The following is a 42,781-nucleotide window of genomic DNA, read 5'->3' as shown; positions in this document are numbered from 1 at the left end:
GCCCGGGGGTTCGTTCTACGGCTTCTCCGCGGTGTGCAGCGCGGCCACCTCCTCGGTGGTCAGGGCCTTGTCGAAGGCGTGCACCTGGTCGATCGAGCCCTTCCAGAAGTCGACGTTCCCGCCGCCCCACCTGGCTCGGCCCACCGCGAGCGGGCCGGTGCTGACGTCCGCCGGGCCGGCGGCCGCCGTGGCGACCAGGGCGCCGTCCACGTACAGCCGGATCTCGTCCCTCGTGGCGTCACGGACGCCCACCAGGTGGTACCAGCGCCCGAGCTCGGGTGTCATGACGTGGCGGGCGCGGTTGCCGCCCGGGGTGCTGAAGGCGAAGGCGCCCTGGCCGTACTGGAGGTAGAAGGGGTTCTCCTGGCGCCGGCCGTCCTGGCTGACGACGGTGGCGTAGTTGCCCGGCAGGGAGTCCAGGGTCGCCCAGGCCGACACCGAGTAGCCGGTGGTGGTGTCGACGACGGGGCCGTCGGTCTGGGCGAACTGGCCCTGGCCGTCGAACTTCAGCGCGGCGCCCCCGACGCCGGTGGTCCAGCCGGTCCCGCCGGCGAGGGTGAGGGGCCGTGCCTGGGGACCGGAGTCCCGGGCCGTCGTGCCGGTCCCCTCGTCGAGCGACCAGGAGGCACCGCCCTTGAGCGGGCCGCGCTGCCCGGCCGCGGCGCCGGCCGCGACGACCTTGAGGTTGACGGCGCGGACCCGGGCCGCGTCGACCTTGATCTCACGGCGGTCGTACGTGTAGAGGCCGTTGAGCTCGTTCTCCAGGTCGGAGATCTGGGTGTAGATGGATCCTGACAGCTCCGCGCCCGCCGCCTCCAGGTAGAACTTCTCGGTGTTCTCCACGTACCTGCGGGTCAGCGCCTCCTTGTCGGCCACCCCGCTGTAGATCACCGTCGGGGCGCCCGGCCACATGTGGCCGGGGGTGCGCAGGGTGAATCCGCCGTGTTCGCCGTCCATCGCCGCCCGGTGGTCGGGGTAGGCGGGGTCCCTGTTGTCGTAGTCGTGGTGGTCGACGATGTCGCCCTTGCCGGAGTCGCCCTTGGAGTTGCAGCAGTTGACCCCGCTGTGGGCGTTGACGATGCGGGAGGGGTCGGCCGCCTTCACCGACTCGGCGATCCGGCCGGACTCCTCGCGGTCCCACTCGCCCCAGCCCTCGTTGAAGACCGTCCAGCCGATGACGGACGGGGAGTCGTGGTGCTGGCGCATCATCGCGCGGCCCTGGTCCACGAAGGCCTGGCGGCCGGCGGCGTCCCTGAGGTCGCCCGAGACGAAGTCCTGCCAGACGAGCAGCCCCAGCCGGTCCGCGTGGTAGAACCAGCGGTCCGGTTCCACCTTGATGTGCTTGCGCACGGCGTTGAAGCCGAGCTGCTTGTGGGCTTCCAGGTCGAAGGCGAGCGCCTCGTCGCTGGGCGGGGTGTACAGCCCGTCCGGCCAGAAGCCCTGGTCCAGCGTCGCCAGCGAGAAGACCGGCTTCCCGTTGAGCACCAGCTTCCGGAAGCCGCCGACGTCCTCGACCGCGATCTTCCGCATGCCGAAGTAGCCGTCGACGCGGTCGGTCGACCCGCCGTCCTTCAGCCGCACCTCCAGGTCGTAGAGGTACGGGTCGTCCGGGCTCCACAGGTGCTGCTTCGCGACCGGAAGGCGCAGCGTGTCGGCGGCGGGTCCGGAGACCCGGCCGACGACCTTGCCGCGGGCGTCCCGGGCGACGGCCTCCACGCGCGCCCCGGCCGAGGCGCGGGCGGCCTCGACCCGCACGGCCAGGGTGCCGGTGTCGATGTCGGGGGTCGTGACGACGTCGTCGACGGCCACCGGGGCGACGGGCTCCATCCAGACCGTCTGCCAGATGCCCGACGACTGGGTGTAGAAGATGCCGCCCGGGCTGGTGGACTGCTTGCCCGTCGGCTGGTTCGGGCCGCCCGTGTCGGTGACCGCGACGACGATCTCCTGCGGGCCCTTGGCCTTGAGGGCGTCGGTGACGTCGGCGCTGAAGGCGTCGTACCCGCCGGTGTGCCGGGCCACCCGGGTGCCGTTGACCCAGACGGTGGCCTCGTAGTCGACCGCGCCGAAGTTGAGCTTCAGCCGGTTGCCCTTGCCGGCCTTGCCCACCTTCCAGTCCTCGGGCACGTCCACCAGGCGGCGGTAGAACATGTGGTCCTCGTGCCGTTCGATCCCGGAGAGCTGGGACTCCACGGGGAAGGGTACGACGATCCTCTCGTCGAACTCCTTGCCGAAGACCGGCTGTTCGCCGGGGTCGGCGCCCGTGAACTGCCAGGGGCCGTTGAGGTTCTTCCACCGGGCGCGCACCTGCTGCGGGCGCGGGTACTCCGGCAGCGGGTTCTTCCTGTCCAGCGTGTCGCCCCACTCCGTGGTGAGCCGGTGCGTGGAGGAGTTGGCCGCCGAGCGCAGGATGCGGGGGACGGTCTCGTCCCCGTTCTTCAGCCCGCCGGCGCCGTCGTAGTCGATCCGTACCCGCTGGTCCTTCTGGACGGCCTCGGTCAGCTCGACGTCCACGGTACGGGGGTCGTCCTGGGCGACGGTGACGGAGCGGACGGGCAGGGGCGTGGTGTCCGCCTCGACCGTGAGGTGGTCGGCGACCGACGCGAGGCCGGAGACCGGGTGCTCGAACCGCAGGCGCACGTGGCGCCCGTCCGCCGGGACCGTCGGTTCGACCGGGTAGACCTGGAAGTCCGCGGGCGGGGTGAAGGCCGACTCGGGGATCAGCTGCTTGGGCAGGGACGGGGTGGACCAGCGCAGGAACATGTTGGCGCCGCCGACGTCCTGGAACATCTCCAGCCGGAAGTCGTGCTTCTCGCCCGCCGTGAGCCGGACCGGGGCGCTGGTCTGCTCGCGGTCCCAGTCGGGCACCCAGTGGTCGATGACCGGCCGGCCGTCGACGAACAGCCGGAAGCCGTTGTCCCCGATCCCGTGGAAGGTGTAGTCGCCGGTGACCGGTGCCTCGATCCGGCCGGTCCAGCGGGCGGTGGTGTGCTCGGTCCGCCCGGTCAGCGACTGGAAGGTGCCGGTGAGCCCGGAGAAGTCGATCCGGGGGTCGAGGGAGGTGCCGCCCAGCCGGTCGAAGTCCCGGGCGCCGGGGGCCGACATGCTGAAGTACTCGCCCTTCAGCCCGTGCACTTCGACCGCCGCGTCCCGGGCGGACGCGGCGACGGCGGAGGAGAAGGGGGTGCCGTCCGGCGGGGAGGCGGCGGCGGTCGGGGTCAGGGCGCCGACGGGCAGCACCAGGGCGGCGGCGGTCAGCAGTGCCCGCATTCCGGTTCGGGGGCGGGTGTTTCGTCGTGGCATCGAATCATTCCTCTTGGAGAGGGGATCGGAGCTGGACCCGGGGAACGCATGCCGGGGGAAGCGCCCGTGCGAGGAGCGGTCTCCGCCTCGGGCCGGCGGGCGCCCGGCGGTTGCCGGACAGTCGGGTCGGTCGGCAGGCCGGGGCCGACGCCGCACGGCCTGCGCCGGCACCGCCGACGGCGGTGCCACGAGGGGCGAACGACTGTCATTCCAACGTTGGAAAACGGTGTGCAGCGGAATGACAGCACGCGACGCGGAGGCTGTCCAGACCTCGCGCGCCCTCGACTCCGACAGGTCGTCAACTCCACTGCGGTGACGGCGCCTTCGCCATGGGGAGCCATTCCGGAAACGTCGTTCCGGCCCCTTGCAGAGCTCGCCGAGGCGCGGTTATAACGTTGTAAAGCCGGAGTCGCCGACCCGTCGGAAGGCGACTCCGAGCCTGTGTCCGCCCAGCTCATGGGCGTGATCCGGGCTGAACGAGGCTGCGCACCAAGGGTCTGCCGGCCCGTCCCCCGGCAGACCGGCTCCGCTTTCCTGCCCCGAGCGACCGCACGCCACCCGGCGGCGCCGTCCCCCGCCAAGGAGTGTCCCCCCATGCCCCTTCCGCAGAGATCCCGCACGCTCTCCGTCGCCTGTGTCGTCGCCGCCACCGCCGCGCTCGCCCTCTCCGGCTGCGCCAAGTCGGAGACCGCGGACAACGCGGGCGGCGACAGCAGCCAGGGCGCCCAGACCGTCCAGACGCCCACCGCGTCCGCCGGCCCGGGCTGCACCCTCACCACCTACGGCGCGCCGAAGCTCGACCTCAAGGACGCCGTCGTCGGCTTCTCCCAGTCGGAGAAGGAGGCCAACCCGTTCCGCATCGCCGAGACCCGGTCCATCAAGGACGAGGCCGCCAAGGTCGGCGTCAAGAAGCTCCTCACCACCAACGCCCAGTCACAGCTGTCCAAGCAGATCAGCGACATCCAGGACATGCTCGCCCAGGGCGCGCAGTTCCTCATCGTCGCCCCGCTCAACTCCGACGGCCTGGAGCCCGCCTTCCAGGCCGCCGCCGCCAAGAAGGTCCCGGTCCTCACCATCGACCGCAAGGTCAACGCCACGGCCTGCAAGGACTACCTCGCCTTCCTCGGCTCCGACTTCGTCGAGCAGGGCAAGCGCGCGGCCGACGCGATGATCAAGGCCACCGGAGGCAAGGGCAAGGTCGCCATCCTGCTCGGCTCCTCCGGCAACAGCGTCACCACGGACCGCACCCAGGGCTTCGTCGACCAGGTCAAGGCCGCGGCCCCCGGTCTGGAGATCGTCGCCCAGCAGACCGGCGAGTTCGCCCGCGACAAGGGCCAGCAGGTCATGGAGCAACTGATCCAGTCCAAGCCCGACATCACCGCCGTCTACGCCGAGAACGACGAGATGGCGCTCGGTGCCGTCACCGCCCTCAAGGCGGCCGGCAAGACCCCCGGGAAGGACGTCAGGATCGTGTCGATCGACGGCACGCGCAACGCCGTACAGGCCCTCGCCAACGGTGAGTTGAACGCCGTGATCGAGTCCAACCCGCGCTTCGGCCCGCTGGCCTTCGCCACCGCGCAGAAGTTCTACGCCGGCGAAAGCATCCCGGAGGACGTCATCATCGCGGACCGCGCCTACGACCCGGCCAACGCCAAGGAGTCCCTCGGCGGCGCGTACTGACCCCTCGTCCGGCCCGGCGGTGGTCACCCGACTCCGGAGGGAGCCGCGTGACCGCGCCCGGCGGGCGTACCGTGCGGGCGAGCCGGGCGGGTGTCCCAGCCGGGCGAACCGGGCGGGTGTCCCGCGCCGGGCGGGCGGTTCGGACGGCGGGAGGCGTTCGGACGGCCGGAGCACTCGAACAGCCGGAAGCAACCGGACGGCGGAAGACAGGCGGACGGCCGGAGTCACGCGGACGGCGGGAGCCGGCCACGGCTCCGTGCGCCGTACGACGCCCGCGACCGGAGGCTGACGAGCGCCGCCGCCCTCACCGCCCTCACCGTCCGCCCGGCCGCCCGGCCGCCCGGCCCCCCGACCGCGCCTCCCCCCGCCCTCGTACTCCCCCGGGGCCGGGCCCCGTCCTCTCCCCGTTCCCTCTCCGGAAGGCCATGCCCATGGCACCCCCCGAAGCGGCGCCCCCCGAAGCCGCCATGCCCGTGACGAGCGGCGCCGCGCCCTCGGCCGCACCGACGGTGCTCGAGGCCCACGGCGTCGGGAAACGCTTTCCCGGTGTGGTCGCCCTCGACGACGTCTCGTTCGCCCTCCGCGCCGGCGAGACCCACGCGCTCGTCGGCGAGAACGGCGCCGGCAAGTCCACGCTCATCAAGGTGCTCACCGGTGTGCACCGCCCCGACAGCGGCGAACTCCTGCTGTCGGGGCGGCCGGTGCGGTTCTCCCGTCCCTCCGAGGCGCAGACCGCCGGCATCTCCACGATCTACCAGGAGGTGAACCTGGTCCCGCTGATGAGCGTGGCACGGAACATCTTCCTCGGCCGCGAGCCCAGGAACCGGTTCGGGCTCATCGACTTCCGGCGGATGCACGCCGAGGCGGCGGCGCTGCTCGACGGCTTCGGCGTGAGCGTCGACCCCCGCCGTCCCCTGAACACGCTCGGCATCGGCACCCAGCAGATGGTCGCCCTCGCGCGGGCCGTCTCCGTCGAGGCCCGGGTCGTCGTGATGGACGAGCCCACGTCGTCGCTGGAACCGCGCGAGGTCGAGACGCTCTTCCGGATCATCGACGACCTGCGCGGCCGGGGCGTCGCCGTCGTGTACGTGAGCCACCGGATGGACGAGCTGTACCGGATCTGCGACCGGGTCACCGTGCTCCGCGACGGGCGGCACATCCACACCGGCCCGCTCGCCGGACTCGACCGGGTGCGGCTGGTGTCCATGATGCTGGGACGGGAGGTCTCCGAGCTCCGCCGGCACGGCATGACGAGCTTCGGTGCCGAGGGCCACGAGGTCGCCCGCAAGCCCGTTCTCACCGCGACCGGACTGGTCCGCCGTCACCAGCTCGACGACGTGTCGCTGGAGCTCCACCCCGGTGAGGTGCTCGGCCTCGGCGGCCTGCTCGGCTCCGGCCGCAGCGAGACCGCGAAGGCCCTGGCGGGCGCCCTGCCGCTGGACGCGGGCGAGGTCCGCGTCGACGGTGCGCGGCCGGCCCGTTCCTCCTCCGCCGGCGCCATCCGCGCCGGGATCAGCCTGCTGCCCGAGGACCGCAAGGCGGAGGGGATCGTCCCGGGGCTCTCGGTCCGCGAGAACATCGTCCTCGCCGCCCTTCCCCGGCTCTCGCGCGCGGGCGTCGTCTCCCGGGCACGGCAGGACCGCGTCGTCGACGTCTTCATGAAGCGACTGCGGATCAAGGCGTCGAGCCCCGAGCAGAAGGTCGGCGAACTGTCCGGCGGCAACCAGCAGAAGGTCCTCCTGGCCCGCTGGCTCTGCCTCGAACCGAAGGTGCTGCTCCTCGACGAACCGACCCGCGGCATCGACGTCGGGGCGAAGGCCGAGGTGCAGGCCCTCATCGACGAGCTCGCCCAGGAGGGCCTCGCGGTCCTGCTGATCTCCTCCGACATCGAGGAGCTCGTCGAGGGCGCCGACCGGATCGTCGTCCTCAGGAACGGCGCCACCGTGGGGGAACTCGTCGGCGAGCAGGTGTCCGAGGACGCCCTTCTCGCGGCCCTGGCCGACCACCACCCGGCGCCCGTCCAGGACGCGCGGGACACGCGGGACGCCACGGCCCCCACCGGCACGACGACCGGCCCCGCCACGGGCGACCCCGCCACCACCGACCCCGCCGACTCCGCCGACCCCACCGCCACCGACCCCGCCGCAGGCGCCGCGGGCGCCGCCACCAGGGCCGTACCCCCGAACGCCCCGGCCACCGAGGAGGCCCCCCGATGACCACCCAGGCCACCGCGGCGCCCGTCCGCGGCACCGGCGCAGGCACCGGGCGCGGCGCCGCCGCGTGGTTCCAGGAGTACGGCGTCTACGCCGCCGTGGCCGCGCTGCTGCTCTTCAACGCCCTCTTCACCGAGTACTTCCTCACCGCCGACAACCTCCGCACCCAGCTCGTCCAGGTCGCCCCCGTCGTCATCGTGGCGCTCGGCATGGCCCTGGTCATCGGGACCGAGGGCGTCGACCTGTCGGTGGGCTCCGCCATGGCGCTCGCCGCCGCGCTGCTGCCGCTCTACCTCGGCTACGGCCTCGTGCCCGCCCTGCTCGTCGCGCTGCTCGCCGGGGCCGTCGTCGGCCTCGTCAACGGCACCCTGGTGTCGGTGGTGGGGCTGCAGCCCATCGTGGCGACCCTGGCCCTGTTCGTCGGCGGCCGCGGCCTCGCCCTGGTCCTGGCCGACGGGCAGCTCAAGCAGATCGTCAACCCGGACCTGCTGGCCCTGGGCACCGGCAGCGTCCTGGGTGTCCCCCTGGTCGTCCTGATCGCCGGGGTCCTGGCGCTCGCCGTCGCCTTCCTCGTCCACCGCACCACCTTCGGGCGCCAGGTCGTCGCCATCGGCGGCAACCGCAAGGCCGCCGCCCTCGCCGGACTTCCGGTGAAACGGGTGCTCACCGGCGTGTACGTGCTCTGCGGCGTGCTCGCCGCACTCGCCGGCGTCCTCGCCACCGCCCGCCTCACCGCGAGCGACCCGTCCTCCCTCGGCACCCTGATGGAGCTCTCCGCCATCACCGCCGTCGTGGTGGGCGGCACCCCGCTGAGCGGCGGCTCGGTCCGCGTGCTCGGCACCGTGGCGGGCGCCCTCCTCATGCAGCTGCTGCGGGCCACCCTGGTCAAGCACGACCTGCCCGACTCCACCGCCCAGATCGCCCAGGCGGCCATCATCGTCGCCGCCGTCTACGTCGCACGGGAGCGCCGATCCCGATGAACCCCACCCCCTCCCTCACCGCCCCGGGGACCGGCACCGAGGACCCCGCCCCCGTCACCGTGCCGGACGCGGAGCGCCCCTCCGGCGGCCGCACCACGGCGGAAGGCCTCCTCTCCCTGGTCCAGCGGCAGGGCGTCCTCGCCGTGCTGCTCCTCGTCGTGGTCGTCGCGTCCTTCGCCTACCCGTCCTTCGCCACCCTCGACAACGCCCGGGGCGTCCTCGTCCAGGCGTCGTTCCTCGCCGTCGTGGCGCTCGGGATGACCCTGGTGATCATCACGGGCGGCATCGACCTGTCCGTCGGCTCCGTCTTCGCCCTCGGCGGTGTCCTCGCCGCGTGGGCCTCGCAGTGGGGCCTGATCCCGGCCCTGCTGGTACCGCTCCTGGTGTGCGGGGCGATCGGCACGCTGAACGGGCTGCTCATCGCCCGCGCCGGCATGGCGCCCTTCATCGTCACCCTCGCCTCGCTGCTGGGCGCGCGCGGACTGCTGCTCGCCGTGACCGACGAGGGCGCGACGACCTACCTGGTGCCGAAGGACTCGGCCTTCGCCGGGCTGGGCCAGGGCAGCGTCGGGGGCTTCGGCCATCCGGTCTTCATCGCCCTCGCCCTCCTCGGTCTCGGCGGCCTGGTCCTGCAGCGCACGTCCTTCGGCCAGACGCTGTTCGCCGTCGGCGGCAGCGGCGACGCCGCGACCCTCATGGGACTGCCCGTCGCCCGCGCCAAGGTGACGGTCTACCTGCTGAGCGGTCTGCTCGCGGGCTTCGCCGGGGCGCTCAACGCCGCCCGGCTCTCCTCCGGCGTCACCATCATCGGCACCGGCATGGAGCTCGACGCCATCGCCGCCGTCGTCATCGGCGGCACGCTGCTGGCCGGCGGCGCCGGTTCGGTCAGCGGCACGCTCTGGGGCGTCCTGCTCCTCGCCGTCATCCAGAACCTCATCAACCAGATCGGCTCGCTGAACTCCTCCTACCAGTCGGTGGTCAGCGGAGGATTCCTGATCCTCGTCGTGGTGGCACAGAGGTACGTTTCACGCAGCAGAAGGACGCTCTGACACCGGAACCAACCCGACCGGCCCCGGCAACCGGGGCCGGGGCGCGCCCGTCCCGACAGGGGGACAGGACCGCGCCGGCCCCCGGTCCACCGGCGGCCGACCGACCAGAGCCGAACCAGAGGAGTTCCGTGGGCGTCAGCCTCAAGGACGTCGCGCAGCGGGCCGGCGTGTCGATCAAGACCGTGTCCAACGTGGTCAACAACTATCCGCACGTCACACCCCAGATGCGCGCCAAGGTACAGCGGGCCATCGACGAGCTCGGCTACCGGCCGAACCTCACCGCCCGTCATCTGCGCAAGGGCCGCACCGGCATCATCGCCTTCGCCGTCCCCGAGCTCGGCAACCCCTACTTCGCCGAGCTCGCCGGAGCCGTCATCGACGCCGCCGCCCAGCACGACTACACGGTGCTCGTCGACCACACCGCGGGGCTGCGGGAGCGCGAGCTGCTGGTGTGCCAGGAGTTCCGCTCGCACGTGATCGACGGGCTGATCCTCAGCCCCATCCACCTGGAGAACGACGACCTGCTCGCCCGGCAGGAGACCTCGCCGCTCGTCCTGCTGGGCGAGCGCGAGTACGAGGCACCGTACGACCAGATCGCCATCGACAACGTGGCCGCCGCCCGCAGCGCGGTGCGCCACCTCCTCGGCCTCGGCCGCCGGCGCATCGCCTTCCTCGGCTCCCGCACCGACCGGGAGCGCCGGCCCGCCCACCTCCGTCTGCGGGGCTGGCGCGAGGAGCTCGCCGCGGCCGGGCTGACGCCCGACGAGGCCCTGGTCGTCGCCACCGACGGCTACGGCCGCGGCGACGGCGCCGCCGCCATGACGGCCCTCCTCGACCGGGGAACCGTCCCCGACGCGGTCTTCGCCTACAACGACCTCATCGCCCTCGGTGCCCTGCGCACCCTCACCGAACGCGGTCTGCGGGTTCCCGAGGACATCGCCGTCGTCGGCTTCGACGACATCGAGGAGAGCCGCTACGGGGCGGTCAGCCTGACCACGGTGGCCCCGGACAAGCGGGCCATCGCCCGGCACGCCGTCGACCGGCTGGTGGAACGCCTCGCCGGCGGCCCCGTGTCCGAACCGCTGCGCATCAGACCCGGCTACCGGCTGGTCGTGCGCGAGTCCACGGGAGGCCCGGACGCGGCGGTGCCGCCGGAGCGGCGGACGTCGGCGGACGGAGCCTGACCCGCGCCGCGACGCGACGCCTCCCCCACACCGCTCCTCCCCCGCTTCACCGTTTCCGCCCTCCGCCCTCCGCCTTCCGCCTTCCGCCCTCCGCCGCCCTCTCCGCGAACGCCCGAACCGCCCCCCTCCCCTTCCGTCGCCCCCACACGTGACGAGGACAGCCGATGCCCCGACCCACCGTCCGCAGCCGCCCGTTCGGCACCACCCCCCGCGGGGAGGAGGCCGAGCTGTGGCGCCTCGAATCACCCTCCGGCGCCTACGCGGAGATCCTCACGTACGGCGGCATCCTGCACGCCCTCGGCGTCCCCGACCCCGCCGGCCGCACCGGGAACGTGGTCCTGTCGCTGCCCTCGCTCGACCGGTACGCCGAGAAGAGCCCGTACCTCGGTGCGCTGGTCGGCCGCTACGCCAACCGCATCGCGCACGGCCGCTTCACCCTCGACGGAACCCGCCACGCGATACCCGTCAACGACCGGGGCCACGCCCTGCACGGCGGCCCCGGGGGCTTCGACACCCGGGTGTGGGAGGCGACGGCGGACGCCGACGCCGACACGGCGACGCTCCGGCTGCGCCTGCGCAGCCCCGACGGCGACATGGGCTTCCCCGGCACGCTCGACGTCACCGCCACCTACTCCCTGGACGCCCACGGCACCCTGGCCCTCGACTGCACGGCCACCACGGACCGCCCGACCGTCGTGAGCCTCAGCAACCACGCGTACTTCAACCTGGCGGCGGACGGCGGGGACGTCCTGGACCACACGCTCCGGGTCGACGGCGGCGGATACCTGCCCGTCGGCCCGACCGGCATCCCGCTGGGCCCGGTCGTGCCCGTGGCGGGCACCCCCTTCGACCTCACCGCGCCGCGCCGCCTCCGGGACGGGGTGCTGGCGGACGACGCGCAGGTCCGCGAGGCCGGCGGCTACGACCACTGCTGGGTCCTGGCCGGACGCGAGTCCGACGCCCCCCGCCGCGCGGCCCGCCTGGCCTCTCCCGACGGGGGCCGGGTGATGGAGGTGTGGACGACCGCCCCGGGTCTGCAGGTCTACACCGCCAACCAGCTCGACGGGACCCTCACCGACCCGGCCGGCCGACCCCTCCGCCGCCACGGCGGGGTGTGCCTGGAGACCCAGCACCTCCCCGACGCGCCCAACCGTCCCGAGTACCCCAGCCCGGTGCTCCGACCCGGCACACCGGCCCGCCGCCGCACGGAGTTCCGCTTCCCCGAGGGGTGAGCCGAAGGGCGAGCCGAGGGGCCGTCCGGCGGGAGGCACGCCCGTCCCCGTCCCCGTCCCCGCCCTCGACTTCGCCTTCGCCTTCGAGATCCACGCCCGCGCCCACCGGCCCCTCGGGGTCACGCGGGCACGGCCCCACCGCCGCGTCACGTCCCGTGCCCCCCGTTCGCCTCATCCCTCGGACAGCGGCTATCTCCGAGGGAGAGAAGGTGATCTATCGCCACGAAAGGGTAGAAGGGGACAGGAGATGGTCATGCGCAACGAAAGGGCAGAGTGATGACGGAGAGTCGACCCTCCACGACGACCGACTCCGGCGCCCCGGTGGAGAGCGACGAACACTCGCTCACCGTGGGCCCCGGCGGGCCGATCCTGCTCCAGGACGCCTATCTGATCGAGCAGATGGCGCAGTTCAACCGGGAGCGGATCCCCGAACGCCAGCCGCACGCCAAGGGCAGCGGCGCGTTCGGCCGCTTCGAGGTCACCCATGACGTCAGCCGGTACACCAAGGCCGCGCTGTTCCAGCCGGGGACCCGCACCGATCTGGTCGCCCGCTTCTCCACCGTGGCCGGCGAGCGCGGCAGCCCGGACACCTGGCGCGACCCGCGCGGTTTCGCGGTGAAGTTCTACACCAGCGAAGGCAACTACGACATGGTCGGCAACAACACGCCGGTCTTCTTCGTCAAGGATCCGATGAAGTTCCAGCACTTCATCCGGTCCCAGAAGCGCCGGGCCGACAACAACCTGCGCGACCACGACATGCAGTGGGACTTCTGGACCCTCTCGCCCGAGTCCGCGCACCAGGTCACCTGGCTGATGGGCGACCGGGGCATCCCGCGCACCTGGCGCCACATGAACGGCTACACCTCCCACACCTACATGTGGATCAACGCCTCCGGCGAGCGCTTCTGGGTGAAGTACCACTTCAAGACCGACCAGGGCATCGAGTTCTTCCCCCAGGACGAGGCCGACCGCATGGCGGGCGCCGACTCGGACTTCCACATGCGGGACCTCTTCGAGCACATCAGCGACGGGGACTTCCCGTCCTGGACGCTGCACGTCCAGGTCATGCCGTACGAGGAGGCGGCGACGTACCGGTTCAACCCGTTCGACCTCACGAAGGTGTGGCCGCACGGCGACTACCCGCTCGTTCCCGTGGGACGGATGACCCTGGACCGCAACCCCACCGACAACCACGCCGAGATCGAGCAGGCCGCCTTCCAGCCGAACAACTTCGTCCCCGGCATCGGGCCCAGCCCGGACCGCATGCTGCTGGGGCGGCTCTTCTCGTACGCGGACGCCCACCGGGCCCGCATCGGCACCAACTACCAGCAACTGCCGGTGAACGCCCCCGTCGTCGACGTCCACACGTACTCCAAGGACGGCGCGATGGCCTACCGCAGGACGTCCGATCCCGTCTACGCGCCGAACTCCAAGGGCGGGCCCGCCGCCGACACCGAGCGGTACGGCAGTCTGCCGGGATGGAGCGCCGACGGCGAGATCACCAGGACGGCGTACGTGTCCCACCCGGAGGACGACGACTGGGGGCAGCCCGGCACGCTCGTGCGCGACGTCCTGGACGACGCGGCGCGCGACCGCCTCGTGGACAACGTGGTCGGCCACCTCCTCGACGGGGTGAGCGATCCCGTCCTGGAGCGCGCCTACGCGTACTGGAGCAACATCGACCCGGGCGTCGGCCGGCGCATCGCCGAGGGCGTCCGGGCGAAGAAGGGCTCGTAGGACCACCGCCGCCGCCCTTCGCCGGGCGGCGGCTTCGGCCCCGTACGGCCGCTACGCCGTCGGCCGGGTGATCTCCCGCTTGAGGATCTTGCCGCTCGGCCCCAGCGGGAGCTGGTCCACGAGCCACACGTGACGGGGGTACTTGTAGGCCGCCACCCGCTCCTTGACGTACTCCCGCAGCTCGTCGGGGGTGGCCTGCGCGGAGGGGCGGAGGACGACCGCCGCCGCCACCTCCTCGCCCAGCTCGGCGTGCGGGACGCCCACCACGGCGGCCAGGGCGACGGCCGGGTGCTCGTGGAGGACCTCCTCGATCTCGCGCGGGTAGACGTTGTAGCCGCCGCGGATGATCATGTCCTTCTTGCGGTCGACGACGAAGAGGTAGCCGTCCTCGTCCGCACGGGCCAGGTCCCCGGTGCGCAGCCAGCCGTCCGGGATGGCGGCCGCCGTCTCCTCGGGACGGTTCCAGTAGCCCTTCATCACGTTGGGTCCGCGGACGGCCAGCTCGCCGATCCCGCCGGGGGCCACGTCCTGTCCCTTGTCGTCCAGCAGTCGCACCTCCACGTCCTGGATGGGGGTGCCGATGGAGCCGGCCTTGCGGGGCCGGTCGGGGTGGTTGAAGGTGACGACCGGGCTGGTCTCGGACATGCCGAAGCCCTCCAGGACCGTACAGCCGAAGCGCCGCTCGAAGCCGTGGAGGACCTCGACGGGCAGGGAGGCGCCGCCGGAGATGCACATCCGCAGGGTCGAGACGTCCGCCTCCGAAGGGTGCTGGAGCAGTGCCGCGTACATCGTCGGCACGCCTTCGAAGACGGTGGCCCGCTCGCGGGCGATGGCGTCCAGGACGGTTCCCGGTGCGAACCGGGGGATCATGACGAGGGAGGCGCCGCTGCGGACGGTCACGCTCATGGTGCAGATCTGCCCGAAGATGTGGAACAGGGGAAGGCAGCCGACCACCACGTCGTCCGGCGTCATCCGCTGGATCCGGATGCCGTTGACCTCGGTGTTGTGCCGGAGGCCGGCGTGGGTGAGGACGGCGCCCTTGGGGCGGCCGGTGGTTCCGGAGGTGTACAGCAGGACGGCCATGTCCTCGCCGTCCACCTCGGCGACCTCGGGGAGGGGCTCGTGTCCGGCCAGCTCGGCGGCGAACCGCTCGGGTTCGACGGCCGTGTGCCGCACCCCCGCGGCCGCCGCTCCCTGCGCGCCCTCGCCCGGTGCCTGGTGCCACTCGAAGAGCCGCACGGCGCCGGAGTCGGCGAGGTGGAACTCGGTCTCCCTGGTCTTCAGGAGGGGGTTCATCGGGACGACGACCGCACCGGCCCGCAGGACTCCGTAGTACAGGACGACGAACTCGGGGACGTTGGGCAGCATCAGGGCGACCCGGTCGCCCGGCTCGACGCCCTCGGACCTGAGCAGGGTGGCGGCACGGGCGCTGTACTCGTCCAGCTCCGCGTAGCTGATGACCCGCTCCCCCAGACGCAGAGCGGGGTGCTCGGGCTGCCGCCCTGCCGTCTCCACGAGGAACCCTGCCAGATTGGCCATGACCCGCCTCCGTTACACGGAACCGCCGAATGTTTACATCGCAGACATCTTGCAGCCGCTCGGGGCCGCGCCCTATGGACGCCAGGACAGCGCTCGGGTCTCCCGATTGTCCTGGCGGACAAAACCAGGTGGTTATGCTGCGGCCATGAACCTATCGGGTGTGGCGGTGGCGCTTCATGCGAGGCTCTTCGAGCTGGCCGGGAAAATGGCACTGCGCATCCGCTCGGAGGTCGACGCGTACCGGGACGAGGCGCTGATCCCCCTGGACTCGCTGCGCGTCTCCTGCGCCGCCAACGCCGACCTCGTACTGACGCAGCTCCACCGCGACGGCACTCCCGAGGCGGGGGCCGCGCGCGAGACGGGGCGGGCCCGGGCAGAGCAGGGCGTTCCGCTGGCCGACACGCTGCGGGCCTACCGCATCGGTTCGGAGCTGCTGTGGACCGAGATCCTCGCGGAGGCACGCACCCGTCCGGAGGTATCGGACGATCTGCTGGTGTCGGAGTCCGCGAGGTTCTGGGCGCTGTTCGGGTTGTACGCGGAGGCGGTGGCGGTCACCTACCGGGAGACGTCCGCCGAGCTGACCGCGCGGGGGCAGGCCAGGCGTTCCGCCCTGGTGGAGGCGCTGTTCACCGGCATCATCGCCGACGGCACGCTGTGGGAGGCCGCGCGTGAACTGGGCCTGCCGGAGCAGGGGCCGTACGCGGTCGCCGTCGCGCAGGCCGGCGCTCCGGGCGAGGAACCGCTCGCGGGCGTGGAGTCGGCCCTGCGGAGGGCGGAGCTCCCCTCCGCCTGGCGGCTGCTGCCGGACCAGCAGCTCGCCCTGATCGCGCTGCCCACCGGCGCCTCGGAGGCCACCTGCCTCCGTCTCCTGCGGCGCGCTCGCGCCCGGGTGGGGTTCAGCCCCTGCTTCGACTCGCTGCGCGGCGCTCCGCAGGCCGTGCGGTTCGCCCGCCTGGCCCTGTCCGGGCTGCCGGGCGCCGGACCCGGCGTGGCGCGGTTCGACGACAACCCCCTGGCCATGGTCGTCGCCGCGGCGCCCGCCGAGGCCGCCCACCTGGTGGAGGTGACCCTGGGGCCGGTGCTCGACCTGCCGGCGGCGGAGCGGTCCCGGCTCCTGCAGACCCTGGAGCAGTGGTTCGCTTCCGGGGGTTCGGCCGGCGCCACGGCGCAGAGCCTGTTCGTCCATCCCAACACGGTGCGTTACCGGCTCCGGCGCGTCGAGGAACTGACCGGCCGTCCGCTCTCCGATCCCCGGGCGACGGCGGACATCGGCGCCGCGCTCCTGGCCGTGCGCGGCCCCAGGGGGTCCGGCGGCCGTCCGGCGGCCGAGACCGCCGGCCGCTGAGCCGGTTCCCCGGAACACTCCGAAGCCCGGGCACCCACCGTCGTGCGCGTCATGGCGCGGTACCGCTACGCCGGTCGGCCTGGGCCGTGTTCGCCCTGGGCGCGGTACCGCGGGGACACCGGTGCCCCGGGAGGCGGTGCGCGTCCCTCCGCGGGAGACGATCGCGACGAGCGGGGCCGCCCTGACTGAAGGACGCCTGGCCGAGGGGGCGTTCGCCCGGGTTCACTCCTCCTCGACGATGTGCATCGCGGCTTCCTCCGCGGAGGCCGCGCCGCCGTCGATGCCGAGGTCGCGGGCGTTCGGTTCCGAGGTGACGGGGCCGGTGCCCTCGTCCTCGGACACCAGACGGCCGGCCCGCCTGCCGCCGACCTGGTCGTCGAGGAGTTCGCCGTCGGTGTCCGTCGCGTCGCCGAGCCCGTCGCCGTCGGGGACGGCGAGGTCGGGCTCCTCCTCCGCGAGCCGCTCGCCGAGGGACTCGCCACGCGCCCTCTCGGCCGCGGTGACCCCCACGTGCTCGACGCCCAGAGGCCGCTCGGGCGGCGAGTACCCCTCGTCGAGCGGGTCTCCCGAGGACCCGTCGAGGGTGTCCTCGTAGTCCAGGACGCCCGCGTCGTCCTGGACCTCGCTTCCGTCCGGCTGGTAGACGTCATCGCCCCATGCTTCGCGCTCGGTCATGTGGGACTCCCCTCCTCCCGGGGCAGGGCCGTCGTCTCGGCCCACGTCCAGGTTCGGCTCTCCCCCGGCCCGGTGGTCACGGCGGAGGACCACCGGTCGGTGGACACGCGAGGTGTGGGCCCGGCGGACAGGACGGGGAACGGTTCCTTCGGGCACCGCGCCGGCGTCAGCCGCCCCTCGAAGGCGTGGGTCTTCCCATGGAACCCCGGTGCCAAGCTGCCCATGGGTTCGTTCCTCTCGCTCGAAGTCGCCCTCGGCCTCTCGCGTCGGCCTTCGCCTCGGCCCCTCTCGCGGACCGTTCGGTGGGGCGTACTCACGGCGGCTGCGGGATCGCGCCACGGGGTACGGCGCGCCACGTCCCTCTTCTCCCCCATGATCCCCTGCTGAGGCGCGGGCGCAACCTGGCACGAGCGGGTCCCAGTTGTGCTTCGCGGTGCTTCTCCGGGTGCCGGTCCCGAGGCGGCCGACGTGCCGTCGCCGACGTGGAAGTCGTGGTCGAGGCGCCGTGCGGAGGGGCTCCGACGCCCTCCTCGGGTGCGCCGGAGCCCGGACCGTCGCCTGCCGGCGGCTCCAGGGCGCCTGCCCGCCGGCGAGCGTTCCCGCTTCCCTCTTCCCTTTCCGCCCCTTAGGATGTATGCACCGTTCACATCAGGACGCACGGTGAGCGGGGAACACCTCGGGAGAGCGAGGGTGACTCATGGCGCGGAACAGCGCGTACCACCACGGTGATCTGCGTGCGGCCTGTCTGAGGGCGGCACGGGAACTGCTGGAGGAGGACGGCGGCGCCGACCTGTCGCTGCGCGCGGTCGCACGCCGCGCCGGCGTCTCGGCCACGGCTCCCTACCGCCACTACGCGGACCGTGAGGCACTCGTCTCGGCGGTCGCGGCGGAGGGGTACCGGGAGCTCGCCGAGCACCTGTCGGCGGCCCGTACGGCCCCGTCGGCCCCGTCGACCCCGGACGACCTCGCGGCCGTCACCGTCGCCTACGTCCGGTTCGCCCTTGAGCACCCCGCGCTGTTCCGCGCCATGTTCGCCGAGCCCTTCGACCCGACCTGCGAGGAACGCGTCGCCGCGGCGGAGGCCGTCTCCGCGTACGTCCGGACCGTCGTCCGTGACGCCTTCCCGGGCACCGCCGACACCGAGGCCCTGTCGACCACCGTGTGGGCCCTCGCGCACGGACTCGCGTTCCTGCACCTCGACGGCAAGCTCGACTCCTCCACACCCGAGGCCGTCGCCCGCCGGGTCAAGGAGTCCGTGTCCGCGCTGTTCACCGCCGTCCCCGCCGTCCGGACGGCGACCGCGGCGGGCTGACGGGCTGACGGGAACGCCCCGTTCGCCGGCACGGCCTCACGGCATGGCGGTCGGTCCCCGGGGCGGTGGAACGGCACGGAGCAACTCCCCCAGAGGACGCGACCCGGACGCCCACCGGGCGAGCGTGTGGCGGTCGACCACGTGCAGGCGCTGCCGCCGAGCGAAGGCGACGCCGGGTTGGGTGACCCGGCCGTTCGTCACGATCACCGCGACGTCGGCGCCGTGTACCTGGCGGGCGGTGCCGTCGAGGGCCTGGAGGTCCGGCGTGCCCACCGCGGAGCCGGCCAGGCCGTCGCGCCGGTGCTTGCACTGGATCACCCAGCGCCGCCCGAAGGGGTCGGTGGCCTTGACGTCGCCGTCCGCCTCCTCCTGCTGCTCCTGCGGGCGCGGGGGCTCACCGGACGGCCCGCGTGACGCCGGTCGCCGGTCGCCGGTCGCCGGTCGCACCAGGACGTCCCGGATTCCCCGGTCTCCCGGGACGGGCGCGAGCAGGACCCCCAGCGCCAGGGCGACGAAGACGGTCGTCTTCTCGTCGACACGGTTACGGACCTCCGCGCGCCGGCGCAACCGGGGGAAGACGACGGCCGGGAACACGGCCACGTCGATGGTCGGCAACCGTTCGGACTTCGCCACGCACGCCCCTCGCACCTAGGCCGGCGGCGGACGCCACCTCGGCCCTTCCTGGGGAGCGGGCCGTCGACGCGGCCGGTGGCCGCTCTCCGACGCACGGCACGCATCGATCGGCAGGCGGCCGGATGCGGCACGCGACACCGCGGGCGGCGGGGCCGCGCCGTGCGGACGGGCGGGCAGGCGGGCAGGCAGAGGGACGCGACGATGCGTCGCGGACCACCCGCCAGGCTGTCACCGGGCCCGGGTCGGGGGAACCACCGGCGCCCGGGCGATCATGACGTCGGCTATGCGGTGCCAGCCGAGGGAGGAGTAGAGGCGCTGGCCCTCCTCACTGGCGATGAGAAGACCGGTACGGGCTCCCTGGGACACGGCGGCCTCCGCCAGGGCGCTCATCACGGCGCGCCCCAGGCCGCGTCGGCGGTGCGCCGCGTCCGTCTCGATGCGGTCGGCGATCGCGTCGCCGCCGACCACGGCGACGGTGCCGCGCACCGCCACCTCTCCGGCGGGGCCGTGGAGGGAGACGACCGTGACCGGCCCCTCCGTGCGCACCTCGCGCTCGTACGGCGCGGCGGGCGCGTGCCGCGGATGGTCGGTCAGATCGGTCGTCATCAACCACTCGGACCGGTGGAGCAGTTCCAGTCCCGCGGCGCCGACGGCGGCCTCGACCGTGCCCGGACGCAGCGTGGGTACGGTGAGCCAGGTGATCTGCCGCGCGGCGGCGACGTCCGCGGCCAGCCGCGCCAGGGACTCGGGCTCCTCGTCCGCGCGCAGCGCGAACACCTCCACCTCGCGGCCGGGTTGGTCGCACCTGGACCGCAGGCCGTCCCCCGCGGGCTCGACCGGCTCGGCCTCGGGCAGGGAGCGGGCGGTGGTCCAGCCGGCCAGCCATCGTCGTACGAGCTCTGCATCGATCTTCGTCATCGGGCGATTAGAGCACGCCCCCTGTCGGCGGCCCGGAGAACGACCACCCCTCAAGGGCCTTCTCACGCCTTCTTCGCGCGAGCCACCCGGTGGACCGGCCGGCGGCACCGCGCGGTCGCTATCCTCGGCTGCCGTGACCGGCACAGCGCTGCTTCCACTGCTCTTCCTCGATGTCGACGGACCGCTGATCCCGTTCGGGGCGGATCCGCCGCGGTATCCGACCCACGCGACCGCTCCCGATCCGGGTGGGACCGATGCGAACCCGCTCCTGAGCAGGATCGACCCCCGGCACGGTGCCCGGCTGGCCGCGCTTCCGTGCGAGGTGGTCTGGGCCACGACGTGGGGGGACGAGGCGAACGACTCCCTCGCTCCGCTGCTCGGTCTTCCGCGGCTCGCGGTCGTCGTCTGGCCGGAGCCGTCGGACCTCGACGAGCAGGACGAACGCCTCGGGCTGCACTGGAAGACGCGTACCCTCGTCGACCGGGCGGCGGGACGGCCGTTCGCGTGGGTAGACGACGAGCTCACCGACACGGACCGGGCCTGGGTCGCCGCCCACCATCCCGGACACGCCCTGCTCCACCGGGTCGATGCCGCTGTCGGTCTCGCCGACGGCGACTACGCGGCCCTCGCCTCGTGGCTGCGGCGGAACGCGTCCGAGGCGGGCGCGGAGGCGAGCGGGGTCAGCGGGGTGTCTCGGCGTCGCGGAGGCGCCGGGTGGTGACCCGGCAGGCGAGGGGGATCGCGGCGAGGGCGAGTCCGAGCGCCGCGGCGACGAAGGTGGCGCGGACTCCCACCCAGCGTCCCAGCAGGCCACCGCCGAGGGCGCCGAGGGGGACGACGCCGAGGACGATCAGACGGTAGGCGGCGGTGACGCGGCCGAGGAGTTCGTCGGGGACCGCCGCCTGGCGCAGGGTGCTGACGACGATCTGGTTCAGCGAGGAGGCGAGAGCGGCGGCGAACAGCGCGGCCAGGGCCAGTGGCGTGCTGTGGCCCAGGCCGAGGACCGCGTAGCCGGCGGCCGGGGTGAGGGCGGCGAGCCAGGTGGTGGGGCCGCCGCCGATGCGGGGTACGACGTGTGCGGCGAGCAGTGAGCCGGCGATCGCGCCGGCGGCGGGAACGGCGACGAAGAGGCCGTAGTGCGACAGGGCCAGTCGGTACGGGCCGGTGACCAGCAGGACGAGGAGCCCGCCGGTGGCCGCGCCGAAGAAGTTGATCGCCGCCGAGACGAACGCGACTCGGCGCAGCAGGTCGTGGCGCCAGAAGTGGGCCCACCCGGAGCGGATGTCCTGGCCGATGGTGGTCGGGGTCGAGCGGCCGTCCCGGCGCTCCTTCCCCGTGGGACGCAGCGCGGGCAGCAGCATGGCCGCCAGGCCGGCGAGGGCGAACGCGGCCGCGCCGGCGTAGAAGGCCGCCGACGCCGCCAGCGCGAACAGCGCCGCGCCGGCCGGCGGACCGACGAACGTGTGGACGACGGACTGCGTGGCGAACAGCCGGCCGTTGGCGCGCTCCAGCTTCTCGCGGGGCAGGAGACGGGGCGGGATGGCGAGCGCGGCGTTGTCGACCATCGTCTCGGCGCAGCCGGCGATGAACACCGCGGCGTAGAGGAGCGCGACGTGGCGCCATCCGCCCGCCAGGGCGAGGGCGAGCAGCGCGAACCCAGCCGCGCGCAGGCAGTTGCCCGCGACGAGTATCCGGCGCCGGTCCACGCGGTCGGCCATCGCGCCCGCGGGGAGGGTCGCGAGCAGCCAGGGCAGGAACTGCGCCACGGTCATGCCCGCCACCACGAGCGGGTCCCGGGTCAGCGTGGCGACGAGCAGCGGCGCGGCGGCCTGCAGCACGCCGTCGGCGAGGTTCGAGGACGCCTGGGACGCCCACAGCGCGGTGAACGGCCTGAGGGCGACTCCGGGAACGGCGCCGGGAACGACTCCGCGGACGGCTCTACGGACGGCTCTACGGACGGCGACGGGCACGATCGTTCTCCTCGCGAGAATCTCATGGGTGAAGGGCTGATCGTGCATGATGCCGAACGGATCACCTCACATGCAATAATGCTTTTGCCCATGAGGAAGTACGCACGGGAGCGAGCGCCGTCGCCGGCGGGAGGAGCTGATCGTGAGGTTCGGCCACATCGCGGGGGACCGCATGCTCGACCTAGTGAACACCGTCGCCTGGCGGCTCGGCGGGCCCGAACGCGTCGAGTCCCTGAAGACCTTCTCCGACGTCATCGACTGGTGCGTCGAGTCCGACCTGCTCGGCACGGACGAGGCCGGGGCCCTGCGCGAGCTGGCCGGCCGGGACGGCGCCGCGGCCGAGCGGGAACGGCAACAGGTCGTCCAGGCGCGGGAGAAGGTCTACGGAGCCCTCTTCTCCGACGACGCCGAAGCCGCCGCGGACCTCGCGCGCATGTACCGGACGGCGATCGCCGCGGCCGAACTGGTCCACGCGGGCGGCCGCTGGCAGTGGCAGGACCGGGACACCGACCTCCGCCTGCCGCGCAACCGCATCGTCCGCGGGCTCGTGGCCCTCACCCAGCGCGACGACCTCGACCGCCTCCACCAGTGCGAGGACGCCACGTGCGGATGGGTCTACCTCGACACCTCGCCGCGGCGGAACCGCCGCTGGTGCGACACGAAGGACTGCGGCGACCGCAACCGCTCCCGCGCTTACTACGCGCGGCAGAAGGCGAAGAGCCGTCAGCCCTGAACGACCGGCCGCCCCGTGGACCCGCGTCGGGGCTACGAGCCCTTGGACGGCGAGGCGCTCCCCGGCCGGCGGGCCAGGGTCGTCGTCATCGTCGCCGTCAGGACGGCCGTCACCCCGCCCAGCACCATGACCGTCGAGGGCGAGGAGTGGTCGAGGACGACCCCTCCGGCCAAGGCCCCAATGGAGATGGTGGCCTGGAAGGAGGCGGTGAAGAGGACGGAGGACGCCTCGGGCGCGTCGGGCGAGGCCTTGGCGAACCAGGTCTGCGAGCAGACCGGCACGGCACCGTAGGCGATGCCCCAGACGATCAGCAGGGCGACCGCTCCCCCGTCCCACCGGCCGAGGAGCGGGAGGAGCAGGGTCGCGCCGGCGATCATCGCGGCGGCCGCGGCGAAGGTGGCCCGGGGCCGCCGCCGCACCGCCGCTCCGCCGAGGAAGTTGCCGGCGATCCCGGCGGCTCCGTAGACGAGCAGGCAGACCGTGACGAGCCCCGCGCTCACACCGGTCACCCGCTCCAGGAAGGGGGTGACGTAGGTGTACGTGCCGAAGTGGGCGAGCACGACGAGGAAGGTCATCGCCAGGGCGAGGCGGGTGTCGCCGCTCCGGAGCATGCCGCCGAGGACGTCGAGGCGCGTGGCCCGGCCGGGAGGGAGGGGCGGGACGGCCAGGAGCAGCAGGGCGAGGACGGCCAGCGTGAAACCGCCCATGACGAGGAAGGCGGTCCGCCATCCCGCGACGTCACCGACGAGGGTGCCCAGGGGCACCCCGAGTACGGAGCCGAGCGGTACCGCGGAGAAGATCACCGCGGTCGCCCGGCCCACGGAGCCGGCGGGCACCAGCCGGTCGGCGAGTCCGGCTCCGATGGACCAGAAGCCGCCGATGGCGATCCCCACCATGACGCGGGAGACCAGCACCAGCCAGTAGCCCGACGCGGCGGCGGCCAGGAAGTTGGCCAGCGCCAGCAGGAGGACGAACACACCCAGCATGACGCGGCGGTCGACACGCCCCGTGCCCACGGTGACCAGGGGTGCCGAGATCGCGGCCAGAAAGCCGGGCATGGTCATCATGAGACCGGCCATCCCGTCCGAGACGGCGAAACTCGATCCGATCGAGGTCAGCAGGCCGATCGGAAGGATCTCCGTGGTGACGATCGAGAAGATGCCCAGCATCACCGCGATCACGGACAGCCAGGACATCCGGGGCGAGCGGTCCGACGGTGCGGAAGGGTGGACAGTGGTGGTCGCCGTGGGCATGAATCCCGTCCCGGGGTGGTCGTCACATGCGGTGGGTGACGACCAGTCCAGCAGGATCCGGCACCATCCTCCGGCAGGATTCCGACACGAACGTCCGCCCCCCCTGAGGACCGTCCACGCGAGAACGGGGCTCGCGCCGCGGCGGGGCGTCGCGGGAGGGAACCGGACGGGCATCGGACGAGCATCGGACGGGAACCGGGCGGGAATACGGGGCGCCGGCCCGTTGTTCTCCCCACCACGCAGGTGCCGTGCCGTCCACGCCCAGGTGGTCGAGAGAGCCATGACCCGTACCCGCCGTGCCGCCACCGTCGCCACGACGGCCCTCCTCGTGCTGCTCTCCGGCTGCGCCGCCACCTCCGGCACAGGTGCCCCGGACTCCCCGGGCGCCACCCGGTCGAATCCCGTGCCCACCGCCACCGCGCCGCCGACGACGCGCGCCTCCGAGGCGCCCGAACCCGTGGCCGCGACACCCACACCGCGCCCTCGCCCCGCCGAGCTCGACATCCCGTCGATCGGGGTGACGGACCTGCGGGTCGTGCCGTACGAGGGGAGGACCGACGACCCGGCGGGCACCCGCATACAGGACCGGGGCGTCGCGGCCAGCCCGTACGGGGACCACGGCGGCGTCGGTCCCGGTGACATCGGCAACTACCAGGTGACCGCGCACCGGCTCTCCGCCGGGGGCCCGCTCCGGGATCTGCCCGACGTCGACGTCGGCGACCTGGTGCACGTCACCGCCGAAGGCGCCACGTACACGTACCGCATCGTCGAGACCCGCACGACCTCCTTCCGCTCCGACCGCTCCCTCGCCGAGCAGCGGGCCGCCGTCCCCGGGGAGCCCGGCGAGCGGCCCACCCGCGCCATGATCACCCTCTCCACCTGCGCCACCCCGGAGGACGACGCGGCGGGGAACTTCTGGCGGGACGCCCAGGGCAACCCCGAGCACCGCATCGACAAGGTCGGTGTCCTCACCACGACCCGCCCGTCGGCGCAGGCCGACTGAGCCCGACCGCCGCCACGGCGGGCGTTCGGCGGTGCCCTTCCGTGCCGGAATCCGCGATGCGGCTGTCGTACCGGGCGCGTAGAGTCCGCCTGTTCACAGGGGAGGGATCAGAGCTCGATGAAGATCAGCAGAACGGCCCGGGCGGCCGTCACCGTCGGCCTCATAGGGGCTGTCGTGGGGTGCTCACCGCTCGGGTCGAGGGCGGGGGACGCCGCTCCGGACGGGCAGGAGTCGGGAGACTCCCGCCCGGCGGCACGGAACGAGACGGCGGGCTACGCGACCGCCGACCGGTTGCCCGAACGCGTGGCCTCGGACGGCACGACGATCGTGGTCGGCAACCCCGCGGCCCGTTCGACGGTGCACGTGTACGAGGATCCGCGCTGCCCCGTCGTCGAGGAGTACGAGCAGACGGGCGCCGAGGGAGTCCAGGAGCTGCTGCTCGCGGGGGAGGTCAGGGCCCAGTACACCTTCGCCTCGTTCAAGGACGAGCGGCTCGGCGGGGACGGTTCGAAACGGGCCGTCAACGCGCTGCGCGCCGCGCTGGACAAGGGGAGGTTCGTCGAGTTCCACGCGGTGCTCTTCGAGAACCGGACCGCCGTCGAGAACAGCGGCGGGTTCACCACCGAGCGCCTCCTGAAGCTTGCCGGGAAGGTGCCCGGCCTCCGTGGCGAGGACTTCGACCTCGCCGTCAGGACGATGAAGTACCGCCCGTTCGTCACCGCGTCCCAGCAGGCGTACGAGCGGACCGGCGACGATCCGATCGGTCCCGGCACACCCACGGTCGTCGTCAACGGCCACCCCATCGACGGCGGTCTGTACGGAGTCAACTTCGACGCCGAGCTGCTCCCCCTCCTCGTGACGGACCTCCACGAACGCCCCCACACGTGGGACTCGGTCTACACGCCCCTCAAGAGGAAGCTGGAGGCCCAAGCCGAAGCCGAGACCGAGACCGCAGGGTCCTGACGCGAGGGGCCGGCCGGGCGGGTTTCCCGGCCGGCCGGCCCCTCGCCCGCGGTCGGCGAGCGAGGGTTCCGGCGCGTCCGGTGCCGCCGACGCCGGTACGACGACGTCGCACGCCGGACCCCGCTCATCGAAGGGCGGGTCGCCTGACACGATGGCGCCATGGTCATCGGTACGCCCCCTCTCCTCCCCGGTCCCGGAGCCGCGGCCGCCCGCGCCCGCTCCCTGTACGACCGCCCCGAAGCACACCTGGACGCGCCTGCCGTGCTCGTCGCCCCGTACGCGCCCGGGGCCGGCCGCGCAGCCCGGCGGGAGGCGCTGCGACCGGTGTACGACGCGGTGGCGGCCGAGCTCGGCGAGCCCACTCTGTACGGCGGATCGGCCGCCGGCCCCAGCGTGCGCTGGCACACCGGGCGGCACGTGGTGGTGCTGGCGGGCGGCCCGCCGGGCGCGACGCTCTCGGTGCACACGGCATCGGACCTGCACGGGCGCGAGTACACCGCCGTGGAGTCGGGTTCGGTCGGCTGGCGGCCGGAGCAGCCGCACGGCTTCGACGCGCTCCCCTACCTCTGGCTGCTGCACCGGGGGCCGGAGCGCGACTGGCCGGCTTTCCGGTGGGACGGCCACCACACGGCCGCGTCCTGGGAGCACCTGGAGTCCTCCCTCGAACTGCTCCTGGACTCGTGGATGGAGCAGTTGCCGGTGCAGGTGCCGGGCGACTGGGCGTCCTTCGTCGTCGGGTGCTCGCGGGACTGGCCGCGGCATCTGCGGGTGGGGTACAGCCAGGACCGCGGGCAGCTGTCGCTGATGGTGGACCACCGGACCACGGCCGAGGAGCCGGGCTGGGAGGAGACCATGCGGGAGCGGGGCTGGCAGGTGCGCGACGGCGGCTGGTGGCGGGCGGTGTTCGCGGACGAGGACCCCGCGGCGGCGCGGTCGGCGGCCCGGCTGCTGGTCGCCGACGTGCGCGGTCGTGGTTCGGTCTGCCCGGACGAGCTGGTGGCCTGGGAACTGACGGTCAACGACCGCGGCCGGCTCTGGCTGCCGGGCATCGGGATGCCGGTGAACTGAACCGGGCGGCGACCGGAACGGCGGCCCGGCGGGAGGCGGCCTCGTCACGCTCTCGACGGCGACGGGTCCGCCGACCGGCAGAGGGCGGGGGAACTCCGGCCGGATACCGCCGGTTTCAGCCCGCGTCCACCCGGAGCAGCATCGTGTCCGAGTCGCCCTCACGCCCCACCGTGACGAAACCCCGGGAGGCGTAGAGTCCGGCGGCGTGGTTGCCGTCCTCGACGCTGAGGCTCAGGCGGTCCACGCCCGAGCGCGCCGCCATGGCCACCACCGCGTCCAGCAGGGCGCCGCCGATGCCTCGGCCCCGATGCTCGGGCAGCACGCCGGCGGTCAGTTCGGGTACCTGCGGGTCGACGTGTCCGTAGCCGGGGTCGTCGGCCGGGAACCTCCTCGCCCAGACGGCGCCGAGGGGCGTGCCGTCGGGGGCCTCGGCCACCGCCCCAAAGTCTCCCGCCCGGGGCCAGTCGGTGACGTAGTGGGCGATGTGCGGGGCCGCGAGGATCTCGTCCCGGGTGAGACGCGGCCCGTCCCAGTTGAACGCCTCCGTCAGCATCGCCGTCAGGAAGTCGGCGTCCCGGGCGGTGGCCGGCCGTAGCCGGAATCCGGCTTCCGGCAGGGTCGGCCCTGCCGCGGTGTCGGTGTGCATGCGGTGTCTCGCTTCCTGCGGTCGTCGGGGGCGCGCGGAGCGCCCTGTGGTGATCATGCCGTGCCCACGACGGAAGGAGGATCGGATCGAGACAGGGCGCGGGAGAACGCACGGACGCCTTGCCCCCGTCGGACCGGGCAAGGCGTCTTCCGTCGTGTCAGGGGGTCAGCACGTGACCCAGTAGCCCGGGGAGGTCTCCTTGATGGTGCTGGAGGCGAGGACGTTCCACAGGCCGAGGTTCTGGTTGGAGCCGTTGGCGTAGGCGTAGCCGCCGGTCTGGTGGGCGCGGCCGGCCTGGGTGTGGGCGTAGTTGCTGGCGGTCACGCAGAGCGGGGCGGCCTTGGTGGTGGCGGTGACGGGTGCGCTCTTGGCACCGACGGTTCCGGCGGAGTCGACGGCGGCGACCGTGTAGGCGTAGGCCGTGGCGGCGGTCAGACCGGAATCGGAGTAGGTCGTGGCCGCGACCGGGGCCGAGTTCACCTTCGCGCCGTCACGGTAGACGTTGTAGGACGCCGCCCCCGAGACCGCGCTCCAGGACAGCGAGGCACCGGTCGCCGTCGTACCGGTGACCGCGAGCCCGGCCGGGGCGGGAAGGGTGGTCGCGGTTCCCGTGGTGGTGGCGGTGACGGGTGCGCTCTTGGCACCGACCGTTCCCGCGGAGTCGACGGCGGCGACCGTGTAGGCGTAGGCCGTGGCGGCGGTCAGACCGGAATCGGAGTAGGTCGTGGCCGCGACCGGAGCCGAGTTCACCTTCGCGCCGTCACGATAGACGTTGTAGGACGCCGCGCCCGAGACCGCGCTCCAGGACAGCGAGGCACCGGTCGCCGTCGTACCGGTGACCGCGAGCCCGGCCGGGGCGGGAAGGGCCGGGGGTGCGGTCGTGGCGCCGGCGCCGAGTGCCGTGGCCATGTTCATCACGGCGGTCATCTGCGGGCCGCTCTTCTGGGCGTAGTCGGCCGACTTGTAGCCCCACCAGTCCCAGCAGCCGCGCGGGTTGCCGGTCATGGTGGTGGCCTGCGGGTAGAGGACGATCATGTTGTTCGTGTCGGCGTACTCGTTGAGGTAGGCCTTGTCCATGAGGGCGTTGCCGACCAGGCCGAAGTACTGGTAGCAGCCGTGGAGCGTGACCATCAGCTTGCAGGAGGCGCCGCTCTGGCAGGACTGCGGGACGTAGGCGAAGCCCTCGTTGCCCATGCTGATCGCGCTCGGGCTGCCGCCGGGGGTGTACGTGCTCTGGTCGAACTGGACCAGCTTGCCGGTCAGCGCCGAGGTGCTGGCCGGGTTCACGCTGCCGAGCAGGTGGGTGAGCATGTCCTTCACGGGGTCGCCGCCGCAGTTGTTGACGTACGGCGAGCTGGTGGAGGTACAGGAGTTGGGGCCGATCGGGCTGACCCAGGCGTGGCCCGAGGCGGACGTGTTGTCGTAGACCACGTTCGAACCGAGGTCGCGGTAGTAGGTGGCGAGGTCGTCGTTCACGGGCGCCTTGACGGTGGTGTCGTTGGTGCCGTGGAACAGCCAGACCTTGTCGCCCGACAGGTTGGCGACCGGGTCGACCTTCCCCGCCGCCGCCCTGTCCCGGGTCAGCTGCTCCAGCTGGGCCGGGGTCTTGCGGGCCATGAAGGTGTCCATGCACCCGTACAGGGCGGTGTTGAGGTTGTTCTGGGCGCAGTCGTAGGGGCCGGCCGAGAAGATGCCCGCGCCCTCGAAGACGTCCGAGTAGGCGACGTGCATCTGGTTGGCCATGAACCCGCCGGACGAGAGACCGCTCACGTACGTCGCGCTGATGTCGTACTGCTGCAGCGAGCCGACGGTCGGCGCCGGAACCGCGGCCGTCGCGCCGCCGACCGTCGTGGCGGCGATGCCGACGGCCGCCAGGGTGGCGACGAGGAGCTTCCTGATCTTCATTTCGCATCTCCAGATGGGGGTGAGATGCCGACATCCTGGTGAACGACCGGGTTTCCGGCCCACATGTCGTCCCGCCACATCCACGGGCGGGAATGTGGCGCGCGTTGCCATAGGAGCGAAAAGTTCCGGCCTGCATCCTGCTGACGGCCACCGGGCGGTCCTGTGCCGTCCGCGAGGCGCCTCGATGCCGCGTTTCCCTGGCCGCGGGGCCCGTACTCGCCGGGGCTGCCGTGCGGCCCCCTGGAGGAGGGGGCCGGTTTCCGGACAGCGCCTCTGCCTACCGGGCGTTACGTGCCGGTCCGGACGGGGCGCCCTCCCCCGTCGAGGCGCGCTCCACCGCCACCCTCAGCGGGGCTCGGAACGACAGCAGGCCGAGCATCGGGGGTTCGGCCGACGCGTCCGCCGCCCGGACGGCGGGAAGACGGCGCGCTGCCGCGCGCAGGGCCACCGCCGCCTCCGTACGGGCGAGCGTGGCGCCGGGGCAGAGGTGACGGCCGGCTCCGAACGCCAGGTGCCGGCGGGCGTTCGCCCGTCCCGGGCACATCAGCTCCGGGTCCGGGAAGACGGCCGGATCCGACCCGCTGCCCATGAGCATCAGCAGCACCTGCGCACCCGCCGGCAGGTCCACGCCGCCCAGCCGGGTGGCCTCCGCGGTCACCCTGCGCCAGGTGGTCACGGGCGGCTCACGGCGCAGGACCTCCTCCACCCATGCCTCGGCCATGCCCGCCTCCTCGGCGGCCCTCGGCCAGACGCCGGGTTCGGCGAGTGCCCTGTGGAGCACGGTGGCGATGAGCTGCCCGGTGGTGGACTGGCCCGCGACGAAGACGAAGAAGCACGCGGCCACGGCGGTGGCGGCGTCCAGGGGTGTGCCGTCGGGCAGGCGGTGGTCGGCGAGGGCACGGACGAACGAGCCGGGCGGCGCGGTGCCGGCGCGCACGACGGCGGCGAGCCACTGGTGGAACTCCGCGACGAGCACGGCCAGTTCCCGTTGGCGTGCGGGCGGCGGGCTGCCCCAGAACAGTTCCAGCGCGGCGTCGCTCCAGGCGATGAGGGTGGCGGGGTCGACGCCTTGGATGCCGAGGAGTTCCAGCAGCACCCTGCAGGGGAGGACCTGGGCGAAGGGAGCGAACAGGTCGAACTCGTCCGGGGCCGTGGCGCGCTCCGCCACCTCGTCCAGCAGTTCCTCGGCGATGCGCTCGATCACCGGTACGGCGGTGGCGACGCTCCGGGCGTCGAAGAACCGCGTCACCACGCGGCGCAGGCCCGCGTGGCTCGGGGTCCCGTTGTTGGCGAGCGCGGGCGGAAGCGTGAAACCGGCGCGGACGAGGATCCGCATCACGGCGACGGGCAGCGGGGTGACCGCGTTCTGGGCGTTGTCCGGGAGGAACCGGTCGGTGTCGAGCAGGACCCGCTTGACGTCCTGGTGGCGGCTGACCAGCCACAGCCCCGTACGAGGGTCGTGGTGGACGGGTGCCTCGGCGCGCAGGCGGTCGAGCCACGGGTGGGGGTCGCGGACGAAGGAGGCACCGAACAGGTCGAGCGGGTCCCAGGGGTCGGCGCCGTGGGCGGCTCCGGTACCGGCCCCTGGGACGGGGCAGGACCTGGTTGCGTCGAGTTCGCGGCCGTCCGCGACCGGGAAGATCACCGCCGGAAGCTAACACGTCCGGGGCGGCGACCCGGCGGTGTGTGCGCGGCATCACTCGGGCCGCCCCGCCCCGCCCGCCCTCGGCGAGGGGGCGCGGCGCGCGTCGGGCGCCGCGACGTCCCGGTGGACGACCGCCGGGCGGACGGTCCACCGGGACGCGGGCGTCCGTTCTCGGGAACGGGCGGTGAGGAGCACCGCGTCGCCCTGGCCTCCGCCGCGGCGGCGAAGGGCGTGGGCGAGGTGGAGCACGAGCCGGGCACCGGACATGCCGATGGGGTGGCCGACGGCGATGGCGCCGCCGTCGATGGTGACCACGTCGGCGTCCACTCCGAGGTCCCGCGTGGAAGGGCCAGCCGCTCGTCCCACCGCCGGAAGGCCGGGCGGTGACCCGCGATCGCGTGTGCTCGCCCCGGGCCGGCGGCGGTGTCGGGGCCGGTTCGGCCGGGCATGCTCCGCCTCGGCACCACCGAGCAGGCGGACGGGAGCGGCGCACGGGGGATGATGGGGCGGCAAGGACGGAACACGAGGTCAGGAGCCCGCATGGCGAAGAGGATGCACCAGCCCCGCGAGGACGCGGAGTTCGATTTCGTCCTCCGGATGAGCGAGGTCCCCGTCCTCGCGTACTTCATCGGGACATGGCCCAAGGCGATCGAGCCGTGCCGGGCGATGGACCTCGTCGTGGGCGCCGTCGCGGACGAGTACGCGGGGCGCCTGACCGCCGTCCGTACCGACATCACGCGCTGCCCGGCCGCCACCGCGAGGTACGGGGTCACCGGCGCCCCGTCCTACGTCCTCCTGAAGGAGGGGACGGCGGTGGCACAGGCCACCGGCCCCCTGTCGGGCTCCGCGCTGCGAGAGCTGCTCGACGGCCGCCTCTGAGCGCCCCGCCCCCCTTCCCCCGCTCGGTGGGCCCGGTCGGCTCAGTGGGCGTCCTTCTGGAAGGTCAGGAGGAGGTCCGCGGCGACGCTGACCGCGATCGTGGCGGGCTCCTTGCCGGTGATCTCGGGGAGTCCGATCGGAGTCCTGATCCGTTCGATGGTGGCGGCGTCGTGGCCGCCCTCGTCGGCCAGGCGCTGCCGGAAACGGCTCCATTTCGCGGCCGAGCCGATCAGGCCGATCGAGCCGAGGCCGGGGATGCGCAGGGCGGCGTCGCAGAGGGCGGCGTCCTCGGCGTGGTCGTGCGTCATGATCAGCACGTGGGTGCCGGGGGCGAGCTCTTCGAGCACCTCCTCCGGCAGGAGCGGGGTGTGGTGCACGTGGACCGCGGCGATCGCGTCGCCGAGGACGGCGAGCCGTTCCTCGGTGAGCATGTCGGGGCGGGTGTCGATCAGGTGCAGGTCCAGGTCGTGCCGGGCCAGGACGCGGGCCAGCTCCAGGCCGACGTGCCCGACGCCGAAGACCGCCACCGCGGGCAGCACCGGCAGCGGTTCCAGGAACACGGAGACGGCCCCGCCGCAGCACTGCACCCCGTGGCGGCCGGTGACCTTGTCGTTGAGGGCGAACTCCATGAGCTCCGGCTCCGCCTCCGGTGTGCCGATCAGTTCCAGGGCGCGGTCGATCGCGACGGCCTCGACGTTGCCCCCGCCGATCGAACCCCAGGTGCCGGTGCGTCCCACGACGAGTTTGGCGCCGGCCTTGCGCGGTGCGTGGCCGCGCACGGTCGCGACGGTCACCAGCACGCCGGCCTCCCGGCGTGCCCGCAACCGCGCGACCGCGGCGACCCAGGTCATGTCAGGCATGGCTCAGGGCGGGTGTTTCCGTGTCGGAGTCGCCGCCCGGCGCGCCGCCCCCACGGGCCGCCTCGACGGCCCAGTACACCGCTTCCGGTGTCGCCGGGCAGCCGAGGTCGACGCTGACTCCGGCCGGGCCGAACGCCGCTGCGGCCTGCCGCAGCGCCTCGCGCACCGAGAAGGCGAGCATGAGCGGAGGTTCGCCGACGGCCTTGGAGCCGTACACGGCGCCCTCTTCGGTGGCGTTCTCCATCAGCCTGACGTGGAACTCCTCGGGCATCTCCGAGAAGCTCGGCAGCTTGTAGGTGCTCGCGGCCTGGGTCAGCAGCCGGCCGCGGTTCGGGCCGTCGCCGGTGTCCCAGCGCAGGTCCTCCAGCGTCAGCCAGCCGGCGCCCTGTACGAAGCCGCCCTCGACCTGGCCGATGTCGATCAGCGGGGACAGGCTGTCGCCGACGTCGTGCACGATGTCCACGCGCCGGATGCGGTACGCGCCGGTGAAGCCGTCCACCTCCACCTCGGTCGCGGCGGCGCCGTGGGCGAAGTACTTGAACGGCGAACCCCGGAACGCCTGGGCGTCCCAGTGCAGTCCCTCGGTCCGGTAGTAGCCCGCCGCCGACAGCTGGACCCGCTGGAAGTACGCGGTCCGCACCAGGTCGTCCCAGGCCAGCTCCTCGTCGCGGCCCAGGGCCCGCGCGACGCCCTCGACGATGCGGACGTCGGAGGCGTTGCCCCCCAGCCGGGTGGCGGCCACCCGCAGCAGGCGCTCGCGCAGCTGCTCGCAGGCGTTCTTGATCGCCCCGCCGTTGAGGTCCGTGCCGGCGCTCGCCGCCGTCGCCGAGGTGTTGGGCACCTTGTCGGTGCGCGTCGGGGCCAGCCGGACCTTGTGCAGCGGGATGCCCAGCGTGGTCGCGGCCACCTGCATCATCTTGGTGTGCAGCCCCTGGCCCATCTCGGTGCCGCCGTGGTTGATCAGGACGGAGCCGTCCTTGTAGATCAGCACCAGCGCGCCGCCCTGGTTGAAGGCGGTGAGGTTGAACGAGATGCCGAACTTGATGCCGGTGATCGCGAGCGCCCGCTTGGTGTGCGGGTGCGCGGCGTTGAAGGCCTCGATCTCGCGTCGGCGGTCTGCCGTGCCGGCGTCGTCCTGGACCTGCCGCCAGACGTCGGCGATCCGCTCGGCCTGCGTGACGACTTGGCCGTACGGCGTCGTCTGTCCCTGACCCGGCCGGTAGAAGTTGCGCTCCCGCAGTTCCGTCGGGTCCAGGCCGAGCAGGGGTGCGCAGCGGCCCAGGATGTCCTCGATCACCAGCATGCCCTGCGGGCCGCCGAAGCCGCGGAAGGCGGTGTTCGAGACCGTGTGGGTCCTGGCGACGCGACCCGCGACGCGCGCGTGGGGGATCCAGTAGGTGTTGTCGATGTGGCACAGCGCGCGGGCGAGCACCGGCTCGGACAGGTCCAGGCTCCAGCCGCCGTCCGCCACCAGGGTGGCGTCGAGGGCCTGGATACGGCCTTCGGCGTCGAAGCCGATCCTCCACGTGGCGTGGAACCCGTGCCGCTTGCCGGACATGGTGAGGTCCTGGGTCCGGTTGAGCCGGAAGCGGACGGGCCGGCCGGTCAGTTTGGCGCCGAGCGCGGCGACGGCCGCGAAGCCGTGCGGCTGCATCTCCTTGCCGCCGAAGCCGCCGCCCATGCGCAGGCACTGCACCGTGATCTCGTGGGCGGGTACGCCGAGCACGTGCGAGACGATCTCCTGGGTCTCCGAGGGGTGCTGGGTGCTGCTCTGGATGAACACCTGCCCGTTCTCGTCGATCAGGGCCAGCGCCGCGTGGGTCTCGAGGTAGAAGTGCTCCTGGCCGGAGAACTGCAACTCGCCGCTGAACACGTGCGTGGAGTCGGCGAAGCCGGCGGCGATGTCGCCGGTCTCCATCAGGGGCCGGGCGCCGTGGTAGCTCTCGGCCTCGATCGCCTCCTTCAGCGTGACCAGGGCGGGCTGCTCGTCGAGCTCGACCTCGACGGCGGCGGCGCCGAGCCGGGCCGCCTCCAGGGTCTCGCCGAGCACCCAGGCCACCGCGTGGCCGTGGAACATGACCTCGTCGGGGAAGAGCGGCTCGTCGTGCTTCATGCCGGCGTCGTTGACGCCGGGCACGTCGGCACCGGTCAGCACCCGGACCACACCGGGCACGGCGAGCGCGGGTCCGGTGCGCAGCGCGGTGATCCGGCCGTGGGCCTTCATGACCTGGACGGGGTGGGCGTGCAGGACGTCCTTGGTGCGGTGCACCAGGTCGTCGGTGTACAGCGCGGCGCCGGTGACGTGCAGGCCGGCGCTCTCGTGCGGCATCGAGACACCGACCACGGGCTTCTCGGGACGCTCGGACAGATGACTCATCGCGATACCGCCTCGGTGGTCTGGGCGTACAGCTTCGACAGGCTCTGGCCGAGCATCGCGGACCGGTAGAGGGCGCTGGCGCGGTGGTCGTCCAGCGGTGTGCCCTGGCCGCGCAGGACGCGCGCGGCGGCCTCGACGGTCTCCGGAGTCCAGGGCGCGCCCTCCAGGGCCGCCTCGGTGGCGAGGGCGCGGATCGGGGTGGCGGCGACGCCGCCCAGGCCGATGCGGGCCTTGCGGACGACGCCGTCCTCGATGTCGAGCGCGAAGGCGACCGCGACGCTGGAGATGTCGTCGAAGCGGCGCTTGGCGATCTTGTGGAAGGCCGTGACGGGTGCCGGCGGCAGCGGGACGCGCACCGCGCGGATCAGCTCGCCGGGGCGACGCACGCTCTGGCGGTAGCCGGTGAAGTACTCGGCCAGCGGGACGACGCGCTCGCCGTCGGCGTCGGCGAGCACCAGCGACGCCTCCAGCGCGAGCAGGACCGGCGGGCTGTCGCCGATCGGGGAGCCGGTGCCGAGGTTGCCGCCGAGGGTGGCGCTGTTCCGGATGAGCCGGGAGGCGAACTGCGGGAACAGCTCGGCCAGCAGCGGGACTTCGCCGTCCAGGCGGCGCTCGATCTCGGTCAGCGTGACGGCCGCGCCGATCTCGACGTGGTCGGACTCGACGCGCAGCTCGCGTAGTTCGGGCAGGCGGTCGATCGCGACCACGCAACTCTCCCTGCGGGAGCGGAGGTTCACCTCGACGCCGTAGTCGGTGCTGCCGGACACCGGGACCGCGTCCGGTTGCTCCCGCAGCAGCCGAAGCGCCTCGGCGAGGGTGCCGGGCCGCAGGAACGTACGGCCGTCCCGGGTGTAGTCGGTGGCGACCGGCTCCGGCGGGGCCTGGTCGCGCCGCCGCGCGAACGGGTCGCCCTCCGCGGGCTCGCCGACGGCGAAGGCGGCGTCGCGGATCGGCCGGTAGCCGGTGCAGCGACAGAGGTTGCCGCTCAGCGCGTGCAGGTCGAAGCCGTTGGGTCCGTGCTCGGCGTCGTGGCCGCGGGCGGCGTCCGCGGCCGGCTTCCCGCGCGGCTCCCGGTGCGACTCCCCGTCCGTTCCTCCGTGCGTCTCCCCGTGCGACGCCTCGTGCGCGCGGCGGTCGGGCCGGTAGTACTCCGAAGCCATGCTGCAGACGAACCCCGGGGTGCAGTAGCCGCACTGGGAGCCGCCGCGGACCGCCATCTCCTCCTGCACCGGGTGCAGGGTGGGCGGCGTGCCGGGCTCGCCGGGGGTGGCGAGGCCTTCGGCGGTGACGATCTCCTGGCCGTCGAGCGCCGCCGCCGGGAGCAGGCAGGCGTTGACCGCGACCCAGTCGGTGGGCTTGTGCACGCCGGGCCGGGCCACCAGCACCGAACAGGCACCGCACTCGCCCTCGGCGCAGCCCTCCTTCGTACCGGTGAGGCCCCGCTCGCGGAGGAAGTCCAGGACCGTGGTGTGGGCGGCGGCCGGAGCGATCGGCGCATCCTGCCCGTTCACGGTGATCCGCGCCTCTACCATGACTTTTCCTCGATTCGGTGCACGGTCGTACTGATCGGACTGGTCGTCGCCATGTCGGGCCTTCTGTTGCGGTGCGCGGTCGGAGAACCGACCCGGGGCGCGCGTCGGTACGCACACGACGGCGCGCCGCGGGGGTCGGTGGGGACGAAGCGGGAGAAGCCGGGGCCGCCGCGAGGGGGAGGCACACCGGAAGGACGGCCGGCTCAGCAGCCGTGCGCTACACGACCCGGGACCCAGGCGGTCCGGTGGGCGAGGCGGTTCAGGTCGGAGTAGATCGACATCCGGCCTCGCCCCCTTTCCCCACTCACGCGTCGGTGCGCACGAAAGTATGTCCCCGCGCGCTCGTCGGTCAAGCGCCGTTCCGCGACCCGAACCGGCGCCCGCGCTCCGCCGGGAGGCGCGCGGGACGACCGGGAGGGTCTCGTCCGAGCAGGTCAGGCCGGGTGGACGGCGGGGCGCCCCATCCACCAGTTGCCGGTGGCGTCCGGGTCCGTGCCGGTCCAGAACTCGATCACCGCGTCGGTGAACTCGGCGGGTGACAGCATGCCGTCCCCGTCGGTGTCGAGGTGTCCGAACGCCTCGGCCGCGCTCTCCTCGGTGAGCTCGGGGAAGTGCCCGCGCTGGAAGGCGAGGAACTCCGCGGGGCTGACGCGGCCGTCCTGGTCGATGTCCGCGATCCGCAGGTAGGTGTCGGCGATCCTGCCGAGGGTGGCCCTGGCGGCCTCGGGATCGCGGGCCAGCGTCCGCGTCGAGGCGACGAAGCGATCCCTCGGGATCCCCTCGTCACCGTCCGGGACGAACGGCAGGTGCACCTCCCGCCAGATCGCCGTGTAGGCGGCGATGATGCGTTCCGCCTCGACGGACTCCTCGGCGTGGCCGAGGGAGGACGCCACGCGGCGGCCCATCTCCACGTGGTCGTCCTCGGTCAGCACACCGTTGCCGTTCACGTCGAGCTGGTCGAAACCCCGCTCGATCTTCGCCGTCAGAAAGTCCTGACCGTCCATCACCACTCCTCGCAGACAGGCGCGCAGGACGCGGGAGCGCCCTGCCATGCGGGACAACGAGGCACCCGCCCGAAGGAAACACCCTTCGCGCACGGCCTTCGACGGCCCCCTCCGAGCGTTCCGCCCGATCCGGACACGACGGGACGGGGCTTCTCAGGCGTGGCAGCGGAGCCGGACGAGGATGGTGTCGCCGGGAAGGCCCGCGAGGTACGCCCGGATCAGCGGCTGTGCCCGGTAGGCGGAGAGCATCTCGCCCCCCACCGGTCACCGGTCACCGGGGAACGCGTCCGGATCGTTCCGCCGGCGGTCCACGAAGGCCGCGAGGGGTACGGCGGGAGGGTGTACGGCGGACAGGTCCTGCCACAGGTCCCAGGACGCGGCGACCGCCCGCTCGGAGGCGAGGCGCGGCTGCGAGAAGTCGAGCAGGGCGCGCGATGCTCCGGCGCAGACGCCCGGGACGCTGGGGCGCGGCGAGCCGTCGTGGAGGGGGTCGTCGTGGATGAGCCTCGGATCGTTCTCGTATCCGGGAGCGACCGCGAAACCCGTGCCGTCGCCGCCGCCGTCGATGCGGCGCGCGTCCCCCATGCCGCGGTCGACGGGGTTCTCACCGGGGTTCTCGCCGGTGTCCGAGCGGAAAGGCGCGAGCGCCTCCGCGAACGCGCCTTCGATGTCGTCCGCGGCCTCGGGCGGCAGGCAGACCGTCACCCGTACTCCCGCCGTCCACCGTCCCTCGCGTCGTCGCCGCACAGCATGATGGCGCTCGTGCGGACACGGACGACGGCGGGGCCGCGTCCCCCACCCGCGGAACGCCGGCCGGCACGGCTCAGACCGAGAGCAGGTCCACCACGAAGACGAGCGTCGAACCCGCCGGGATCAACGGCGAGGGCGACTGCTTGCCGTATCCGAGGCGCGGCGGAACGACGATCTCGCGCCGACCGCCGACCCGCATGCCCCGCACCCCCCGGTCCCAGCCCTTGATGACCCTGCCACCGCCCAGGGCGAACTTGAACGGCTGGCCCCGGTCCCAGGAGGCGTCGAACTCCTTCCCGGACTCGAACGTCACCCCGACGTAGTGAACCCTGACGACCATGCCCGGCTTCGCTTCCGCCCCGTCGCCGACGACCAGGTCCCGAATGGTCAGCTCGGTGGGAGCGTCGCCCTCCGGGACCTCGACCTCGGGTTTCGTCAGTTCACTCATCACAGCCTCATCGCTCTCTGCCGACAGGCGATCAGCCTACCGACGGTGGGGAGGCCCACGGCGACGTGGCGTCCGGCACGCCGGGGCGGCGGGGGCCGGGGCCACCGCCCGGCGCGTGCGTCCTAGGGTCTGTACCGGACCGGCGACGGGCGTCCGCGCCCCGCGCGGTTCGCCGAACGAATCCGCTCCGGCGCCTTCGCCTTCCGGCGTACCGGATAAAGGGGTGCGGACCGTCGGGTGTCCGCGGTTCGATCGATCCACCGAGATCTGCGAAGGGCAGGTGCTGTTCGATGTACGAGACGGAGCCGGCGGAAGCCCGCATCCAGGAGGGGGGCAACGTCCTGGTCGCGCCTTCTTCCCTGCATGACGACGACGTGGTCCGGGACTTCTTCGGGGCCGTGGTCACCCCGGAGCAGCTTGCTTCCGGTTCGCCCGACCTCGCGCGGAAGACCGTCTACCTGTGGGGGGACGTCTCCCGTGTCAGTGCCCGGCAACTGCGTCCGGCCGCAAGGGTGTTCGTGGTCCGGGAGCCGGCACACGGCTCCGGCGGGGAAGCCGGGGGCGAGGTCGCCGACCGGTCGTGGACCGTCGTCGATCGCGGCCGGGTCCCCCTCCGCGTGCACGGCCTCGGCGTGTACTACCGGAGGTTCTTCGGACTCGACGCCGATCACTTCGGGCGGATCCGCGCGGAGCACGTGTTCCAGTCCCTCACGGAGTCCACCAAGCCCGGCACGGCGCATCGCAGCGGAATCTATCTGACGCCCGTCACGCGGAGCGGCGACGAACTGCATTTCCGGCTGCTCCGGTGCTCCACGAACCTGTCCGGTCCGACCGAGGGGTTCCGGCCGACCGACCGGCTCGTCGTCGAGGCCCTGAACCGCGAGGCCGCCACCGTCTTCCGGGACCAGGCACCGCTCAATCACGTCCTCGCCCAGATCTACCACAACACCCGTGCCACGGCGGAGCGCAAGCAGTCCAAGGCCAGGATCTCGTCCCACGCGGACAAGACCAAGGACATGCCCGTCAACGGCATCATGGCCTTCTGCACGTTCTACGAGGGGCTCGACGGGCTGCGACCCCTGGCAGAGGACCCCTTCGACCTGGGCGTGAAGGGTTCCAGCGGCCTGACCCGACTCCGCTTCCGTCTCAAGGAACCGGCCGATCGGCCCGACGGGGGCGGCCCGCTTCCCGCGCAGTTCACGCTCACCCTCTATCCGGGCTCGGTGTTCTTCATGCCGTTGTCCACCAACCGCCTCTACACCCACGAGATCCGGCCCTCGGCGTTGGACGCCGAGTCGCTCCCGACCCGGCTGGGCTACGTGGTGCGCTGTTCGGACGCCGAAGCCGTGCACAAGGACGGGCAGACGTTCCTCAAGGCGGACGAGGACCTGGTGCGGCTGGAGCCGCCCACCCCGGCCGGCCTGGACGAGTTGCGCCGCCTGTACGCCGAGGAGAACAGGACGTCGTCCTTCGTCGACTACGGCCGCGATCTTCTGTTCAGCATGAACGCGGGAGACTACGTTGCTCCCCAGGCCTAGGATCCCGGACGAGATCGTGCTGCGCGCCCTGCCGGCCGGGGAGGACCTCTTCGCGGAGCTGTCCGCCTCGGCTCGTCTCGAGGACCTCGGAAAGGGCCGGCGAGGTGCCACGCTCACCAGGGTCGACGCGTCGGGTGGCGTGCCGCTCGTCCGGACGACCACGCGGTACGGCAGACCGGCGCAGTGCTTCCGGGACGTGCACGAGCGGCTGGCGCGGCGGGTCCAGGAGTGCGCGGCGCTTCCGGTCGGCTTCGACAACGCGCTCATCGAGAGCTACACGGACGCCTACAGGAAGATGGGGAGCCATTCCGACCAGGCCCTCGATCTGGCCGACGAGTCGTTCATCGCGGTCTTCTCCTGCTACCGGCACCCCGAAGCCGTCCCGCCGAGGAAGCTGGTCTTCGAATCGAAGGGGTCCGACGGGGAGGAGTTCGAGCTCCCCCTCACCCACAACAGCGTCGTCGCGTTCTCCGTCGACGCGAACCGGCGGTTCCGGCACAGGATCGTGCTGGACGCGCCCAGCCGGCCCGAGGACAACGCATGGCTGGGGGTCACGTTCCGGACGTCCAAGACGCTCGTCCGGTATCGCGACGGCCGCGCCTACCTCCCCCAGGGCGCGCGCCTCGTCCCGGCCGACGACGAGCAGCGGCGCGAGTTCTACCGGCTGCGGCGCCGCGAGAACGACGAGACCGACTTCGGCTACCCCTCCCTGACGTACACCGTCAGCGAGAGCGACCTGATGCCGCCCGTGCGCCTTGGGGGGTCTGAATGACCGTCCGGCGTCCCCCCTTCCCGTCGCCCGGCACGCCCCCGACACCCGCGCTGACGCGGAGGATCCTGGCCGAACGCGGCTTCCGCGGCTTCGTGCCGTTCGGCGAACTGCCCGACAGCGACGTCCCGGCCGGGCACGGCGTCTACGTGGTGCTCCGCACGGCCGCCTCTCCCCCGTCGTTCCTCCCCACGAGCCCCGCCGGACACCTCAAGGGGCGCGACCCGTCCGTCACGGCCGACACGCTCAAGGACGCCTGGGTGGACGGGGCGACGGTCGTGTACGTCGGCAAGGCCGCGGGCCGGAACGGGCTGAGGCGGCGGCTCTCCGACTACCGGCGCCACGGCAGCGGCCTGCCGGCCGGGCACTGGGGTGGTCGCTACGTCTGGCAGCTGGCCGACTCGGACGCGCTGCTCGTCGCCTGGCGGTCGGTGACCGAGGAGGACGCGGGCGAGGCCGAACAGGACCTGATCGACGAGTTCAAGGAAGTCCACGGAGGGGCTCTGCCGTTCGCCAACCTCAGGAACAACGGCCGGGGCCCCGCCCCACCGGAAGGTCGTCCCGCGGCCCCGCGCGGCTCCGCCTGACCGGGGCGGCGGACCGGGGCGGGCGGGCCGCCCCGGCACCGCGGCCGTCGTCCGGGGGCCAGGGGCTCTCCGGTCCGGGGCTCACACCAGCCGTCCGGCGCCGTGGACCGGAACGGGGGGCCGGTGCGGGGAGGGTGACGGGGGGTGGAACGGGGTCGGGGGGCGACCCGGGAGGGTCTGGGACGCGGCGCGGGGCGTGGCGGCGGCCGGTGCCGACTGCGGTCGGGGCTGGGGCGGCGAGACGTAGGGCGCCAGCAGGGCCGTGAGGGCGGCGTCGACGGCCAGGCCGAAGCGCCCCTTGGCGCAGAACTGTTCGGCAAGGTCTTCCAGGACGTGGAGCCGCAGCTGGCGCAGGCGTTCCCGGTCGTCGGTGAGCCAGTCGTCCTCCCAGTCGGGCAGCAGGTCCCCGTCGGGGACGACGCTCGTCCAGGAGCCGGGTTCGACGGCCGTGCCGTGCAGGACGCTCATCGAGCGGTCGATCTGCGCCCGGACGTCGACCTCGACCCCCGGGGCGAGGTCGATCCGGCTGCCGGCGCAGACGATCAGTTCGGGGACGGTCTGCTTGACCCGCCAGAGGGCCGTCCGCAGCCGGGCGAGCGCGCGCTGCTCCTCGGTCTCCGGCCAGAGCGTGCCGGCGGGCGCGCTTCTGCCCATCCGGCCGCGCAGCGCGAGCAGGGCCACCAACCGCTGCGCTCCGAAGGGGAGTTCGACGGCACCGCCGTCGAGGACCAGCCGGAAGCCGCCGGACAGGGCGACGGAGAGCGGCCGGTGCCGTCCTCCGGGTGGGTTCACCGCTCGCGCGGCGCCCGCCTCGTCGCTGGCACTGGTCATCGCTCTCCTTCCCCTGGGGCCGCGGTGCACCGCTCGCCGGATTCCGGCCCGTTCCTCGGGCTCGGACCGACGATGCCGAGATCGGCGGGCGGATACGAAGGCGACACCCTGGCGCGGAGGGTGAACCTGGAGCGCGCCGGAGGACCGCGCGGCGGTCCCCGCGCGGTCGATCCGGGGACGACCGGGAACGACCGGGGCGGGGCGGCCTCTCGCCGTCCCGCCC

Annotated in this window: 35 protein-coding genes and 1 pseudogene; 18 read left to right on the top strand and 18 right to left on the bottom strand. The window is 73.1% G+C overall.

The genetic code is table 11. The features are described 5' to 3' along the window. Positions 1-15 precede the first annotated feature (15 nt). Positions 16-3,300 (bottom strand): LamG-like jellyroll fold domain-containing protein, encoded by a 3,285-nt coding sequence (locus ACFQ8C_RS20170; protein ID WP_383459203.1) that lies wholly within the window; start codon positions 3,298-3,300, stop codon positions 16-18. 594 nt (positions 3,301-3,894) lie between these two features. Between ACFQ8C_RS20170 and ACFQ8C_RS20165 the strand changes: the two genes are divergently transcribed. The 7 genes from ACFQ8C_RS20165 (at position 3,895) to ACFQ8C_RS20135 (ending at position 13,375) form a co-directional block, all read left to right on the top strand. Continuing rightward, a complete protein-coding gene (locus ACFQ8C_RS20165) occupies positions 3,895-4,980 on the top strand; it encodes an ABC transporter substrate-binding protein (protein ID WP_383459200.1) in 1,086 nt (361 codons plus the stop codon). A 431-nt stretch (positions 4,981-5,411) separates the two neighbouring features. Next, entirely contained in the window at positions 5,412-7,196 is a 1,785-nt protein-coding gene (locus tag ACFQ8C_RS20160) for a sugar ABC transporter ATP-binding protein (protein ID WP_383459198.1), read from the top strand. Next, positions 7,193-8,173: an ABC transporter permease gene (locus tag ACFQ8C_RS20155; RefSeq protein WP_383459195.1), complete on the top strand. Its 981-nt coding sequence runs from the start codon at positions 7,193-7,195 to the stop codon at positions 8,171-8,173. The genes ACFQ8C_RS20160 and ACFQ8C_RS20155 overlap by 4 nt, the downstream gene beginning before the upstream one ends. Further along, the gene (locus ACFQ8C_RS20150) at positions 8,170-9,222 is read left to right on the top strand and encodes an ABC transporter permease (protein ID WP_383459192.1); all 1,053 of its coding nucleotides are present in this window, start codon (positions 8,170-8,172) and stop codon (positions 9,220-9,222) included. The genes ACFQ8C_RS20155 and ACFQ8C_RS20150 overlap by 4 nt, the downstream gene beginning before the upstream one ends. A gap of 128 nt (positions 9,223-9,350) precedes the next feature. After that, positions 9,351-10,406, top strand: a complete 1,056-nt coding sequence (locus tag ACFQ8C_RS20145; protein ID WP_383459189.1) for a LacI family DNA-binding transcriptional regulator — start codon at positions 9,351-9,353, stop codon at positions 10,404-10,406. A gap of 164 nt (positions 10,407-10,570) precedes the next feature. Then, positions 10,571-11,638: an aldose epimerase family protein gene (locus tag ACFQ8C_RS20140; protein WP_383459187.1), complete on the top strand. Its 1,068-nt coding sequence runs from the start codon at positions 10,571-10,573 to the stop codon at positions 11,636-11,638. Positions 11,639-11,914: 276 nt separating this feature from the next. After that, positions 11,915-13,375, top strand: coding sequence for a catalase (locus ACFQ8C_RS20135; protein WP_383459184.1), 1,461 nt, complete (start codon positions 11,915-11,917; stop codon positions 13,373-13,375). 51 nt (positions 13,376-13,426) lie between these two features. On the opposite strand, the gene ACFQ8C_RS20130 is transcribed toward ACFQ8C_RS20135, so the two are convergent. Next, complete coding sequence (locus ACFQ8C_RS20130) at positions 13,427-14,914, bottom strand: long-chain fatty acid--CoA ligase (RefSeq protein WP_383459182.1); 1,488 nt, start codon at positions 14,912-14,914, stop codon at positions 13,427-13,429. A 145-nt stretch (positions 14,915-15,059) separates the two neighbouring features. Here ACFQ8C_RS20130 and ACFQ8C_RS20125 point away from each other — a divergent pair, with 145 nt between their 5' ends. Then, entirely contained in the window at positions 15,060-16,259 is a 1,200-nt protein-coding gene (locus ACFQ8C_RS20125) for a PucR family transcriptional regulator (RefSeq protein ID WP_383459179.1), read from the top strand. Between the two features lie 222 nt (positions 16,260-16,481). On the opposite strand, the gene ACFQ8C_RS20120 is transcribed toward ACFQ8C_RS20125, so the two are convergent. Further along, positions 16,482-16,934 (bottom strand): DUF5709 domain-containing protein, encoded by a 453-nt coding sequence (locus ACFQ8C_RS20120; RefSeq protein WP_383459177.1) that lies wholly within the window; start codon positions 16,932-16,934, stop codon positions 16,482-16,484. Positions 16,935-17,631: 697 nt separating this feature from the next. Between ACFQ8C_RS20120 and ACFQ8C_RS20115 the strand changes: the two genes are divergently transcribed. Further along, positions 17,632-18,246, top strand: coding sequence for a TetR/AcrR family transcriptional regulator (locus tag ACFQ8C_RS20115; protein ID WP_383459175.1), 615 nt, complete (start codon positions 17,632-17,634; stop codon positions 18,244-18,246). A 36-nt stretch (positions 18,247-18,282) separates the two neighbouring features. On the opposite strand, the gene ACFQ8C_RS20110 is transcribed toward ACFQ8C_RS20115, so the two are convergent. Together ACFQ8C_RS20110 and ACFQ8C_RS20105 are read right to left on the bottom strand one after the other, a co-directional pair. Further along, positions 18,283-18,879: a restriction endonuclease gene (locus ACFQ8C_RS20110; RefSeq protein ID WP_383459173.1), complete on the bottom strand. Its 597-nt coding sequence runs from the start codon at positions 18,877-18,879 to the stop codon at positions 18,283-18,285. A gap of 228 nt (positions 18,880-19,107) precedes the next feature. Beyond that, entirely contained in the window at positions 19,108-19,797 is a 690-nt protein-coding gene (locus ACFQ8C_RS20105; RefSeq protein WP_383459171.1) for a GNAT family N-acetyltransferase, read from the bottom strand. A 133-nt stretch (positions 19,798-19,930) separates the two neighbouring features. Here ACFQ8C_RS20105 and ACFQ8C_RS20100 point away from each other — a divergent pair, with 133 nt between their 5' ends. Next, positions 19,931-20,518, top strand: a complete 588-nt coding sequence (locus ACFQ8C_RS20100; protein ID WP_383459168.1) for an HAD domain-containing protein — start codon at positions 19,931-19,933, stop codon at positions 20,516-20,518. Here the strand turns inward: ACFQ8C_RS20100 and ACFQ8C_RS20095 are convergent. Then, the gene (locus ACFQ8C_RS20095) at positions 20,478-21,767 is read right to left on the bottom strand and encodes an MFS transporter (RefSeq protein ID WP_383459166.1); all 1,290 of its coding nucleotides are present in this window, start codon (positions 21,765-21,767) and stop codon (positions 20,478-20,480) included. The genes ACFQ8C_RS20100 and ACFQ8C_RS20095 overlap by 41 nt on opposite strands. Positions 21,768-21,909: 142 nt before the next feature. Here ACFQ8C_RS20095 and ACFQ8C_RS20090 point away from each other — a divergent pair, with 142 nt between their 5' ends. Then, positions 21,910-22,500, top strand: coding sequence for a CGNR zinc finger domain-containing protein (locus ACFQ8C_RS20090; protein ID WP_383459163.1), 591 nt, complete (start codon positions 21,910-21,912; stop codon positions 22,498-22,500). Between the two features lie 32 nt (positions 22,501-22,532). Here ACFQ8C_RS20090 and ACFQ8C_RS20085 read toward each other — a convergent pair whose 3' ends face one another. Next, complete coding sequence (locus ACFQ8C_RS20085) at positions 22,533-23,753, bottom strand: MFS transporter (RefSeq protein ID WP_383459160.1); 1,221 nt, start codon at positions 23,751-23,753, stop codon at positions 22,533-22,535. A 280-nt stretch (positions 23,754-24,033) separates the two neighbouring features. On the opposite strand from ACFQ8C_RS20085, the gene ACFQ8C_RS20080 reads away from it, so the two are divergent. The 3 genes from ACFQ8C_RS20080 (at position 24,034) to ACFQ8C_RS20070 (ending at position 26,787) form a co-directional block, all read left to right on the top strand. Then, a complete protein-coding gene (locus ACFQ8C_RS20080; RefSeq protein WP_383459156.1) occupies positions 24,034-24,756 on the top strand; it encodes a sortase domain-bontaining protein in 723 nt (240 codons plus the stop codon). Between the two features lie 117 nt (positions 24,757-24,873). Further along, positions 24,874-25,719 carry a DsbA family protein gene (locus ACFQ8C_RS20075; RefSeq protein WP_383459153.1) on the top strand — a complete coding sequence of 282 codons (846 nt, stop codon included), beginning with the start codon at positions 24,874-24,876 and terminating at the stop codon, positions 25,717-25,719. 159 nt (positions 25,720-25,878) lie between these two features. Continuing rightward, positions 25,879-26,787, top strand: coding sequence for a hypothetical protein (locus ACFQ8C_RS20070; RefSeq protein WP_383459150.1), 909 nt, complete (start codon positions 25,879-25,881; stop codon positions 26,785-26,787). 115 nt (positions 26,788-26,902) lie between these two features. Here the strand turns inward: ACFQ8C_RS20070 and ACFQ8C_RS20065 are convergent, their stop codons facing one another. The 4 genes and pseudogenes from ACFQ8C_RS20065 to ACFQ8C_RS20050 form a co-directional block, all read right to left on the bottom strand. Further along, the gene (locus ACFQ8C_RS20065) at positions 26,903-27,433 is read right to left on the bottom strand and encodes a GNAT family N-acetyltransferase (RefSeq protein ID WP_383459148.1); all 531 of its coding nucleotides are present in this window, start codon (positions 27,431-27,433) and stop codon (positions 26,903-26,905) included. Positions 27,434-27,598: 165 nt separating this feature from the next. Next, a complete protein-coding gene (locus ACFQ8C_RS20060; protein ID WP_383459145.1) occupies positions 27,599-29,338 on the bottom strand; it encodes a fibronectin type III domain-containing protein in 1,740 nt (579 codons plus the stop codon). A gap of 277 nt (positions 29,339-29,615) precedes the next feature. After that, complete coding sequence (locus tag ACFQ8C_RS20055) at positions 29,616-30,983, bottom strand: cytochrome P450 (protein WP_383459143.1); 1,368 nt, start codon at positions 30,981-30,983, stop codon at positions 29,616-29,618. 189 nt (positions 30,984-31,172) lie between these two features. Further along, positions 31,173-31,328, bottom strand: a pseudogene (locus ACFQ8C_RS20050) (acetyl-CoA C-acyltransferase); the annotation flags it as partial. Between the two features lie 195 nt (positions 31,329-31,523). Between ACFQ8C_RS20050 and ACFQ8C_RS20045 the strand changes: the two are divergent. Next, a complete protein-coding gene (locus tag ACFQ8C_RS20045; protein ID WP_383459140.1) occupies positions 31,524-31,862 on the top strand; it encodes a thioredoxin family protein in 339 nt (112 codons plus the stop codon). A gap of 41 nt (positions 31,863-31,903) precedes the next feature. Here ACFQ8C_RS20045 and xdhC read toward each other — a convergent pair whose 3' ends face one another. The 6 genes from xdhC to ACFQ8C_RS20015 all read right to left on the bottom strand — a co-directional run bounded on the left by xdhC (position 31,904) and on the right by ACFQ8C_RS20015 (position 38,833). Next, on the bottom strand, positions 31,904-32,713 hold the full coding sequence (gene xdhC / locus ACFQ8C_RS20040) for a xanthine dehydrogenase accessory protein XdhC (RefSeq protein WP_383459137.1): 810 nt from the start codon (positions 32,711-32,713) through the stop codon (positions 31,904-31,906). Position 32,714: 1 nt separating this feature from the next. After that, positions 32,715-35,099: a xanthine dehydrogenase molybdopterin binding subunit gene (xdhB, locus tag ACFQ8C_RS20035; RefSeq protein WP_383459134.1), complete on the bottom strand. Its 2,385-nt coding sequence runs from the start codon at positions 35,097-35,099 to the stop codon at positions 32,715-32,717. Further along, positions 35,096-36,631 (bottom strand): xanthine dehydrogenase small subunit, encoded by a 1,536-nt coding sequence (locus ACFQ8C_RS20030; RefSeq protein ID WP_383459132.1) that lies wholly within the window; start codon positions 36,629-36,631, stop codon positions 35,096-35,098. The genes xdhB and ACFQ8C_RS20030 overlap by 4 nt, the downstream gene beginning before the upstream one ends. A 434-nt stretch (positions 36,632-37,065) precedes the next feature. Then, a complete protein-coding gene (locus ACFQ8C_RS20025) occupies positions 37,066-37,635 on the bottom strand; it encodes an EF-hand domain-containing protein (protein ID WP_383459129.1) in 570 nt (189 codons plus the stop codon). Positions 37,636-37,899: 264 nt separating this feature from the next. After that, complete coding sequence (locus tag ACFQ8C_RS20020; protein WP_383459127.1) at positions 37,900-38,340, bottom strand: hypothetical protein; 441 nt, start codon at positions 38,338-38,340, stop codon at positions 37,900-37,902. 118 nt (positions 38,341-38,458) lie between these two features. Beyond that, on the bottom strand, positions 38,459-38,833 hold the full coding sequence (locus ACFQ8C_RS20015) for an FKBP-type peptidyl-prolyl cis-trans isomerase (RefSeq protein ID WP_383459125.1): 375 nt from the start codon (positions 38,831-38,833) through the stop codon (positions 38,459-38,461). A gap of 290 nt (positions 38,834-39,123) precedes the next feature. On the opposite strand from ACFQ8C_RS20015, the gene ACFQ8C_RS20010 reads away from it, so the two are divergent. The 3 genes from ACFQ8C_RS20010 to ACFQ8C_RS20000 are packed head-to-tail and all read left to right on the top strand — an operon-like array spanning position 39,124 to position 41,727. Next, on the top strand, positions 39,124-40,371 hold the full coding sequence (locus tag ACFQ8C_RS20010; RefSeq protein ID WP_383459123.1) for a hypothetical protein: 1,248 nt from the start codon (positions 39,124-39,126) through the stop codon (positions 40,369-40,371). Next, positions 40,355-41,143 (top strand): alpha-ketoglutarate-dependent dioxygenase AlkB, encoded by a 789-nt coding sequence (locus ACFQ8C_RS20005; protein ID WP_383459121.1) that lies wholly within the window; start codon positions 40,355-40,357, stop codon positions 41,141-41,143. Before ACFQ8C_RS20010 ends, ACFQ8C_RS20005 begins: the two co-directional genes overlap by 17 nt. After that, a complete protein-coding gene (locus ACFQ8C_RS20000; protein WP_383459119.1) occupies positions 41,140-41,727 on the top strand; it encodes a hypothetical protein in 588 nt (195 codons plus the stop codon). The genes ACFQ8C_RS20005 and ACFQ8C_RS20000 overlap by 4 nt, the downstream gene beginning before the upstream one ends. A gap of 81 nt (positions 41,728-41,808) precedes the next feature. On the opposite strand, the gene ACFQ8C_RS19995 is transcribed toward ACFQ8C_RS20000, so the two are convergent. Next, the gene (locus tag ACFQ8C_RS19995; RefSeq protein ID WP_383459117.1) at positions 41,809-42,558 is read right to left on the bottom strand and encodes an SARP family transcriptional regulator; all 750 of its coding nucleotides are present in this window, start codon (positions 42,556-42,558) and stop codon (positions 41,809-41,811) included. Positions 42,559-42,781 lie beyond the last annotated feature (223 nt).

The sequence above is a fragment of the Streptomyces sp. NPDC056503 genome (assembly GCF_042794995.1).
Lineage (GTDB): Bacteria > Actinomycetota > Actinomycetes > Streptomycetales > Streptomycetaceae > Streptomyces.
The sequence above is the reverse complement of the archived record's forward strand: the minus strand, read 5'-3'. Positions and strand labels throughout refer to the sequence as shown.

Bases quoted from the DNA above. Each gene is read 5' to 3' on its own strand.
- ACFQ8C_RS20170 (WP_383459203.1), bottom strand. From the start codon at position 3,300: ATGCCACGACGAAACACCCGCCCCCGAACCGGAATGCGGGCACTGCTG.
- ACFQ8C_RS20165 (WP_383459200.1), top strand. From the start codon at position 3,895: ATGCCCCTTCCGCAGAGATCCCGCACGCTCTCCGTCGCCTGTGTCGTC.
- ACFQ8C_RS20160 (WP_383459198.1), top strand. From the start codon at position 5,412: ATGGCACCCCCCGAAGCGGCGCCCCCCGAAGCCGCCATGCCCGTGACG.
- ACFQ8C_RS20155 (WP_383459195.1), top strand. From the start codon at position 7,193: ATGACCACCCAGGCCACCGCGGCGCCCGTCCGCGGCACCGGCGCAGGC.
- ACFQ8C_RS20150 (WP_383459192.1), top strand. From the start codon at position 8,170: ATGAACCCCACCCCCTCCCTCACCGCCCCGGGGACCGGCACCGAGGAC.
- ACFQ8C_RS20140 (WP_383459187.1), top strand. From the start codon at position 10,571: ATGCCCCGACCCACCGTCCGCAGCCGCCCGTTCGGCACCACCCCCCGC.
- ACFQ8C_RS20135 (WP_383459184.1), top strand. From the start codon at position 11,915: ATGACGGAGAGTCGACCCTCCACGACGACCGACTCCGGCGCCCCGGTG.
- ACFQ8C_RS20130 (WP_383459182.1), bottom strand. From the start codon at position 14,914: ATGGCCAATCTGGCAGGGTTCCTCGTGGAGACGGCAGGGCGGCAGCCC.
- ACFQ8C_RS20125 (WP_383459179.1), top strand. From the start codon at position 15,060: ATGAACCTATCGGGTGTGGCGGTGGCGCTTCATGCGAGGCTCTTCGAG.
- ACFQ8C_RS20120 (WP_383459177.1), bottom strand. From the start codon at position 16,934: ATGACCGAGCGCGAAGCATGGGGCGATGACGTCTACCAGCCGGACGGA.
- ACFQ8C_RS20115 (WP_383459175.1), top strand. From the start codon at position 17,632: ATGGCGCGGAACAGCGCGTACCACCACGGTGATCTGCGTGCGGCCTGT.
- ACFQ8C_RS20105 (WP_383459171.1), bottom strand. From the start codon at position 19,797: ATGACGAAGATCGATGCAGAGCTCGTACGACGATGGCTGGCCGGCTGG.
- ACFQ8C_RS20085 (WP_383459160.1), bottom strand. From the start codon at position 23,753: ATGCCCACGGCGACCACCACTGTCCACCCTTCCGCACCGTCGGACCGC.
- ACFQ8C_RS20080 (WP_383459156.1), top strand. From the start codon at position 24,034: ATGACCCGTACCCGCCGTGCCGCCACCGTCGCCACGACGGCCCTCCTC.
- ACFQ8C_RS20075 (WP_383459153.1), top strand. From the start codon at position 24,874: ATGAAGATCAGCAGAACGGCCCGGGCGGCCGTCACCGTCGGCCTCATA.
- ACFQ8C_RS20070 (WP_383459150.1), top strand. From the start codon at position 25,879: ATGGTCATCGGTACGCCCCCTCTCCTCCCCGGTCCCGGAGCCGCGGCC.
- ACFQ8C_RS20065 (WP_383459148.1), bottom strand. From the start codon at position 27,433: ATGCACACCGACACCGCGGCAGGGCCGACCCTGCCGGAAGCCGGATTC.
- ACFQ8C_RS20060 (WP_383459145.1), bottom strand. From the start codon at position 29,338: ATGAAGATCAGGAAGCTCCTCGTCGCCACCCTGGCGGCCGTCGGCATC.
- ACFQ8C_RS20045 (WP_383459140.1), top strand. From the start codon at position 31,524: ATGGCGAAGAGGATGCACCAGCCCCGCGAGGACGCGGAGTTCGATTTC.
- xdhC (WP_383459137.1), bottom strand. From the start codon at position 32,713: ATGACCTGGGTCGCCGCGGTCGCGCGGTTGCGGGCACGCCGGGAGGCC.
- xdhB (WP_383459134.1), bottom strand. From the start codon at position 35,099: ATGAGTCATCTGTCCGAGCGTCCCGAGAAGCCCGTGGTCGGTGTCTCG.
- ACFQ8C_RS20030 (WP_383459132.1), bottom strand. From the start codon at position 36,631: ATGGTAGAGGCGCGGATCACCGTGAACGGGCAGGATGCGCCGATCGCT.
- ACFQ8C_RS20025 (WP_383459129.1), bottom strand. From the start codon at position 37,635: ATGGACGGTCAGGACTTTCTGACGGCGAAGATCGAGCGGGGTTTCGAC.
- ACFQ8C_RS20015 (WP_383459125.1), bottom strand. From the start codon at position 38,833: ATGAGTGAACTGACGAAACCCGAGGTCGAGGTCCCGGAGGGCGACGCT.
- ACFQ8C_RS20010 (WP_383459123.1), top strand. From the start codon at position 39,124: ATGTACGAGACGGAGCCGGCGGAAGCCCGCATCCAGGAGGGGGGCAAC.
- ACFQ8C_RS20000 (WP_383459119.1), top strand. From the start codon at position 41,140: ATGACCGTCCGGCGTCCCCCCTTCCCGTCGCCCGGCACGCCCCCGACA.
- ACFQ8C_RS19995 (WP_383459117.1), bottom strand. From the start codon at position 42,558: ATGACCAGTGCCAGCGACGAGGCGGGCGCCGCGCGAGCGGTGAACCCA.